Origin of the sequence: Aeromonas sp. R7-1 (assembly GCF_040908115.1) — a bacterium.
Taxonomy (GTDB): domain Bacteria; phylum Pseudomonadota; class Gammaproteobacteria; order Enterobacterales; family Aeromonadaceae; genus Aeromonas; species Aeromonas caviae.
In genome coordinates this window covers 1-56,467 of the sequence record NZ_JBFODD010000037.1, presented here as the reverse complement: position 1 = coordinate 56,467, position 56,467 = coordinate 1, and the positions used below count along the sequence as shown (strand labels likewise).

Here is a 56,467-nt window from a genome sequence, read left to right as displayed (position 1 = left end):
CCTCCCCCCCGATTTCAAAGCCGTGGCGGCGGTAGAAACGCACCGCCGGCTCGTTCTCCACGAAGACCCGGGTATGCAGCTCGGCACATCTGGATCTGGCTTCCTGCAACAGGGCGTGCCCCACCCCCCGCCCCTGCCGGTCGGGGCGCACGAAGAGTGCAGCCAGGTAATCATCCACCAGCGCCATGAAGCCGAGCAGGTCCCCTCGCTCCTCGAACACCCAGATGCGGGCGTGATCGAGGTAGCGGGTACGCAGCTCCTCCTGAGCCTGCCACCAGCAGGAGGCATCGACGAAATCGTGGGCCTGCAGGGAGGCCAGGAGCCAGATTTCGACGATCTCTTCCATGTCTTCCGGCCGACTCTGTCTCAACATGGTCGCCTCCTTGTCAGCAATGTGAACACTCGCAGTCTAGGGGAGTTGGGCCCGCGCCCGGGGAATCAAGGTGGGGCCCTGTGAGGTCGATCGCCCTTTATTTAGCGAGAATGATTGGCTGATCACAAAGCGCCTCTCTAGTACAATGCCCGCCGGACAATCTAGAGACCGAGGACGCCATGTGGTTTAAAAACCTGCAGATTTACCGCTTTACCCGCCCCTTCGACCTGACCGTTGAGCAGCTGGAAACCCAGCTGGAAGCCTGCGCCTTCACCCCCTGCGGCAGTCAGGACATCTCCCGGTTCGGGTGGGTCAAGCCCCTTGGCAAATTCGGCTCCACCCTGACCCACGCCGCCTCTGGCCACATCCTGCTGTGCGCTCGCAAGGAAGAGAAGATGCTGCCCGGCACCGTGGTCAAGGAGATGCTGGCGGAGAAGGTAGAGGCCATTGAATTCGAGCAGGGTCGCGCCCTCAAGAAGAAAGAGAAGGAAGCGCTGAAAGAGGAGATCATGCACACCCTGCTGCCCCGCGCCTTCAGCCGCACCAGCCAGACCTTCGCCTGGATAAACCCTGCCGACAACCTGATGGTGGTGGATGCAGGCTCCGCCAAGAAAGCGGACGATCTGCTGGCGCTCCTGCGCAAATCCATCGGCTCCCTGCCGGTAGTGCCGGTGGCCCTCAAGAACCCGCCCGAGATCACCATGACCGAGTGGCTCAACGAGGGCAACCTGCCCGCCGCCTTCACCCTGGAGGATGAAGCCGAGCTGCGCAGCGCCATGGAGCACGGCGGCATCATCCGCTGCAAGCAGCAGGATCTGATGAGCGAGGAGATCAAGAATCACCTAGCCAACGACAAGCTGGTGACCAAGCTGGCCCTCAACTGGGGCGAAACCCTGAGCTTCGTGCTGGGGGACGATCTCTCCATCAAGCGCCTCAAGTTCAGCGAAGAGCTGCGCGAGCAGAACGACGACGTCACCAGTGAAGATCCCGCCGCCCGTCTGGACGCCGACTTCGCCCTGGTCACCGCCGAGCTCTCCCAGTTCATCCCGGCCCTGTTTGCCGCCCTGGGCGGTGAAGAGCAGTCCATCTAAGCAAATTGGCTCAGCCTGATTGCAAAAAACCGCCTTCACGGCGGTTTTTTCATCTCCATCGGCATCGTCGCCATGGGCTGGTCCCCTCCGGGGTAGCGCCGCCGCCCTCCCGCCGCGCAATCCACTAACCCCATTGATTGCGGCAGCATGGCGCACTACCCCGGCAGCATGACACCTCGCTAGAGTGCCCCCTTTTCCTGCAACAGTCGATGAAGTCGCTGCGCCAGGGTGCGGTAACCCTCGGCATTGAAATGCACCGCATCGGACTTCAGGGCCGGGTCTCGCAGCAACTCGCCGATGCTGTCGTTGTCCAGCACCAGCCCGTACTGCTCTGCCAGCTCCTCGTAGAGGGGAGCGCCATCGGCAAACAGGGATTTTCGGGGCACCCCGACAAGCAGGATCTGGGCCCCGCTCCCCTGCACCGCCTCTATCATGGCAGCGAGATTGGCCTTGAGGGCCGCCTCCCCGCTGCCACGCAGGATGTCGTTGCCCCCCTCCAGCAGGATGACCAGAGCGGGTCTGTGCCGGGCCAGCAACCCGGGCAGGCGGGCCCTGCCGGCCTGGCTCAGCTCTCCGGACACCCCGCCATTGACCACGGGATGGCCGCTCAGGTTCGCCAGCACGCTGGGGTAGCTCTGGGACGGGCTCACCCCGCGCCCCTCGGTCAGACTGTCCCCGAACGCGAGCAGGGTCTCCCCCTGGGCCAGCGGTCTGAAGGTCGGCTCCCCGCAGGCCGTCAGCAACAGGCAGAGCAGCCCCGCCATGCAAGGTTTCGCCAGCGTCCCCCGGTGTGTCATGAGCGTCTCCTTGATAGTTTTGTAACCATATGAGTATTAAGACAAACTTTTAATCAAGCTCCAAGTGTGACACATTTCGGCAGGTGAACAAGAAACCGACAAGGAGCCTGTCATGTCCCTCAAACCCCTCGGCCTGCTGGTCGCCCTCGGCCTGCTTGGCGGCTGCGCCTCCCAGGACGGCTTTCACTATGTCCCTCCTCCCCAGACCCTGATCGCCCCGGAGGCGGCCAGCGGCTGGATTGACAAGCCGGGCTGGCAGGGCCGTGACTTCATGGTGGCGGCGGCCAACCCGCTGGCGGTGGATGCGGGCTACCAGCTCATCAAGGCGGGGGGCAGCGCCGTCGATGCTGCCATCGCCGTCCAGCTGGTGCTGACCCTGGTGGAGCCTCAATCCTCGGGCATCGGCGGCGGCTCCCTCATGCTGGTGTGGGACGGCAAGCAGGTGGCGGCGGTGGATGGCCGGGAGACAGCCCCCGCCGCTGCCACCGATCAGCTTTTCATGAAGGAGGGCAAACCCATGGCCTTCTATGAGGGGGTGGTGGGCGGGCGCTCCGTCGGCGCCCCCGGCACGGTACGTGCCCTGGCCCTGGCCCACGAGCGCTATGGCAAGCTGCCCTGGGCCACGCTGTTCGAACCCGCCATCACCCTCGCGGAGCAAGGGTTCGTGATAAGCCCCCGCCTCGCCACCCTGCTGGCAAAAGATCCCTATCTGGCCGGGGATCCGGACGCCCGCGCCTACTTCTATCAGGCGGATGGCACTCCCAAGACGGCAGGTACCCGGCTCACTAACCCGGCCCTGGCCAGGGTGCTGCGTACCCTGGCAAGCGATGGCCCCGATGCCTTCTATCGCGGCCCGCTGGCCGAGGCCATGGTGGCCAAGGTGCACGCCCACCCGACCAACCCCGGGGTGCTGAGCGCCGCCGATCTCTCCAGCTACCGGGCCAAGCTGCGGGACGGGCTCTGCTTTGACTATCGCCAGAGCGAGATCTGCGGCTTCCCGACCCCCTCCTCCGGCACCATCGCCCTCGGCCAGATCTTCGGCATGCTGGAGAGCCGGGACATGGCCGCCCTCAAACCGGTACAGGGGGAGCAGGGTCAACTGGCCGCCTCCAGCGAGGCCATTCACCTCTACAGCGAGGCGGCACGCCTCGCCTTCGCCGATCGCAACCAGTATGTGGCCGACGGCGACGTCGTCAACGTGCCGGTGACAGGCCTGCTGGACAAGGGATATCTGGCGCAGCGGGGGCACCTTATCGGCAACCGCTCCATGGGCGTCGCCCAGCCCGGCAACCCGCCCCGGGCGCTGGCCTGGGGCCGGGACGCCACCCCGGAGCTGCCCTCCACCAGCCACATCTCCATCGTGGACAAGAGCGGCATGGCGGTGGCCATGACCAGCTCCATCGAGGATGGCTTCGGCTCGCGGCTGATGGTCAACGGCTACCTGCTGAACAACCAGCTCACCGACTTCTCCTTCACCTCGGTGGACGCCGCCGGCCTGCCGGTGGCCAATCGGGTGGAGCCCGGCAAGCGCCCCCGCTCCTCCATGTCGCCCCTGCTGGTGTTTGACAAGGCAAGCGGCGAGCTCGAGATGAGCCTGGGCTCCCCGGGAGGCTCGGCCATCATCAACTACGTGGGCAAGGCGCTGCTCGGCACCCAGGATTGGGGGCTCGACCTGCAGCAGGCCATCAACCTGCCCAATTTCGGCAGTCGTAACGGCCCCACCGAGCTGGAGCAGGGGCGCACGCCCGACGCCGTGGTTCAGGGGCTCAAGGCCAGAGGGCACGAGGTCCTGCTTAACGAGCAGACCTCCGGGCTGCAGGGCGTCCAGCGCCATGCCGGCGGCTGGCTGGGGGCCGCAGACCCCAGACGTGAGGGGGTCGCCAGGGGAGAGTGATGCCCCTTCAGCACCCTCGTTCACCATGGAGGAGGCCCGCCTCCTCCATGCCGTGTGCTCATAGGTGTTCTCCCTTGCCTCCCAATATCATCATCGATTGATTATTCCTGCCAATTTTTCTTTAACTGCACATTCTTTTCACCCAATCACAATGCATTAAAGATGCTTTTCATCAAAATCAACGAAAAAACTGGAACAGTGTTGCTCATGGCATATAAATGCATTACTTTTCAATAGAAACGGCATCTGTTGCCCTCAAGATTTCCCCTTGATACGGCCAACTTCTGTCTCTTTCGCCCCCTGCTCATTGACAGCTGCCCTCTTCGCCTTCGGGTGATCTGGTAGCCCCTGACTGCCATTAGCGAGGTGACGACATGGACCACTCACTCCCCCTTATCACCACCCTGGTAGGCGGCCTCGTGCTAGCCTACCTCTTCGGCATGCTGGCAAGCCGCCTGCGCATCTCCCCCATGGTGGGCTACCTCGCGGCCGGCGTGGTATGCGGCCCCTTTACGCCGGGCTATGTCGCCGATCTGCGGCTCGCCCCCGAGCTGGCCGAAATCGGCGTCATCCTGCTGATGTTTGGTGTCGGCCTGCACTTTTCCGTGAAAGACCTGCTGTCGGTGAAACACATCGCCATCCCGGGAGCCATCGTCCAGATAACCCTTGCGACCCTGCTCGGCCTTGGCCTCTCCCAACTGCTCGACTGGACCGTGACCGCCGGCCTGGTGTTTGGCCTGGCCCTCTCCACCGCCAGTACCGTGGTGCTGCTGCGCGCCCTGGAGAGTCGCGGCCAGCTCGACACCAACGAGGGACGCATCGCCATCGGCTGGCTCATCGTGGAGGATCTGGTGATGGTGCTGGCCTTGGTACTGCTCCCCATCCTCGCCAACCTGCAGCAGGGGGGCGAGGCACTGACCCCGGCCCAGGTGATGGCGGATATCGGCCTGACCCTGGCCAAGGTAGCTGCTTTCATCGCCCTGATGGTCATCGGCGGGCGACGCCTCATCCCCTGGCTGCTGGCCCGCACCGCCGCCACCGGCTCCCGCGAGCTGTTCACCCTGGCCGTCCTCTCCTGTTCCCTTGGCATCGCTTTTGGCGCCGTCAAGCTGTTTGGCGTCTCCTTTGCCCTCGGCGCCTTCTTCGCTGGCGTCGTGATGAACAGCTCCCATCTGAGCCACAAGGCGGCCAACGACACCTTGCCCCTGCAGGACGCCTTCGCCGTGCTCTTCTTCGTCTCCGTGGGCATGCTGTTCGACCCCGTCATCCTGCTGCGCGAGCCCCTGGCCGTGCTGGCCACCCTGTTCGTCATCGTGATCGGCAAATCGGTGGCCGCCTTCGCCATCGTGCGACTCTTTGGCCACAGCCAGCGCACGGCGCTGACCATCTCCGCCAGCCTGGCCCAGGTGGGTGAGTTCTCCTTCATCCTGATGGGTCTCGGGGTCATGCTCGAACTGGTCCCCGGGGTCGCCCGGGATCTGGTGCTGGTCGGCGCCTGTTTCTCCATCGTGCTCAATCCGCTGGTCTTCAACCAGGTGGAGCGCTGGCTGAGGCGCCATCCCGAGCCACGCACCGATGAGTCACCTCACCTCTGCCCCTTGCAGGGCCATGTGGTGGTAGTGGGCGCCGACGAGATAGGTCAGCACCTCATCTGGCAGTTGCATGAACAAGGCAGGGAGATGGTGGTGATCGACACCGACGAGCGACTGCTGGCCCCTTGGCGCGCCATGGGGATCACCTGTCTGGCGGGCCATCCCATCCAGCAGGATCTGCTGACGGCGGCGCTGCCCAATGCCAGCTGGCTGCTGATCACCCTGGATGACAGCCTGCTGGCCGGTGAGATAGCCATCAGGGCGCAGGAATACGGCGCCCTGATGCGCATCGCCGCCTGTGCCCACCAGCACGAGGAGGTGCATCATCTGCGCGTGCGCGGCGTGCATCAGGTGGTCAAGAGCGAGGAGGAGGCTGCGCGGCGACTCTGTCACCTCGCCATGGAGATGGCCTGAAGCTCATCGGAAGTCACGAGTCCCGGCGACGGGACCAGACAAGAAGCCCGGGCCTGCTGCCCGGGCTTTTTGCATGACGGGGCGATACGGCCGTCCCCTCACAGCAGATCGTGCTTGTCCAGCAGGCGATAGAGGGTGGCCCGGGAGATATCGAGCGTGCGGGCCACCTCCTCGAGCTGATCGGGGAAGCGGGCCAACGTCCGTTGCAAGGCCTGACGCTCCGCCGCTTCGCGCACCGCCTTGAGCGAGCCGTCGAGCAGCAGGCTGTCCATGTTGGTCAGCTCCATGTCATCGGCTTCGATGAAGGGGCCGCTGCACATGACAGCCGCCCGCTGCACCCGGTTGCGCAGCTCCCTCACATTCCCCGGCCAGCCATAGGACTGCATGGCCTGGCGCGCCTTGCGGGTGAAGCTGAGCACCCGCCCGCCCCGCACTTCCGCCAGAATGTCATCGGCAAGGAGCTGGATGTCTTCCACCCGCTCGCACAAGGCCGGGGTGCGCAGGCGCACCACGTTGAGCCGGTAGTAGAGATCCATGCGAAAGCCGCCGCTGGCCACCGCCTGCTCCACATCGATATTGGTGGCCGCGATGATCCGCACATCCACACGACGCGACAGGTGGCTGCCCACCGCCTCTATGCACTGCTCCTGCAAGAAGCGCAGCAGGGTTGCCTGATCCTCCAGCGGCAACTCCCCTATCTCGTCGAGAAACAGGGTGCCGCCATCGGCGGCCTCTATCTTGCCTATCTTGTGGTGCTGTGCCCCGGTGAAGGCCCCCTTGACGTGGCCGAACAGCTCGGACTGGATGAGCTGATGGGGCATGGCCCCGCAATTGACCGCCACGAAGGGGCTCTCCTCCCCGAACGTGCTGTAGTGCAGCTCCCGGGCCACCAGCTCCTTGCCCGTGCCGCTCGGTCCCGTCACCAGTACGGGCAGGCGGCAATGCTGCAACCGCACGATCTGGTCGCGCAACTGGCGGATGGGGGCGCTCTCCCCCTGGATGAAACGCAGTTGGGGTTGCAGTCGGGGGCGGTGTCGCCGGATGAGGCGCGCCATCCCCAGGGCATGTCCCAGGCTGTGGGAGAGCCTGTCTCTGTCCAGGGGAAAGGTGTGAAAATCATGAAAACAGGCTGCCAGCAAATTGCGAAGGGCTTCGCTGGCGAGACAGTCCCGCTGGATGAGGCCGATCCACAAGGCGCCGGAGTGCTGCGCTATCAGGTTGTAGAGGGCTTCGTGCTGCTGATGCTCGATCACCACCAGCACCAGGGGATAGTCCTTTTCCTGCAGTTTTTTCTCTGCCACCACCAGGGAGCTTGCCTGCTCCACCTGCCACTCGCCTTGTTCCAGCAGGCTTTCCAGTACGGCACATGAATTGATGAGCAACAATGCCGTTTCTGTCATAGGGACAACTCCTTGTTATCACCACTGCACGAGGGAGTCTGACGCTGACGACTTATCCAGATAACTCCCTTTATCATCAAATGGCGCCGTTTAATATGGCCAGACGATGATAACTATAAACCATCCCGCCTTTAGACTGATGGCACCACAATATTGAGACGGCAAAAATATCGGTGAGAAAAAATAAACCCTTTGATAAATAAGCGCTTACTTGGCGACATAATATGTCGCTCTCAACATTGAGACATAAAAACAATCATATCAAATAAAAAACAGTTAAAAATCAAAACCTTGCCAATTGGCATGGTCGTTGCTCTCTCCAATAAGCCCTCCTGGCAGATGGAGACAGAACATGAAGACATATATTGCATTGGCAACATTTCCTTTTCTGGCATTTGCCACCCCCTCATTGGCACAAAACCGGGTCGATCTCGGTGCTCAGGCATTGAGCAATATTCGTGGTTCCATGGGCGTCAATATGGTTGCCGGCAATAACAACCAACAAGGCAATCTTGCCGCCATCGCCATTTCGGGTCCGGCCGTCATTCAATTTGGTCAGCTGAATCAATCCACCACCAATCTGAACGGTAGCCAGAGCGTCGCCATCCTGGGCTCGGCCCTGAGCCAGAACCGGGGACTGGTCGGCATCAATCAGGGGGCGGGTGAGGGCAACCAGCAACTGAACGCCTTCGCCCTGTCCCTCGATGACAGCGGCCTGGGTGTCGTGACCGACATCAATCTCAGCTCCAGCGTCGCGAAGACCCCAGGGGGAAAGCCCCCCGCCAACACCACTACCAGCATCTATCTGGATGACACCGCCCTCACGGGCAGCAAGGGGGTCATTCAGGTGAACCAGGTCACGGGACAGGGAAACCAGTCAGTCAACATGGTTTCCCTGCCCCTGGCTGGCGCAGTAACGGCATCCCCATGATGCCGCAGGGATAGGAAGCCAGGCCCGGGGGTATCAGCCGATGGGCATATCTTCCGCTGAAAGTTCAATGGAGAGACTCATTATGCGTGGACTTATTTATAGCTCATTAGCCGCCGCGGTCATCATGGCCATGTCGGGCACTGCATCCGCCGATTACCGCGGTGACAGAGATGAGACAGGGGCAACCTTGACCAAGAAGGTCAAGGCAGAAGTCGATGTGGAATACGAAGGCAGGGTCAATGTCGGCGGCTACATCAACGTCAACAAACTCGGCATGGCCGTCGTGGACAACCAGCAGTCCAGTTCCATGATAGGCACCGCCAATACAAGAACGGAGAACACGAGCAAGATCGACGGCTCGTTCAAGGGTGCATCCGGTAACATCGGCGCCAACGTCGCAGCCGGTGACTCCAACGTACAGGGCAACAGCGCTTCCCTGGCCGCCTATGACGAGGTCGATGCCGAGTTCATCATGGGTCGTGGTCAACAACAACACGGCGCCCCTGGCGGATCGTCGGATGCCGAGGTCTTCTCCACCCAGAGCGCCAGCAACAACTGGACGACCAATCACGGCCATCAGAACAAGGCCGGTGTGGGCGATGGGGCCTTCAAGGATGCCGCAGGCAACATCGGGGTCAACGTGACCTCGGGCTCGGGTAACGTCCAGGCCAACAACATGGCAGCCTCCGTGTCCACCGGCAACATGGCCGTGGCCACCGTGGCCAACAGCCAGAGCGTCTCCAAGAACATGACCGAAAACCAAAGCCTGAGTGCAACCAAGACGGTTGACAAGGCAGGTGTGTTCCTCGGTCTCAAGGCTTGGGGCGATTACGAGGGGGGCGGTACCGGTCATGATGTCAAGAAAGGACATGGCCACGACAATGACAACGACAGGTACGGCAACAACAACCCGAAAGATGATGGCAAGTTCGAGTTCAAGGAAGAGGGTGACATCAAGCTCAGTGGGTACGCCGTCGGGTATATTCCCGTGGTCAACACCTACACCAGCCGCGAAACCTTCAACCGGGCAACAATCGATGGCGGCGCCTTCAACGGTGCCGTGGGCAACATCGGGGTGAACGTCTCCTCGGGGACCAACAACCTACAAGCGAACAATCTCTCGCTGGCCGCAGGGTTTGCCAAGTAAGTCGATGCGAGGGGGCCCTGTGCCCCCTTTTTCCCTGACACTGGAGGTCTGAATGCGCTGGCTGTTGCTGTTGCTGTGCTGTCCTGCCGTCTGGGCGGGCTCGGTGCCACTGGGGGAGCATCTCCCGGCGCTGGGGGATCTCAACAAACCGGTACAGAGCATTCTGGAGCGTCGGTACGCCAACATCGAGCGCCAACATACGGATTTCAGCTGCGGGGCCGCCGCCGTCGCCACCATCTTGCGCTACGCCTACGGCCATGCAACCAATGAACGCTGGGTCATGGATGGCATGCTTGCCATGGCAGACCCGGAGCAGGTCAAGCATTACGGCTTCTCCATGCTCGACATGAAGCAGTACCTGCAAATGCTCGGCATGCGGGTCAGAGGGTATCGACTGGGCGATGAAAAACTGCGCCAGGTGAGGGTGCCCACCATCGTCCTGCTCAACATTCGCGGCTATCAGCACTTTGCCGTGCTACGGGCCATCGATCGCCATGATCGCGTCTATCTGGCAGACCCGGCCCTCGGCAACCGGGTGATCACGTTCAAGGAGTTCAAGGAGAGCTGGAACGGCATCCTTCTCGCCGTCATCGGCGCGGGCTATCGTCCCGATGCCCCCCTTGCCAACCCCTCTCCCCCGCTCTCTGTCAGAGGCAAGGATGGGCTCTTCGCCCCGGTCAATGAAACATCCCTGCTGGAATTCGGTTTTCAGCACAAAGAGCTAATGTGAGGTCATCATGAATACCCGACCCGCCCTATGCCTCCTCTGCAGCCTGGGTGGCATCGCCTCTCCGCTGCTGGCAGCACCGGACCCGCTGGCCCATCTGTCAGACCACTTTGCGCCCGAACTGGCGGACGGGGAGCTGGCCCACCTGCGAGGCCGCTATGTCAGCAGCCATGGCATCAGCTACTTCGGCATCGAGTTCATCTCGTCACTGACCACGGCCCAGGCCCAGCAGACGGCGGCCATGAACCTGGCGCTGAGCATTGTGCAAAACAAGCCCAAGCTGGATGTGCGCGTCAAGGATGAGGTCAAGCCCGCGGCCACGCCCGCCAAGGAGGCCCAGGTGCAGGGGGCCGGGCTGGTGCAGGTCGTTCAACTGGAGGGGAGTGGCAACAGCTCGGTCAACCAGGCCGGTATTGAACTGACCACCCCGACCATGACGGGACACCTGGTTCAGGCGGGCAGCTACGAGCACCAGGGCGATCTTGGCACCGCCACCTACCGGGTCTCGGGGAATTATGCCGGCTTGCAACTACACTCTTCCGACGGCAGGGTCCTGCTGGAGCAGAGCCTGCGCGGTACCGACTTCAGCCGGGGGCTGCTGCAGTTCAACAAGGTCAGGGGGGACGGTTTGCAGACGCTCAATCAGACCCGCATCTGGTTTTCGCGCTGAGATCAGGTGAGTTCCCGGGGCTGAACTATAAGAAAGGATGATAAACAACAAGGACGTATCCCGATGAAACAGTCTCGCATGCTGTTGATTGCCCTCGCCCCCTTCGCCTGCTGGGGGGCCACGGCCGAAGAGGAGGCCCTGCAACAACAGCTGGATCTCCTGCGCCAGCAACTGATCCAGCAAAATCAGGCCCTTCATCAGCTCCAGGCCCGCCTGGAGGCCGTCAAGGCCGCCGGTGCCACGACGGCAACCGCCGGGGTCGGAGCCGGGGCCGCCGTCGCCTCCACCCAGCAGGACGCCTCACGGCGCACGCCGGAGGTCGGCCGCAGTACCGAAGACCTGATGATCGAACAGCACAACGTGTTCGACCGCGCCCTGACCGTCGATGTGGGCCTCTCCTACCAGCACTACAACCGCAAGGATCTCGCCCTGCGCGGCTTCCTCGCACTGGACGCCATCTTCCTTGGCGAAATCAACCTGGATCGGGTTCGCTCCGATCAGTGGACGGCGGATGTCATCACCCGCTACACCCTCAACGATCGCTGGCAACTGGAGCTGGCCCTCCCCTACATGTTCCGCAACACCAACTACCAGAGCACCGGCAAGGAGAACTCCAGCCGCGACTTCGAGGAGCAGAGCGTCAGCGATGGCGGCCTGGGGGATCTCAGCCTCGCCATCTACTACAGGGTCATGGCAGAGAGCGAGGATTGGCCGGATCTGGTGTGGAACTTCCGGGCCAAGGCGCCGACCGGCAAGGATCCTTACGGCATCGAGATCAACACCTCGGAATCGGGCAACCTGGTGACCCCCAAGGAGCTCGCCACCGGCAACGGGCTCTGGCAGCTCTCTACCGGCTTCTCCCTGGTCAAGACCATGGATCCCGCCATCCTGTTTGCCAGCCTCAACTATGGCCACAGCCTCAAGCAGGACTTTGACGATATCTCCTACCAGCCCGGCAACCAGCCCGGCAGTATCCAGCTGGGGGACTGGTATGAATATGGCCTGGGGGTCGCATTCGCCCTCAACGAACGCTTCAGCCTCTCCTTCAACATCAACCAGCGCGTCACCATGGAGTCCGAGCAGGGGTCCGAAGGCTTTGCCATGGAGAAGGTCACCGGCTCCGATGCCAACGCCGCCAGCTTTGGCATGGGGTCGACCTGGGCCATTACCGACAACCTCTCCATGGCGGTCAACTGGTCTGCCGGGCTCACCACGGACGCACCGGACTACACCATCGGGATCCGCTTCCCCTACCGCTTCTAGCCCCGTCAGGGCCCGGGCAGGTTGACGACAAAAAAACGAGGGAGGCATAACGCCTCCCTCTTCTTGTTGTCGCAGTCGACCTGGCTCGCCCCCTTGAGCTCTACTTGCCGCCGCGCTCATGGGACGATGGCATCGGAGGGCGCCCCGCACCATACCACCCTGGCGGGCCACCGGTGTCATCACACCCCCAGGCGATCGCGCAGGGTGTACCAGGCGGCGCCGGCGGCGGTGAAGGGGATGCGCAGCAGGCGGCCACCCGGGAAGGGGTAGTGCGGCAGTCTGGCGAACGCATCGAAGCGCTCCGCCTGACCGCTCAGCACCTCGGAGAGCAGCTTGCCCGCCAGATGGGTACAGGTGACGCCGTGGCCGCTGTAGCCCTGCATGTAGTAGATGTTGTGACCGATGCGGCCAAACTGCGGCAGCCGCGACAGGGTGAGCAGGAAGTTGCCGGTCCAGGTGTACTCCACCTTGACGTCGGCCAGCTGCGGGAAAGTCTTGAGCATCTTGGGGATGATCAGCCGCTCGATGTCCGCCGGATCCCGCGCCCCGTAGACCACGCCGCCGCCATAGATGAGCCGGTGATCGCCGGAGGTGCGGTAGTAGTCGAGCAGGTAGTTGCAATCCTCCAGGCAGTAGTTTTGCGGCAGCAGTGAGCGGGCCCGCTCCTCCCCCAGCACCTCGGTGGCGATCACCTGGGTGCCGCAGGGCATGCTCTTGCCGGCGAGCTCGGGCACCAGGTTGCCGAGATAGGCGTTGCCGGCCACCACGATAAAGCGTGCCTTCACCGCCCCCTTGGCGGTCTTGACCAACGCCGGCTGACCCGGAGTAATGCTGGTGACGGCGGACTGCTCGAAGATAAGCCCCCCCTGCATGCGGATGGCTTCCGCCTCCCCCAGCGCCAGGTTGAGGGGATGAATATGGCCGCCGCTCTTGTCGAGCAGGGCGCCGACGTAGCGATCGCTCGCGACCACCTCGCGCACCCCGTCGGCATCGAGCAGCTCCAGCTGGTCGTTGCCCCACTTCTCCCAGCGCGCCTTCTGCGCCTTGAGCTCGTGCAGCTGCTTCTCGGTCTCGGCGGCAAAGACCCCGCCCTCCTGCAGATCGCACTGGATGTTGTAGCGCTTGATCCGCTCGCGGATGATCTGGCCCCCCTCAAACAACATGGAGCCGAGCAGCCTGGCCTGATCCGGCGGGCAGTTCGCTTCGATGGTGTCGATGTCGCGGCTGTAGGAGTTGACGATCTGGCCGCCGTTGCGACCGCTGGCGCCAAAGCCGACTCGCGCGGCCTCCAGCACCACCACCTTGTACCCCTTCTCCACCAGATGCAGCGCACTGGAGAGGCCGGTATACCCCGCCCCGATGACGCAGACGTCGCACTCCAGCTGCTCGGTGAGCGTGGGATAGGGCGCGTGTTTGTTGGCACTGGCTGCGTAGTAACTCTTTACATGTTCGGTCATGATCCCTGTTTCCTTACCGGTTCGTTTCCAACACAACGGGTTGTTCACATTAAAAGCTGGCCGGGGTGTGAGCGCTGACGATGCGGCAGACCTGCCCCGAGGGATTGCTGAAACTGTGGGGCTCGCCGGTGTCGATGACATAGCTGTCCCCAGCGCACAGTTCATAGGTCTGGCCGGCCAGGGTCAGCAGCACCGACCCTTCCAGCACGGTGCCCACCTCCTCCCCCTGATGCTTCACCACGCCGCCGGTGTCGGTGCCGGGGGCATAGGTCTCCAGCATGAAGCCGAGCTGGCGCCGATTGTTGCCGTTGTGCACCAGCTTCATGGAGACCCCCTGGCTGCCGAGCTCGATGAGCTGCTCCGCCTTGATCACCACGCTGGGCGTGCTCGCCACCTCCTCTTCGGCGAAGAAGCGCGACAACGGCAGCTCGTAGACGCTCAGCAGCTTTTGCAGGGAGGCCACCGAGGGGCTCACCTTGTTCTGCTCTATCATGCAGATGGCGCCGTGGGTCAGGCCGCTCAGCTCCGCCACCCGGCGCTGGGAGAGCCCGAGCTCCCTGCGGATCCGGGCAAGCCGCTCCCCCATGTTTCTCTCGTGCTCCGCCAGGGGGTTGTCCGTCATGGTCCGCCACCGGACCTCGCCACGGGATTGCTCCATCGCCCATCTCCTTCCATGGTCATTCGAATACCTGGTGCAGCCTGGTCAATATAGTGAGTCAGGCACGTCAGCCCCGTTCACTATCCTGCACAACCCAGGGCGTTCATTATTTTGCACACCCTGCGCGATGAAAACCGCTACAATCGCGCTCACAGCCCCATTTCTAGCATGTGACGCCCAGTTCACTCAAATATATTTAACACTTGAAAAACATTTCGGCTCATTTTATGGTCGTTACGTGCTTATTATTCTATACGGCGGTGCCCACATAAACGCGCCACCCAGACCCACTATCGAGGCCCCTTACATATGTCAGCATCACAACCTGCTCTCTCCCTGATCAAATCCCTGGCCTATGTCGACGGCCGCTGGTGCGAGTCCCTGGGCGGGCGCCGGTTCGAGGTCCTGAACCCGGCCACCGGCCAGGTCATCACCCAGGTGCCCGACATGGACGGGGAGGACACCCGCCTCGCCATCGCGGCGGCCCACGCGGCGCAACCCGCCTGGGCGGCCCTCACCGCCAAGGAGCGCAGCAGCAAACTCTACGCCTGGTTCGAGCGCATCATGGCCAACCAGGAGGAGCTCGCCCGCATCATGACCTGCGAGCAGGGCAAGCCGCTGGCGGAAGCCAAAGGAGAGGTGGCCTACGGCGCCAGCTTCATCCAGTGGTTCGCGGAAGAGGGCAAGCGTGCCTATGGCCGCACCATCCCCGGCTTCTCCGCCGATCGGCGCCTGGCCACCATCAAGCAGCCGGTGGGGGTCGTGGCCGCCATCACCCCCTGGAACTTCCCCATCGCCATGATCACCCGCAAGGCGGGTCCGGCGCTGGCCGCCGGTTGCACCATCGTCATCAAGCCCGCCGCCGAAACGCCCCTCTGCGCCCTGGCGCTGGCGGTACTGGCGGAGCAGGCGGGCATTCCTGCCGGGGTCATCAACATCGTCACCTCCCATCAGGCGAGCGCGGTGGGCAACGAGCTGTGCAGCAACCCCGTGGTGCGCAAGCTCTCCTTCACCGGCTCCACCCGCATCGGCAAACTGCTGATGCGCCAGTGCGCCGACACCATGAAGCGCCTCTCCCTTGAGCTTGGCGGCAACGCCCCCTTCATCGTCTTTGACGACGCCGACCTCGACGCCGCCGTGGCCGGGGCCCTGGCCTCCAAATACCGCAACGCCGGCCAGACCTGCGTCTGCGCCAACCGCATCCTGGTGCAGGCCAGCGTCTATGACGCCTTCGCCGAGAAGCTCGCCGCCGCGGTCAAGGCCTTCAAGGTGGGGGACGGCATGGGCGAGGGCGTCCAGATCGGGCCCCTCATCAACCCGGCCGCCGCCAGCAAGGTGGCCGAGCTGGTGCAGCAATCGGTCGCCGCCGGTGCCCGGGTGCTGGTGGGGGGCGACGCCCACCCCGCCGGTCCCCTCTTCTATCACCCCACCATCCTGACCGGGGTCACCCGGGGCAACCCCATTCTGGACGAGGAGATCTTCGGGCCCGTCGCGCCTCTGGTGCGCTTCGAGACGGAAGCCGAGGCCATTGCGCTTGCCAACGACACCCCCTATGGCCTGGCCGCCTACTTCTATGGCCGCGACATCGCCCGGGTGTGGCGGGTGGCCGAGGGGCTCGAATACGGCATGGTGGGGATCAACGAGGGGATCATCTCCACCGAACTGGCCCCCTTTGGCGGGATCAAGGAGTCGGGGCTGGGCCGGGAAGGGGCGGCCGAAGGGCTGGAGGAGTACCTGGAGACCAAATACCTCTGCTTTGGCGGCATTCGCTGAGGGGAGTGAAGGGGCAATTGCATCGTTAAAACAGATGCGTTATGACGCAGCCCATCGTTTTTACAGATAGAAAGAGGGGGTCGCCGGTCACGACCAAGCGCCTTGTGGGCCCAGAGGGCACACCCGGGGCCCCCTTTTGCGAACAGGCCGCCCTGCCCGAGGGCAGTTGGCGGCACACATATGGCCAGATGGCACAGGAATAGCGGGGCCCATGCCCCTCAGGGAGGAAAGATGAGTCATTCAAGCAACAACCAGCAGTGGCAGGCCCGCCGCGAAGCGGCCGTGGTCCAGGGGGTCGGCACCCTGCTGCCGGTCTTCATCGACCGGGCGCACAACGCCGAGCTGTGGGACGTGGAGGGCAACCGCTACATCGACTTTGCCTCCGGCATCGCCGTGCTCAACACCGGCCACAACCACCCCAAGGTGGTGGCGGCGGTGCGCGAGCAGCTCGAGAAGTTCAGCCACACCTGCTTCCAGGTCACCCCCTACCCCGGCTATATCGAGCTGGCGGAAAAATTGAATGCCCTGGTGCCCGGCCCCACCCCCAAGCGCACCCTCTTCCTCTCCACCGGCGCCGAAGCGGTGGAGAACGCCATCAAGATCGCCCGCGCCCACACCGGTCGCAGCGGCACCATCGCCTTCAAGGGGGGCTTCCACGGCCGCACCATGATGGGCATGGCCCTCACCGGCAAGGTGGTGCCCTACAAGACCGGCTTCGGCCCCTTCCCGGGGGAGGTCTATCACCTCCCCTTCCCCGCCGACTACCTGGGAGTGAGTGAAGACGATGCCCTGGCCGCGCTGGATCTCTGCTTCAGCGCCGACATTGAACCCACCCGGGTGGCCGCCATCATCATCGAGCCGGTGCAGGGGGAAGGGGGCTTCTACCCCGCCTCCGCCAGCTTCATGCAGCGCCTGCGCCAGGTGTGCGACCAGCACGGCATCCTGCTCATCTGCGACGAGATCCAGACCGGTTTCTGTCGCACCGGCAAGACCTTCGCCACCGAATACAGCGGTGTCGAACCCGACATCATGACGCTGGCCAAGAGCCTGGCCGGCGGCTTCCCGCTCTCTGCCGTGGTGGGCAAGAGCGAGGTGATGAACGCCGCCAAGCCCGGTGGCCTGGGGGGCACCTATGCGGGCTCCCCCATCGCCTGCGCCGCCGCCCTGGCGGTGCTGGAGGTGATCGAGGAGGAGCGTCTGAACCAGAAGGCCCTGGCCCAGGGGGAGCAGATCAAGGCACGCCTGCACCAGCTGGCGACACGGTTTGACTGCATCGGCAACATCCGCGGCCCCGGCGCCATGGTGGCCATGGAGCTGGTGAAGGAGGGGGATGCCGAAAGACCGGACTCGGATCTCACCAAGCGGCTGGTGGCCGAGGCGGGCAAGCGGGGGCTGGTGCTGCTGGCCTGCGGCGTGCGTGGCAACGTGATCCGTTTCCTCGCTCCCCTGACCGCCCCGGCGGCCATCGTCGACGAAGGACTCGACCTGCTGGAGCAGGCCCTGTCCGCCTCCCTGGCCTGATCCGGAAGACCGCGTTCGCCCACGTGCAAAAAAATGCGTTTTTGCTCCCTTGATATGCTTGTCAAGGGGGCATCACGAATGCACAATGCGCCGCCGTATTCAAGGACCGTCCGCTCATCGGAGCCCGGTTCTTTTTTTGCGCCAAACAAATCCATAACGAGGCCGGAACAGACCGGAAATGATAACGAGGTGGCACGCCATCTCACGACACCCGCTTCTTAGTGAGGAACTCCATGGGGCATATCATCGCTTTCCTGCCGGCCCGCGCCGGTCTGCGCCATCCGTCCGCATCCCGGACTGGCGCCCCCACCGTGCAGGATGACCTCACCGTCAGCCTGATCCCGTCAGCCTGCCTGCGGGGGATCGCCTGATGCACCCGCACCCCGCCGGTCTGAAAAAAAGCCTGAAACTCTGGCACGTGGTCATCATGGGGCTGGCCTATCTCACCCCCATGGCGGTGTTCGACACCTTCGGCATCGTCACCGAGATCACCGAAGGCCATGTGCCGACCGCCTACCTGCTCGCCCTCATCGGCATGCTGTTCACCGCCATGAGCTACGGCCACCTGGTGCGCAAGTTCCCCTCGGCAGGCTCCGCCTACACCTATGCCCAGAAGGTGTTCCACCCCTATGTGGGCTTCATGGTGGGCTGGGTCTCCCTGCTCGACTACATGTTCATGCCCATGATCAACATGCTGCTGGCCAAGATCTACATGGAGGCCCTCTTCCCCGGCGTGGCCCCCTGGACCTACATCCTGGCCCTGGCCGCCGTCATGACCTTCCTGAACCTGCGGGGTATCAAGCTGGTGGCGAACTTCAACAGCCTGATCGTCATCATGCAGTTCAGCATCATCGCCGTCTTCATCGGCCTCATCGCCTGGGGCGTGAGCCACGGCGAGGGGCTGGGCACGGTGGCGAGCAGCCGCCCCTTCTTCTCCGAGCAGATGCACATCAATCCCCTGCTGACCGGCGCCTCCATCCTCTGCCTGTCGTTCCTCGGGTTTGACGCCATCACCACCCTGTCGGAGGAGACCCCGAACGCGGATCGGGTGATCCCCCGGGCCATCGTGCTCACCGCCCTCATCGGCGGCGTGCTCTTCATCTCCGTCTCCTACTTCCTGCAGCTCTTCTTCCCGGACATCTCCCGCTTCCAGCAGCCGGATGCGGTGCTGCCGGAGATCGCCCTCTATGTGGGCGGCAAGCTGTTCCAGGCGGTGGTGCTGGTCTGCACCACGGTGGCGGTGCTCGCCTCGGGGCTCGCCTCCCACGCCGGGGTGTCGCGCCTGCTCTACGTGATGGGCCGGGATCGCGCCCTGCCGAGCCGCGTCTTCGGCTACATCCACCCCACCTGGCAGACCCCGGCTCTCAACGTGCTGCTGGTGGGCATGCTGGCCCTCTCGGCGGTGGCCTTCGATCTGGAGATGGCGCTGGCGCTCATCAACTTCGGCGCCCTGGTGGCCTTCACCTTCGTCAACCTGGCGGTGATTGCCCACTTCTATCTCAGGCTGGGTCACAACAAGACCCTGAAGGATCACCTGCTGTTCCTCGCCCTGCCTCTGTGCGGCGCCGCCTGCATCGGGGTGCTCTGGCTCAACCTGGAGCCCGCCTCCTTCGAGCTGGGGCTGATCTGGGCCGCCCTCGGCGCCATCTACCTGCTGCTGCGCCTCACCGTGTTCCGGGTCCGCCTCGGCCGCCCCGAGCAGGACGCCTCCTGAGCGAAACCGGCGCCCCCAGGGCGCCGGTTTCACATGGCGGCAAAGCAGGGCGCCAGCTGATGACAAGGTTGTCATCGACTTTCCGGCAGCGGTGGCGAAGTGATCGCTCACCGGGGGAACAAATTCCCCGCTGGCGGCCTTTTTCGCTTGTCTCCTCCCCCCCCTGAGGGCACAATACGGCGCCCCTTGAGAGCCGATGTTTCAACAACATCGGTTCTTTGCTTTTCTGGGGCACACCACCATTCACCAAGAGGCCGGCCATGTGCCGGAATTGATACCCAGATTGCCAAGCAATCTCCTGACGTTGTGAGGAAAAACATGGGGCATTTCACTGCTTTCCTGCCGGTCCCCGCCGGCGTGCGCCACGCATCTGTGCCACAGATGGGCGCCCCCTGTGTCCAGCGACGCGTTCCCGCGTCCCTGATCCCGTCCCATCTCGCCCACGGGGCCTGTGCAGAGGAGAAAGCGTGATGGCCGGTGCCAAGCTGCTCAAGACCCTCACCCTGTTCCAGGTCGTGGTGATGGGTCTGGCTTACCTCACGCCCATGGCGGTATTCGATACCTTCGCCATCGTCGGTGACATCACGGATGGTCGCGTGGCCACCGCCTACCTGCTGGCGCTCGGCGGCATCCTGCTGACCGCGTTCAGCTACGGCCACCTGGTGCGCCGCTTCCCGTCCGCAGGCTCCGCCTACACCTATGCCCAGAAGGTGTTCCACCCCTATGTGGGCTTCATGGTGGGCTGGTCTTCCCTGCTGGACTATATGTTCATGCCGATGATCAACATCCTGCTGGCCAAGATCTACCTGACCGCCATGTTCCCCACCGTGGAGCCCTGGATCTTCATCTTCGGTCTGGTGACCGTGATGACCTTCCTGAACCTGCGCGGCATCAAGCTGGTGGCGAACCTCAACGGCTTCATCGTCTTCATCCAGATCGCCATCATCGTCACCTTCCTCGGCCTCATCGCCTGGGGCCTGAGTCACGGTGAAGGGGCCGGCACCCTGATGAGCAGCCGTCCGTTCCATGTGGAGTCTGCCAGCATGCTGCCGCTGTTCACCGGCGCCACCATCCTCTGCTTCTCGTTCCTGGGCTTCGACGGCCTGAGCTCCCTCTCCGAAGAGACCCCGAATGCCGGCAAGGTGATCCCCCGCGCCATCGTGCTGACGGCCCTCATCGGCGGCATCATCTTCGTCACCGTCTCCTACAGCCTGCAGCTCTTCTTCCCGGATCTGGCCCGCTTCAAGGAGCCGGACGCCGTGCTGCCGGAGATCGCCCTCTACGTGGGTGGCACCCTGTTCCAGAGCGTGGTGCTGGTGTGCACCACCGCGGCCGTGCTCGCCTCCGGCATGGCGGCCCACGCCGGCGTGTCGCGCATCCTCTACGTGATGGGTCGCGATCGCATGATCCCGGAGCGGGTGTTCGGCTATATCCACCCCACCTGGCGCACCCCGGCCATCAACGTGCTGCTGGTGGGGGCCCTGGCCCTCTCCGCGGTCTCCTTCGATCTGGACATGGCCCTGGCCCTGGTGAACTTCGGCGCCCTGGTGGCCTTCACCTTCGTCAACCTCTCGGTGATCGGCCAGTTCTGGGTGCGCGAGAAGCGCAACAAGAGCCTCAAGGAGCACCTGCTGTTCCTGGTGCTGCCGCTGCTGGGGGCCGCCACCATCGGCGCCCTCTGGATCAACCTGGAGCAGAGCTCCCTGGAGCTTGGCCTCATCTGGGCGGGGATCGGGGTCACCTACCTCTTCCTGCGCCTCGCCGTGTTCCGCATCCCCTTCCGTCAGTACGAGGAAGCGGCCGACGGCCAGTAAGCCATCTCGATCGCAAGATGCAAAGAGGGGAGCCCACGGGCTCCCCTCTCTTGTTTGCACGACGCATCGCCTTTTGCCGGGTTTCCCCTCAGTAGGTGCCCGTCTTGCGCAGCACGGCGCGGCCCGCCGCCTTGGCGGGATCGTCCACCACGTTCTCGACTCGCTGCTGGGTGTTCTTCGCCTTGTTGTAGGTCTCGCCCACACCGGCAGCCTCGGCGGCCTTGCGCTTGGCGTAGTCACCGGGATTGTCCACCGCATTCTCGACCCGCTGCTGGGTGTTCTTGGCCTTGTAGTAGGCGTCATCCACGCCGGTGGCCTGGGCCGCCTTGCGCTTGGCATAGCCAGCGGGATCGTTGACCGCGTTGTCCACACGCTGTTTGGCGCTCTGCGCGGAGCAATGGCTGTTGACCCCGGTCGCGCTGTTGACGGCCGAGCCGATCGCCACGTCTTTGGAGCTGCAATCGGAGGGCAGCACGGCGGCATGAGAGGAGAGAGAGGCCATCGCCAGGGGCAGGAGAAGAAGGGACCAATGTTTCATGACAGACTCGCAATTACTGATTAAATGACGAGGCAGTCTACTCCCATTGACTGAGTGGCGGCACAGGATCCACCAGTGGATGGCACCCCGTCCGTCAGTTTCTAACGCATCCCTACATTCGACAGACCAATTCACTTAAAACAACAAAACAATCAGAATCAATCACTACACTCCCATCTGGCCCGCCAATCCCGAGCCCCCTGTCACCAAAGCATCATAAAAGTGTCACTTTGTCATATTTCTGTCATAGAGCACTGCTGTAATGCGCCCGTCCAATTCAACGCAGACGTCCCAAGAGGCACCATGCAAAGCAAACCGTCATCCCCGCAGACCCGCGCTACCGGCCCCCTGTTCAACTGGCTAGCGGTGATCACCTTTGTTTACCTGATCCTGGTCGCCGTCGGGGCCGTCTCACACGGCTTCAAGGGGTTCTCCGGCGGTGCCGAGGGCGCGGCCCAGATCTTCGCCTTCGCCAACAACCCCTTCGTCGCCCTGCTGCTCGGCATCCTGGCCACCGCCCTGGTGCAATCCTCCAGTACCGTCACCTCGGTGATCGTCGGCCTGGTGGCGGGCGGCCTGCCCATGAGCATGGCCATCCCCATGGTGATGGGGGCCAACCTCGGTACCACCATCACCAACACCATCGTCTCCCTCGGCCATATCCGTGACAGGGGCGAGTTTCGCCGCGCCTTCGCCGCCGCCACCGTGCACGACTTCTTCAACCTGCTGGCCGTCTTCATCTTCCTGCCCCTGGAATTGATGTTCGGTCTGCTGCAAAAGAGTGCCGAGTGGCTGTCCGGTCTGCTGCTGGGCTCCGCCGACATGTCCATGAAGGGCATGGACTTCATGAAGCCCATCATCTCCCCCTCCCTGGATCTCATCGACAGCGCCGTCGCCTTCCTGCCGGGCAAGGGCCCCGCCATCGCCACCATTCTCATCGGGATTCTGCTGATCCTCGGCTGCGTCACCGCCCTTGGCAAGGTGCTGCAACGGGTCATGGTGGGCCGTGCCAAGGAGCTGCTGCACAAGGCGCTGGGCCGTGGCCCGCTCACCGGCATCGCCTCCGGCACCCTGGTGACCGTCATGGTACAGTCCTCCTCCACCACCACCAGCCTGATGATCCCGCTGGCGGGAGGCGGCGTGTTCAACACCCGTCAGCTCTACCCCTTCACCCTGGGGGCCAACATCGGCACCACCATCACGGCCCTGCTGGCGGCCACCGCCATCAGCGGCGCCGGCGCACAGCTGGCCTTGACCATCGCCTTCGTGCATGTGCTGTTCAACGTCTTCGCCGTGGCGCTCATCTATGGCGTGCCCTTCCTGCGGGAATTGCCCATCAAGGCCGCCGAAACCCTGGCCCGGGTCGGCAGCGAGAACAAGCTGCTGGCGCTGGGTTACGTGGCCGGGCTCTTCTTCGCCCTGCCTGCCCTGATGATGGTGGCCGTCAAGTAAATCCGAACCGGGGGCATCATGCCCCCGGTGCCTTGCCCGTCCGGTCACATCCTCCGGCATCCCCCCTCGCCCTCCCTCCCCGGCTGGGATAAGATGCCCCCTCACTCGCACTCTGATTTCAAGGAACAGGAAAACCCGATGAAATTCATTCTGATAGCCCTTCTTATCGCCGGCGCCGCCTACTACTTCTACTCCAGCAGCAACAACCGGAAGCTAGCGGAAGAGAACGTGCGCAAGGGGGCCGAGTTCCTCGCCAGCAACCAGGAAAAACCCCTGGTGACCACCACCGCCTCCGGCCTGCAGTACGAAGTGCTGACCCCGGGCACCGGCACCGTTCACCCCACCGCCACCAGCAAGGTGAAGGTGCACTACGAGGGCAAGCTGCTGGACGGCACCGTGTTCGACAGCTCCGTTGCCCGTGGCGAGCCCATCGAATTCGGCCTCAACCAGGTGATCAAGGGGTGGACCGAAGGGGTGCAACTGATGGTGGAAGGGGAGAAGACCCGCTTCTACATCCCCGCCAACCTGGCCTATGGCGACAGAGCCGCCGGCAAGATCCCGCCGGGCTCAGTCCTCATCTTCGACGTGGAGCTGCTGGGCATTCAATAAACCCGCCCGGGGCCCGCGTTGATCTTGGCGGTGGCGCTGCGGGCATCCCGTCAGGGGCCACGTCCGACGGACCCTGATCACAACGCCGGCGCACTGCGCCGGCGTTGTCGTTTCTGCCCCGGTCTCCCTCGCCCTGACGCCAGACTATCAACCAAAAGTGAAGAGTACTTATCCTTAAAGCCTGATTGTTAACCCATCAATAGGAGCAGATAATGACCACATCGTCAGCGGCATGTCGCCCTGGCCTCGGGTTGTCGGTGCGCCGCGCGCATCGGCACAACGCATATGGAGTCTGTCATGTCTATCGCCCCTGTCTGGTTCATCTCCCACGGCGCCCCGGATCTGGTCCTGCGCGATCAGCCCGCGACCCGGTTCCTGAAGCAACTGCGCCTCGAGGGTGCCAGAGGGCTGGTGGTGATCTCGGCCCACTGGTTCAGCCGAAGCGAGCTGCAGATCAACGTCGAACCCAGCCCGGCCCTGATGTACGACTTCTACGGCTTCCCCGAGCCCCTCTACCAGATCCGCTGGCCCGCGACGAGCCCGCAATGGTTGCAGGAAGCGGTGAGCGATCAGCTGCTGCTGGCCGGCCTGCCCGCCACCCCGGTGCGCCGCGAGCTCGATCACGGGGTCTGGTCCCCCCTCTCCCTGATGGATCCGGACAGTGAACTCCCCCTGGTGCAGATCGCCATCCCGGCCAGCTTCACCCCGGCCCAGCTGTGGCAACTGGGGGAGGCATTGCAGGGGCTGCGCGAGCAAGGGATCGGCATCCTCGCCTCCGGCGCCATCACCCACAACCTCCGTGCCCTCGGGCCGGACGGCTCGCCGGTTCCCCAGTGGGCGAGCCAGTTTGCCCGCTGGCTGGAGCAGACCATGGCAGAGGGAGACAGGGGAGCGCTGGAAGATTACCGGGCCCGGGCGCCGGGCGCGGTGGAATCCCATCCCCATGACGATCACCTGCGCCCCCTGTTTGTGGCGCTCGGCGCGGCGGGGGCCGACAGACCCCGAAAGCTGCACGAGAGCTGGGATTACGGCAGCCTCTACATGGGGGCCTACCAGTTCGGTTGAGGGCGGGGCGGCCAGGCCGCCCTGCTTGCCGTGCTGCCGCCGACGCGCGTGGAGAAATAGCGGACTCGTTATAGCCATTTTCCGGTAGAATGGCCGCCATTGGATGAGGCTTGGCAGGGATGGCTGTCGCGTCGGGTGGCTAGATGAACCTATATCGAACACTGATCCTGCTCTGTCTGCTCTGCCTTCAACCTGTGCAGGCCCTGACCCTGCACAGCCGCTACGATCCCGCCCCGCTGCCTCCCCGCTGGTCGGAGGCGGAGCTCGGATGGCTGCGCCAGCAGTCCCAACTGCGGGTCGGCATCCTGCAAGAGGACTACCGCCCCTTCACCATGATCGCTCGCCAGCGCGTCGAGGGGCTCAGTGCCGACTACATCGACCTGCTGGCCCGGATGCTGGACAAACCCGTTGCCCTGAGCGCCTTCCCCGACAAGGCGCACCTGCTCCTGGCCCTGGCACGGGGGGAGATACACCTCGCCAGCCTCGGCAATCTCACCCTGGCGGACAGTGACACCCGGGCGATCCGTCTGAGCAACCCCTATTTCAGCAGCCCCCTCGTCTTCTCCGTGCCCAGACGTTATCGGGGGGCACTGCTCACACCGGGACAGCGGGTGGCCGCCGTCCGGGATCAGATAGACAGGGCGCGCTTTGGCCGCTACTACCCCACTCTCACCCTGGTGACCTATCCCTCCAACATGGAGGCGTTCGATGCGGTCTTCTTCGGCCGCGACGACATCCTGCTGGGGGATGCCCACGCCACCCACTACCTCAACAGCGAGCGCTTCGACAACCTTCGCCAGCGGGGCGAGGCCCCTCCCGATCTGGCGCCTGCCGAGTTCCGCTTTGCCGTCCCGGCCACCGAGCCCGCCCTGCTCAGCCTGGTCAACCGGGGGCTGGCGGCCATCGACGACCGGGCGCGCAACACCCTCTTCACCCAGTGGAACGGGCCCATCCGCGACATGAACGAGCGAAGCGCCGATCTCTATGATGCCGCCGAGCGGGCCTGGATGCGGCAAGCGCCCCCCATCAGGGTGTGGCTGATGGACAACCTCTACCCCTATGGCGCCCTGGATCATGACGGCCAGCTAGTCGGCATGACGGTGGACATGCTGGACAAGATCCGCACACGCACCGGCCTCACCTTCGAGTTCGTGCGGGCAGATTCCGAGGGTCAGCTGGCAAAAGCCATGCAGTCAGGCGCCATCGACCTCATCGGCGCCATCTCCCAGCAGGTGGCCGGACACTACGGGCTGCACACCTCGGTGCCCTACGCCACCGACAACATCTATGTGATCCTCACCCGCCAGGAGGAACAAGGGATCGACACCATCCGGCGTCTGGCGGGCAAGACGGTGGCGATGACGCACCATGTGCCCCTCGCACAGAGACTGGAGGGCAGCCGCATCACCGAGGTGGAGAGTGCCGCAGAAGCGATGGAGGTGCTCGCCCAGGGACGGGTGGATGCCGCCATCGTGCCCCTCTATTTTGCCCGCCATGCGCTGGACAATGATCCCCAGAGCCCCCTGCGCATCGCCGGCCCCGCCGATGACGAGCCGATCCGGATGGGGTTTGCCAGCCTGCCCGGACAGGGGATGCTGATGGGGATCCTCGACAAGACCATCCTCGCCATCCCCCCCAACGAGCTCGCCATGATGAGTTACGAGTGGCGCAACCGCAAACTGCCGGTGCCCGGCTTCATGGATCGCCACGCCCACATCGTCTACCTGGTGTTCGTGGGGCTCCTCACCCTGGCGCTGGTGCTGCTCTATCGCAACCGCATGTTCAAGCGGATGGCCAGCGCCGAGCAGGCTTCCCGCCAGCAACTGGAGGCCCATGTCAGGTTCATCCGGGCACTGGGGGAGAGCCTGCCCCACCCCATCGTCGTGCGGGACAAGAGCGGCAAGGTGCTGCTGTGCAACAGCAAATACCTGACCCAGCTCGGCGCCGAGCCAAAGGCCATCCTGGGTCAGCCCTTCGCCCAGGGGCTGTCAGGGGTGCTCGATGCAGGCAGCATCGCCGTGCTGGAGCAGGACTTTGCCAGGGTATTGCAGGAGGGGCAGCCCATCTTTGCGGATCGCCTCTTCCATCACAGGGGCACCCAGAGCGACATCTATCACTGGATGGTGCCCTATTTCGACGGGGAGGGGGCCATCAGCGGGGTGATCGACGGCTGGATAGACATCACGGACCGCAAGCGGCTGGAAGAGGCGCTGCGCGAGGCCAAACAGCAGGCCGACAGCGCCAGCCGCGCCAAGAGCGACTTCCTCGCCACCATGAGCCACGAGATCCGCACCCCCATGAACGCCATCCTTGGCATGCTGGAGCTGGCCACCGAGGATCCCGCTCTCAGCCGTCACAGCGGCGAGCTGCTGCGCATCGCCGCCGACTCCGCCAACGGCCTGCTGGATCTGCTGGGGGACAGCCTGGATATCGCCTCCATAGAAGCGGGCCAGATGACCCTGACGCCCACCCCCTGCGATCTCGCGCCCCTGCTCTCGTCCGTCACCCGGGTCTTTGCGGGCATGGCCGAGCAGAAGGGGCTGACCTATGAGGTCAGGCTGCCTGACACCCCCATGCCAAGGGTGCTGATCGATCCCCTTCGCCTGCGCCAGATCCTCTTCAATCTCATCGGCAACGCCATCAAGTTCACCGAGCAGGGCCGGGTCGCCATCACTGCCACCCTGACCGGGGGCGAGCAGCCTCCTGTGCTGCACCTCACCATCACCGACACCGGAGCCGGCATTCCCGCGGACAAGCTGCCCCGGCTCTTCACCCCCTTCTATCGCGCCCACGGCCAGGGCCAGTTCCCCGGCAGCGGGCTGGGCCTCAATATCGCCCGCATCCTGTGCCAGATGATGGGGGGGGAGATAGCCGTTCACAGCCAGGTCGGCGAAGGTACCCGCCTCGAGATAAGGCTGCCCCTCACGCTCGCCCAGCAACCCCCCGCCCCGATCACGGCAATGCCGACGCCCCAGCCCCACCAGGCTCAACCCCTCCCCCATCGGCTGCATATCCTGGTGGTCGATGACAATCACGCCAACCAGATCCTGCTGCGCCAGCAGCTCAAGCATCTGGGACACGACGTCAGTGTACGCAGCAATGGCCTGGAGGCCCTGCGCGCCCTCGCCAGCCACCCCTTCGATCTGGTCATCACCGACTGCCAGATGCCGGTGATGGACGGCTTCGAGCTGACCCGCAGCCTGCGAGCCCTTGGCCATGGCCTGCCCGTCTGGGGCTTCACCGCCCATGCCCAGCCTCGCGAGCGGGAGCTTTGCCTCGCCGCCGGCATGAACGACTGCCTGTTCAAGCCCATCGGCCTCGCCCGTCTGCGCGCGGCGCTGGCCACCCTGGGGCCAGCGCCCTGAGTACCGCCAGCCCTTCCTCCCGTCATGTCGCACGGGCGCGGCTGAGAGTGCGACTGAGAGTGCGTCGGCGTTTGCGGCATAAAGGGTCGCCCACCGGGACAAGAGACAACGTGGACCAGCCATGAATACAAGGCCGGTGGCGGTTCGAGCCCCATAAAAAAACCGACACCAGGGTGTCGGTTTTTTTATATCGGGAGGTGCGCCCTGCCTGTCACGCCAGTCTGGCGCCGGATGAAGCGGACGTCACGGGGAGGATCAGTAGAAGATCCGCTCCCCTCGCTCGCTCATCTTGAGCCAGACCGGCTTGGTGCTGGTCTTGCTCCAGATCCGGTGCAGGTAGCTGTAGAAACGGGCGCGATCCCGGCGAAACAGCATCACCGGGAAGGCGAGCAACCCCGCCATCAGGACGAAGATGCGGCGAAGGATTATCTGAGTCAGGGAGAAGGGATGAAACATGATGTAACGCCTCACTGGTAAGACCACTGAACAAAGATTACGCCAATCATTGTAGGATTACTACACCGACAGCGCCATTTTTTGATAAAAAATGGGGCTAAAAGCCTAAAAATGAAACCGGGTTACATTCTTTAACTAAAAAACAACAAAGGTGGCAAAACGCGGCCCCTGTTCCAGAGTTAACGAGGACTGGACCAGAACGGGGGAACACAGGATGAAACTTGCAGATGCGGCGCTGCTGGGGGCATTGGGCGTGCTCGCCTGGAGCCAGTGGCAGGAGTGGCGGCTCAATCGTGACGATGCCATCGACATCCCGTATCACGGGGTCCCCACCGCCAGCCTGTGGCAATGCGGTTTGCTGATAAAGGAGATGGCCGCGCTGGCAGAACAGGAGGGCGAAGAGAGGTCCGGATCCAGGGGCGAGGCATTGGCCGAGATGGATCAGCATCTGCACAAGACGTGGCAACGGGAGGGTTGTTCACGGCTGACTGACATGCAATGAAGCATCATCCTGGGCCGCCATGGCGGATGGACAACGTCAGGGATATGGAAAACAGGGAGAATATGGAGGCACGTTCCGGAGTCGAACCGGACTAAACGGATTTGCAATCCGCTGCATAACCGCTTTGCTAACGCGCCATGCTGACAAGGCATTGCCTTGAGAGTGATGTCCATGGTTGGTGCCATGGAGTATTGGAGCGGGAAACGAGACTCGAACTCGCGACCCCGACCTTGGCAAGGTCGTGCTCTACCAACTGAGCTATTCCCGCATGACTGCTTGCGTGCCAGTTGCCTGACAACGAGGCGCATTATACGTACCCCGAGCCCGGGCACAACCCTTTTTTCTCACTTTGAGCCCTTTCCCGTGCTGTTTGCTCACCCTTTAGACGCCTTGGTCGAAAATCCCCCCGCTCCCTGTGACCCGACGAGCGAATTTAAGATAAAGCCATTGAAATAGTTAGCCTTTAGTCAGAAACTCATCGCGCTTAGTAACTGGATTCTCAATTGAAAATCATGCGATGAAATGGAACTTCAGGCCTCGGGGGCTCAGACCGCAGCTGATGCTGGCTTTTTTCATGTTGGGCCTGGTGCCCTTCCTGGTCGTCACCCTGTTTTTCCTCTATAGCCACGGCAAGGATCTCACCACCCAGACCTCCAACCATCTGGTCTCGGTGCGCAACATCAAGAAAAACCAGCTGCAAGACTACTTCGGCAACCTCAAGGAGCAGATCATCAACTTCTCCCAGCAGGACTTTGCCGGCAACAGTATCGGTCGCTTCTACGGTTTCACCGGCGCCTTCGAGAAGCTCGGCACCACGCCGCAGGAGGCCCGTGCCCGCGCCCAGGCCCGCTATGTGCCGGGCTCCTGGGACAAGCTGCAACAGCCGGACAGTCAGGTGGAGATAGAGCCCTCCATCAGCGCCCTCATCCTGGCGGACGAGATGTATGGCCGCGTCCACCAGCGCTTCCATCGCGGCTACGCCGACATGGTGCGCAAATCCAACTACAGCGACATCTTCCTGGTCGACCTCAACGGTGACGTGGTCTACTCGGTCACCAAGCAGGCCAACTTCGCCACCAACCTGCTCTCGGGCCCCTACCAGTCCAGCGGTCTTGGCAACACCTTCGCCAAGATCAAGCGCCGCCTCGATGGCGGCCAGAAGCCCCAGCAGATCTTCGAATTCACCGATTTTGGCCGCAACGAGCTGACCGGTCAGGTGGTCGCCTACCTCGCCGCCCCCGTGATGCAGTACGACTATGTGCGCGGCGTGGTCATCTTCGAGCTGCTGCCGGACAAGCTCAACCAGATCATGGCGGAGCGGGAGGGGCTCGGCGCAACCGGCGAGACCATTCTCATCGGCCCGGACAAGCGGATGCGCGCCAACGCCTGGCTCGCCCCCGAATTCAGCGTGGAGAACAGCTTCAGCCCCGACTTCCGACCGCTGCAGACCCCCCTCATCATCAAGGCCCTCTCCGGGGAGCAGGGGGTCGGCCCCTTCCTCTCCTACCACGATGACGAGGTGCTGGCCGCCTATACCCAGGTGAAGGTGTTCGATACCGAGTGGGCCTTCATCGCCGAGATCTCCACCAGCGAGGCCTATGCCCCCATCCGCCAGCTCGAGACGCTGGTGATCCTGCTGGGGGCAGGCTCACTGCTGCTGCTGATCCTCTTCTCCCGCTGGCTCTCCCACTCCATCACGGCGCCCCTGCGATCCCTCACCGCCGCCGCCGAACAGGTGGCGGACGGCGCTCTGGATCACCCCATCACCATCCCCCGCACCGACGACGACATCGACCGGCTGGCCCAGGCGTTTCGCCACATGCAGCGCTCGGTGAAAGACAAGATCGAGCTCATCGAACGCCAGACCCAGGAGCTGCAACAGCAGGTCAAGCTGACCCACAAGCAGAACCTCAGCCTGCAACAGGCGGACAAGCTCAAAGACGAGCTCCTGGCCAACACCTCCCACGAGCTGCGCACCCCCATCCACGGCATCAAGGGGATGGCCGAGTCCATGCTCGCCAGCCAGCAGGACCTGACCGAAGGGCAGCAGAAACAGCTCGGTCTCATCATCAAGAGCGCCGACGGTCTGGCGCGCCTCGTGGACGACTTGCTCGACTACCACCAGATGCGCTACGGCCAGCTGGAGATCCACCCCCAGCCGGTCTCCTCCAAGGGGGTCATCCGGCTGGTGCTGGATCTCTGTCAGCACCTCGTGCAGGCCAAGCCCCTCACCCTGGTGGACAAGAGCCCCGCCGAGCTGCCCCCTGTGCTGGCGGACGAGCAGCGCCTCGAGCAGGTGCTCTACAACCTGGTGGGCAACGCCATCAAGTACACCCCCCAGGGCAAGGTGGTGCTGAGCGCCCTGGTGGAGGGCAACTTTCTGCGCATCAAGGTGACCGACACCGGCATCGGCATCGCCAGGGAGCATCTGGAGCACATCTTCGAGCCCCTGGTGCAGATGAGCCCGGAAGTGAGCAAGCAGGGAGCGGGCCTCGGTCTCTCCATCACCCGCCAGCTGGTGCACCTGATGGGGGGGGAGCTGTTCGTGGAGAGCGAGCCGAGCGTCGGCTCCACCTTCGCCTTCACCCTGCCGCTGGCCAGCGGCAAGGCGGGCAGTCTGACCCTCGACAGCCGCCAGATAGAGCACCAGCTGGTGCGCCAGCAGCCCGTCATCCTGCCGGACTGGGAGAGCGAGGATCTGCCGCCCCCGCCGCAAGATGCCCCCGTCATCCTGGTGGTGGATGACGAGCCCATCAATTTGCACATACTGCGCCACCTGCTGCAGCCCTGCGGTTATCGCATCCTGCCCAGCAGCGACGGCCACGACGCCCTGACCAAGCTGGCTCAGGAGCCGGTGGATCTCATCCTGCTTGACGTGATGATGCCCACCCTCTCGGGCTTCGACGTCTGCCGCCGTCTGCGCCAGCAGCACCCCAAGGAGAAGCTGCCGGTGCTGCTGCTCACCGCCCTCAACCAGCCCAAGGAGATTGAAGAGGGTTTCAACGCCGGGGCCAACGACTATCTGGTGAAACCCTTCTGCAAGGAGGAGCTGTTCGCCCGGGTGAGGGCCCTGCTGGAGGCCAGCGCCGGGCGCGCCTCCCTGGTGGAGAACCGCCTGCTCAAACAGGAGATAGAGCACCGTCTGCTGCTCCAGGAGCAACTGCACCAGGATCAGGAGCGGCTCCTCGCCCTGCTTGGCGAGGGGGCCGACCCCATGGTCTTCCTCGATGAGCAAGGAGGGGTGCTGTTTGCCTCCCGGGCCCTGGCGCGCCTGCTGGGTCAGGAGCCGGAAGCCATGGAGGGGCAGATGCTGGACGAGTGGCTGGCCGCCCCGCTGGCAAGCCAGTGGCCCGACATGACCGCGCAGCCGGAGCGGGAGCTGGACTTCCTGGTGGCGGGCCAGCGAGACACCCTCAACGCCCGCGCCCTGCCCATCAACCTGGGGGGGCAGCACGCCTATGCGCTGACCCTTGGCACAGAACCGCGCCAGGACGACAATCGCATGGCTGCACTGGAGAACGCCCTCAAGAGCCTCTCTCGCCAGGCCATCATCGAGGATGGCCAGTTGCTGGGGGAACTGAGCCGGCTGGGCGGGGAGTTCCGCTCGCTGGCGGACGATCTCATTCGCCAGCAGGATGACGAACCTCTGCGCCGCGCCCTGGTGGACACCATGCGTCTCACCCTGGAGACCTGGCAGCAGAGCACCGGCAAGGGCAAGATAGTGCTGGCGGAGAAGAGCAAGCTGTGGCGTGTCTACATGGACCGCTCCAGTCCCCAGACCCGCACCCTCGACAAGTACTTGAACCTCGACACCCTGCCCAAGGCACCGCGCTGGAAGACGGTGGTGGCCAGCGCCGAGTACGTGCTCAAGCACTGCGCCCTGAACGAGGTGCAGCACCAGAGTCTGCACCAGAGCACCCAGCGCCTTCGCCAGCTCGCCAGCCGCAAGGCATGAGTCTCCAACCCGCAGCCACGTTGCTCTGATGATGGCTGCGGGATAGAAAACCAAGCACCAATGGCCAGCTCTGGACACATCGACTCGCAGGCTTTCTGCACCTCTCAGGGGGATCGCGATGGCTGAGCTCGCGGGGGCGGCCAGATGACCCTGCAGGTGCGGGCCCATTCCCCATCACCATGTTGGTGATGACCCCGGGAGACCTGTCTGGGCCGGCAAGTGGCTAATCAGGTGAATAGACATTCGAGAGAATGGGGTGAGGCTTCGCGACCCCGTGACCACAGGCCCCAAATCGGAAAAGACATTGGGAGATGGCTGAGCCGGGGGATGGACAGAGATGAGATAGAAATGACAAACCCGCGACGGACGCGGGCTTGAGGGGAATAAATGGCGGAGAGACAGGGATTCGAACCCTGGGTGGCATTGCTGCCACAATTGATTTCGAGTCAATCCCGTTCGGCCACTCCGGCATCTCTCCACGGGCACTCATATTGACCCAACCCTAGCCGGGAAATCAATGTAAATCTCGTTGCAGATCAGACGACTGGCGATAAAACCGCCATCCGGCGATCCCGCCCCTCCCAACGCCAGTGACTTTCACCCGGCAGCGCCTCCCCACTCACGGCCTCCACTTTGTGCCCGGTTCCGGGCGGGTGAATATGGCGAGCCTGATGGGCCAGGGACACCCTGTGACGCGCTCGCCACCGCCCTCCCGGCAGTCATGGTGCCGGACTGGTAATCCCCGCGGGATTCGTTGACAATCTCTGCTCATTTTTTGGAAGGGAACCCGTCCCTCGCCCCAGCCGATAGGAACAACCATGCTCAACACTCGTATCGTCTCACTGCTGCTGGCCGCCGCCAGCCTCTGGGCCGCACCTGTCTGGTCCAACACCTATCCCCTGCCGCCAGAGGACAGCCGTCTCATCGGCGCCCTGGAAGATTACATCGTACAGCCTGGCGATCATCTGGAACTGGTCGGCAAGCATACCCGGACAGGCTTTCTGGCACTGCTCGAAGCCAATCCCGGCGTAGACCCCTATCTGCCCACCCCGGGCACCCGGCTCACTCTGCCGACCCAGATGCTGCTGCCCGACGTGCCGCGAGAAGGCATCGTCATCAACCTGCCTGAACTTCGCCTCTACTACTTCCCCAAGGGCAAGCAGGAGGTGATGGTGCTGCCCATCGGGATCGGTGACATCGGCCGCGAGACGCCGGAGATGACCACCACCGTCATCGCGAAAAATCCCAACCCGACCTGGGTGCCCGGCCCCATGGTCCGCAAGTCCTGGCTGGAGCAGAAGGGGATCGATCTGCCCGCCGTGGTCCCCCCCGGCCCCGACAACCCCCTCGGCAAGTTCGCCATGCGTCTTGGCTATGGCAACAAGGACTACCTCATCCACGGCACCAACAAGGATTTCGGGGTCGGTCTGCGAGTCAGCGCGGGTTGTATCCGGCTGCGCCCGGATGACATCGAAACCCTGTTTGGTCTTGTTCCCGTCGGCACCCCGGTCCGAGTCATCAACCAGCCGGTCAAGATGGCGGTGGAACCCGACGGCCGTCGCTGGCTGGAGGTACACTCCCCCCTCTCCCGCACCGAAGCGGAGATGGCACAGGGGGCGCCGCTGGTGCTCTCCCCCGAGGCCGAGCAGTTCATCGCCGCACCCGACATCGACAGTGCCCGGGTGACCGCCCTGCTCGAGCGCAAGAGCGGGCTGCCCAAACCCGTGAGCGGCTGAAGGCCTGACCACCATGAACAGAATCAGTCATGTGGTTTGCCTGTTGCTTCTGCTGCCTGGCTCCGCGGCGATGGCGGACATCCTCTGGATGCACAACGGCGATCGAGTGAGCGGGACCATAGAGGAGATCACGGACGAGCAGATCCGCATCAAGCCCGCCTACAGTCAGGCCATGACGGTCCCGCGCCACGCCATCAAACGATGGCGTCTTGACAAGCAGGAGAAACCCAAGCCGCTCACCAAGACGGGGATCCCCCTGCTGGACTCTCCTGACGAGGCCAATGCCTGGCTGCTGACAGGGAACGGGGATCTCAACATCAAGCTCAAGGAGAACACCAAGAAGACCAACAACGTCAATCTCAAGGTCTCCACCGAGTTTGCCAATCTGGACTGGCGTTACAGCCTGGATGGCGAGTACATCTACGAAACGGCGAACAACATCACCGACAGCCACGAATACAAGCTCAAACCCAAGCTCGACTTCTTCTTCGACGATCACTGGTTCCTGCGCTCTTCCGTCGACATCGATTACAACATGATCGATGCCGGTTATCTGGAGATTGACTATGCTTCCGGCCCCGGCTACCGCTTCTGGAATGACAGGCAACGCCGGCTGGAGCTCATTACCCAGCTCGGTCTGGAACGGGCCTATTTCAGGCCGGAGGTGTGGAGCAATTCCGACCTGTTTGACGACAGGATCATCAATTACCCCTTCGTCAGCCTGGGTTGGGACTACCGGCAGCCCTTTGCACTCTGGGAAGAGAAGTTCGAGCTGTTTGGCAAGGGCAGTTATGAAAAATTCGTCGATCAACCCTCCCCCTACCTGACCAGAAAACAGTCCGTCAGCGGCAGCCTGGGCCTCAGGTACTATTTCAACGATCACCTGCGCCTCTCCTGGTCAAGCGAACTGGATTGGGACGATGCCTGGCTCGACTACCACGGTCTGCAAAGGGATGTGAGCGAGAAAGAGTGGCGTCACCTCATCACCCTGGGAGCGAGTTTCTGACCCGCCAGAAACGGCACAGGCCCACCGAAGTGGGCCTGTGTTCATGGACGCAAGACGAGCGCGTCAGAAATAGATCCGGGTGACCGACTCGATGACGCAGCCGGGGCGACGGATCCCCTCGATCTCTATCTTGATCTCCTTGAGGAGCTCGATGCCTCCCTTGATGGGCGTGACACGCGACAGCTTGGTACGTGCACGGATGTTGCTGTCCACCTTGATAGGGTAAGGGAAGCGGACCTGTTCCAGGCCGAAATTCACCACCATGCGGGCGGTCGGGAACTCCGGCGTGCTCTCATCCACCGAACCGGTCAACTGGGGCAGCAGGGCCAGAGTCAGGAAGCCGTGGGCAATGGTGGTCTTGAAGGGAGACTCGGCTGCCGCACGCTCGGGATCGGTGTGGATCCACTGATGATCGCCGGTCACGGTCGCGAACTGGTTGATCAACGCCTGGGTGACCTGCAACCACTCACCCACATGGGTCTCTTCACCGATGCGGGTCTGCAACTCGGCATAGAGTGCCGCCGCTTCGCCTTCGAGCTCCACCACGGGATCCTGCGCCAGGGCAGGCTGGCCATTCGCGACCTGGGTAACTCTGGCAGCCTCTTGCTGGCGGGCATCCTGGGACTCCCCCTGCAGATCCAGCACTCTTCCCAGCAAGGGGTGAAGGTGTGCCTTTTGCTGAAACTCACGCCAGTAGTCGCGGATCGCCGGAGAGAGCCAATCCTTGAGCTCAAAGGGGTGTTGCGCCAGAATTTCGCGCTTGTGCTTCAGAAAATCGACAACTTTCATTTACCGATCCCTATTCGATTCAAAGCCTGTAAAGAGGTCTAACCAGTCCTATTTTATGAAAGTTTCATCAGCAAGTACAAAAAAATCTCGGCGTACACCTGTACCAGGCGCGAAAGTGGTCACTAACATGCGAGCAAACACGGGCAGGAAAACGATTGAATGGAAGGCTGCAAACGAATCAACATCTGATCCGAAAAAGAGACGGGGCCCGTGTCGCCACTGAGCCCCGTCCTCGATCATCTCCCCTGGGCGGTCCACCAGCTCTTGCGCTGCCCATCGTCCAGGAAACTCCAGGCGAGGATCCGGCTCACCTTGTTGCCTTGCGCCATGTCGAGCACGCGAACCTCCCGCGCCCCCACCCGAGCCAGCGCCTTTCGTGCGGCAGGCAGATTTTCCTTTTTCGACACCAGCGAGCTGAACCAGAGGCATTGGCTGGCAAACTCCTTGCTCTGCTCTATCATGGCCGCCAGAAACGCCGCCTCGCCCCCCTCGCACCAGAGCTCGGCCTTCTGACCGCCGAAATTGAGCACGGGCGCCCCGGCCACTGCCTGGCCCTTGCCCAGGTTGCGCAGCTTGCGTTCCGTCCCCTTGCTCGCTTCCGCTAGAGAAGCATGAAACGGCGGGTTGCACAGAGTCAGGGCAAAGTGCTCCTTCGGCCCCAGGATCCCGCGAAAGACATGCTTGGGGTTACCCTGATGACGGCATGTGATCTGGTTGCCCAATCCATTGCTGGTGGCTAGCAGGGTTGCCGCCTTCACCGACACAGGATCGATGTCTGAGCCCACGAAGCGCCAGCCATACTCCCGGGCGCCCAGCAAGGGATAGATGCAGTTGGCCCCGACACCGACATCCAGCACTCGAACCTGCTTGCCCGTCGGTACGCATCCCGCGCTCTCGGCCAGCAGATCCGCGGCTCGATGCAGGTAGTCTACCCGGCCCGGAATGGGCGGGCAGAGATAGCCGGGGGGCAGATCCCAATGCGCAATGCCATAGTGCAGTGCCAGCAATGCCCGGTTGAGCGTCTTGACGGCGGCCGGATCGGCAAAGTCCAGGGTTCGGGTGCCGTGCTCGTTGGTGAACACGAAAGGCGTCAACGCCGGGGTACGCTGGCAGAGCGCGTCGAAGTCGTAGGGTGCCTGATGGCGATTGCGCGGGTGCAATCCGGTTTTCTGCTGGGGTGTCATGCTGGACCTGCCGAGGATCAAGGGGGCCACACTATAGAGAGTCGACCAGGGAAAGTCTAAACGAGGGTCATAAAAAAACCGGGCCCTGAGGGCCCGGTTCAAGTGAGGTTGGAAAAACAGTCCGTACTGCGAGCCGTTTGTCCAGCCTGACTCAGATGTCTATCCGGCGTGCCTGCCAGAATTTGCTGCGCCAGTAACTGCTGTCGAGCTTGGAGCGTGTCACCCCGGCGCGGGTGGAGGCATGGATGAATTCGCCATTGCCGACATAGATGCCCACGTGATTGAGGCGGCGGTTGATCTTGAAGAAGACCAGGTCTCCTTCGACCAGATCCTGTTTGGAAACCCGGGTGCCTTCATGGACCTGGGAGCGGGTATCGCGGGGTAATTCGATGCCGACGGCATTGCGGAACACTTCACGGGCGAAGGCGGAGCAATCGATACCTCGCTGGCTGCTGCCTCCCATCCGGTAAGGAACGCCGCGCCACTCTTTGTATACGGTCAGGATTTCGTTGACGTCAGGGGTTGGTGAAACTTCGGGTTCAATCACGGGTTCCATCATGGAAACCTCGATCTTGCTCGCGACCTCGGGTTGGGGTGCCGATGCACAACCCACCATTCCGAGCGCGACCAGCAGTAGCATCAGGTGGCGCAATCCTTTATCCCCGCAAAAAGAGTGAAACTTGTTAAAATGCAGCCCGAAAGGGCAATTTATAAGGCAACAGCACCCGACTATATCCAAGAATTCTATCGAGGCAAGCGAAAATCCCAATCGACCTCACATTTTTGCAAGGAAATGCTCTGTTTAGCGCAATTTATGTGATCATGCCCAAACAATATACAATCTTGAATGCATCGGTTTTGAGCCCATCAAACGGACTGTTATCGCTATTTCACCCCCATTTTTAAGTGAAATATTATGCTATCTGCGGATCTCTATTTGTTAAATACGGCAAGCGTTGATGCAGACCTGGTGATCAGGCTGGCATCCGAACTCGCCCCGGATGAACGCCGTCACTGGCACGAGATCCACCAGGCGGGTCGCCAGCATGAGTACCTGCTCGGCCGGGTGCTGCTGCGCCGCCTGCTGGCCGAGCGACTCCATTGCCGGGCCGATGCCCTGACTTTTGGTATCGGTGCGCATGGCAAACCGACACTGCTCAGTCATCGCTGGCAGTTCAACCTCAGCCACAGCGGAGAGTGGCTGGTGATCGCCCTCTGTGAGGAGGGTCCCCTTGGGGTGGACATCGAGATGGGATTGCGTCACCGTCCCATACTGCCGCTGGCCAAACGCTTCTATGCGCCAAGCGAATACCAATGGTTGAACGCCCTGCCCCGAGAGGAGCAACATTCGGCCTTCTATCGGCTATGGTCTCGCAAGGAAGCTGTGCTCAAGGCGCATGGCGATGGTATTTCCGCCGGACTCGACAAAATCTGCTTCCTTCCGGAGCAGGCATGGCAGCTCAAAAATCATCTCGACAATCGCCACTATGAAATCCGCGACTGGCCCGCGGGCAGCGGATGGCTCAGCCTGGCTGCCCCGACCCGCCGGGTCGATGCCCATCTGCTGGATGCGCGCTTGAATTCCATCCCGCTGGACCCCATGTTGATCCACACCATTTTTCGAGAGTCAGCCTCATGATCGTCGACATCACTCCCCAGAACTTCCACGCAGAATTGCTCGATGCGTCCATGAAAAAGCCGGTCGTCATCTATTTCCACGCCCCCCAGATGCCGGAGTGCCAGGCCATGACCCCGCAAGTGGAAGCGCTGGTCGGCCCGGCCAATGCGGCGGTGACCCTGGCCAAAGTCGACATGAACGACCCCCAGTTGCAGCCTCTGGCCAGCCAGCTTGCCTTGCGCGCACTGCCCGCGCTGGTGCTGTTCCATCAGGGGCGCCCGGATGAACAGGCCATTCTGGAAGGGCCGCAGGATGAAGCCACATTGCGCCAGTATTTCGCCGCCTTTGCCCCCAAAGAGGAGGAGTTGCTGCTCGATCAGGCAAAGCAGGCGCTGGAGAACGGGCAAGCCGATGTGGCGCACACCCATCTTGGCCAGGCCCATCGCCTCGCCCCCGAGCGTCACGACATCACGCTCTGGCTGATACAGGCCGCGCTGGATCTCAATCTCCTTGACGAGGCGCAGAGCCTGCTCTCGACCATCCCCATGGTGGCACAGGATGATCATTACCAGACCCTGAGCTCCCGCCTCTCGCTGGCGCTGCAGGCCAGCGACAGTCCTGAGCTGCGCGCCCTGGAGCTGCGCCACGCTGAACAGCCTGATGACCATGCCCTCGCCCAGGAGCTGGCGGTGCTCTACAGCCAGGTTGGTAGACAAGAGGAGGCATTGGCCCTGTTGTTCACCATCCTCAAACGTGATCTCGCCTTTGGCGATGCCAAGAAGATCTATCTCGATGTGCTGGCAACCATGGGTGCGCACCCTGCAGCGCAGAGTTATCGTCGCAAGCTCTACAGCCTGCTCTATTGAGCGACAGGAAAATCAGAAGAGGGGATGCCGATTCGTCGGCATTGCCTTGTCAGGCGCGTATTAGCGGGAAAAACGCGGGTATTTGACGAATTTCAGGCAAAAAAAATGGCGCATTGAAATGCGCCATTTTTTCGCATGGATTACTTCTTGTAGGAAGTAGCCATGTTGTCGATGCGCTGGTTAGCACGCATAGCTTCTTGCTTGGCTTCTGCAACATCAGCAGCGATCTTGGACTGATCAGCACGAACAGCGCTAACATCTTGAGCCAGTTGGTCAACTTTGTTAGACAGATTCTGAACGGAAGTTTCCAGTTCGCTGGTGTTTGCACAACCGCCCAGCAGAGCGGACAGACCAACAACACCTACCAACAACATTTTTTTCATTTTTAAAAGCTCCCTTTAACTCGCCAGACGTTTAGCAAGCGGCGTGATTATGGCACAAAAAAATCATAGTTTGGATAGGCCTCATCACAGATAAATGCGTTAAAACCCTCATTTTTTTTTAGTTGCACACTTTCCGTACAAACTTTAAGCAAAAATGAGTGTCCCTGGATGAGGTTCGCACAAAGCGTAACCAAAATTTGGGCTTATTACAATTTCGTATGAGGCTCAGGCTGAACGTTCTGACAGCAATTGACGATATTGCACCAGATCTTCGATGGTCAGGACCGGCATCCGGTGCTGGCGACCGAAGGCCACCAGGTCCGGCAACCTGGCCATGGAGCCATCTTCCTTGGTCAACTCGCACAATACTCCGTAAGGTTTGAGCCCGGCGAGCTGCATCAGGTCGACGGTCGCTTCCGTGTGACCACGGCGGGTCAGCACCCCACCCGTGCGGGCGCGCAGCGGGAAGACATGGCCGGGTCGATGCAGATCGGAGGGCCGGGCACCGTCGGCGATGGCCGCGCGGATGGTGGTGATGCGATCGGCGGCGGACACCCCGGTAGTCACCCCCTGCGCCGCTTCGATGGTCACGGTGAAGGCAGTCTGATAGTGGCTGGAGTTGGCCTCCACCATCATCGGCAGCTCGAGCTGGCGAACCCGCTCGTCGGTCAGACAGAGGCAGACGATGCCGGAGCACTCGCGGATCATCATGGCCATCTGCTCGTTGGTCATGGTTTCTGCGGCAAAGATGAGATCGCCTTCGTTCTCGCGATCTTCATCATCGGCCACCAGCACACCCTGACCGGCACGCAGGGCGGCCAGCGCGGCTTCGACGCGAGCAATGGGATCACCGAATTCACTGAGTAGAGACTGATTCATGGTAAGACTCCTAAAAAAGACAAGGACCAGAATCAGGGCATGGAAAGGCAGACAGAAGTAGCCATGCGGCGGCCAACCCGGCAGGGTCTGGCCAGCAATATCTGTCTTATCCTCTTTCATCCGGACTATGACCGTCGGCTCCGGCATCTCACCGGATCTGCTGACCCCGTCCCGGATGAATGCCGGGTCGGGCGCTCGCGGGCTCCCCGAGTCACATCGGGATACCGCCGGTGGGGAATTTCGCCCCGCCCTGAGAATAAGCGCAGACAGCCTAAAGAAAAAAGACGCAGGATGCCAGCCAAAAACCCATCAAAGACAAACCGGGAGCTGGCTGCACTGCAATTTTCGCGCGAGCACCACCCGATACACGGCGCGCTGTCCTTTCTGATTTCGTTTGTGGCATAGTGCCAGCAAAAACGCGCGCGCCCGCGCAGACCGGGTGCCAACATCACAAACGGAATCATGACAGAGATGGAAAAGAAAATACTGCTGACCGATTGCCCCGACGCCAAGGGTCTCATCGCCAAGATCACCAACATCTGCTACAAGCACCAGCTCAACATCAACAAGAACGACGAGTTCGTGGATCACGAAAACGGCCGCTTCTTCATGCGCACCGAGCTGGAAGGGCGCTTCAACGACGAGACCCTGCTGGCCGACCTCGACGATGCCCTGCCTGCCGGCGCCCAGCGTCGTCTCGTCAAGGCGGGCAAGAAGCGCATCGTCATCCTGGTGACCAAGGAGACCCACTGCCTCGGCGACATCCTGATGAAGAACTATGCCGGCGCCCTGGACATGGACATCGTCGCGGTCATCGGCAACTACGACACCCTCGCCGAGCTGACCGGCAAGTTCGACATCCCCTTCCACTGCGTGAGCCACGAGGATCTGAGCCGCACCGAGCATGAGGAGCAAGTGCGCACGCTCATCGATGGCTACCAGCCGGATTACGTCATCCTGGCCAAATACATGCGTGTGCTGACCCCAAGCTTCGTGGAAGCCTATCCGCGCAAGATCATCAATATCCACCACTCCTTCCTGCCTGCCTTCATCGGCGCCCGCCCCTATCGTCAGGCCTTCGACCGCGGGGTCAAGCTGATTGGTGCCACCGCCCACTTCGTCACCGACGATCTGGATGAAGGCCCCATCGTCGAGCAGGACGTGATCCACGTCGATCACACCTTCAGTGCCGACGACATGGCCAAGGCCGGACGCGACGTGGAAAAATCCGTGCTGAGCCGGGCGCTGGAACTGGTGCTGAACGAGCGGGTTTTCGTCTACGGCAACAAGACCGTCGTGTTCAAATAAGCGGCTGCGCGCCCCCAGAAAAAAGGCTCCCGAGGGAGCCTTTTTCATTGCGCGGAACTCACGGGTGCAGCGGCAGACCATTGACGGTCACGGCCCCTTTGTCGAGCTTGAGCTCGGCCTGAAGCTGTGACTCCTGAGCCTTCAGATATCCCATGGCAGTGAATTGCTCCAGCATGGGGGCCAACTGGGGAACGGCCTGGCCCAGCTTCTCCCCAAGGTGGGCATGAAGCAGCCCGGAGAGTGCCTGCATCCCCTCCTCGCTGCCCATCAACTGTGCCAGGGTGGTGGACGCCAGCTTGGCCTCCCCTTGCAGGCTGACAGGTTCACCGTTCAATCGCGCACTCAGATCCGCCAGTTCCAGCGTGGCCCCTCTCTGGAGCATCTTGTCCAGCGCTTCCTGGATGGCCGCTTCGTCCACCCGTTTGCTGCTGGCCTCTTGCAGCGTCTGATACCCCTCGAGATCCAGCCCCTTGAGGGAGAGATCCAGATTTCCCTGGGTCAGCGCGAGCCGGTCTTCCTCGCTCTCCATGTTGAGGGTCGCCACCTTCATCTGATAGCGAGTGGAGAGCGTCTGAAGATCGTCCCCCGCCAGCTCGGTGGCCGTGGTCAGCCCCTCCAGCGTGATCTTGACGTTCCCCGGCTGGGTCAGGGAGAAGGCCGTGAGGGTCGCATCGCTGCGGGGAGAGAGCCAGAGGCCGCTGATCTCGGCCATGTCGGCACTGCCCTTGAGATCCGCCAAGGCCAGATCTGTCTTGCTCTGGGCATCGTGGACCGTCATCCCCAGCCAGTGGGCGGTGAGATGGCCATTGCCGTCGAGATCCCCACGATAGTCGCCGTTCAGGGGCAGGAAGGTGAATTCGTTGAGCCCCTCCTTGACCTTGAAGTCGCTCACCCAGAAGCGGGAGCTGTTGCTCATGGTCCAGAGGCTGCTCGCCGATTCTGCCCCCAATTGCCACTGCTGCATCCCCAGGGAGGTCAGGATGGGCGCCAGCGTGCCCTGTGCGGTATCAAGCTGGAGGTGGCTCTTGATATAGAGCGGCAACAGGCGGCTGTTGAACGCGAACTGCATCTCGATGGGCTCGCTTCCCGCCAGCTGGGGATCAAAACTCGCCAGCGTCTGGGGCGGCACCACCACCTTGAGCACGCCGTCGCGGGTAAACAGATTCTCCGTCTCTGGGCTCCAGGTGACTTCGATTCCGCTCTCCTGCTGCGCCCTGGCGATCTGCTCGGCCAGGATCCGGTCGAACGTATTGCCCGTGTACCAGCAGGCGCCAAGCCCTCCCACCACCAACACGGCTCCGACGGCCAAGGCCACTTTTTTCTTCATCAGTTCTGTTTCTCCACAATGGTTCAATGGCGGGTGCATGGGCGCACTCTACGGGGAGGATGGGCATCAACACAAGCCAGACAACGGCTTGGGGTCCACGCTCTGGCTGTCACAGCAGGGGGCTGAACAGGTAGAAGATGTTCTCAAGCAATTTTTTGTACCAGGGGCGGGCACGCCACCTGGTCAGTGACATGGGGGTCGCCTCCAGCATGTAGCCCTGCACCAGCTGGTTCATCTCGGCGACAAACACCGGGTTGTCGATGAGCAGGGTGATCTCGAAATTGAGCCAGAGACTGCGCCGGTCGAGGTTGACCGTGCCCACCAGAGCGAAATCATCGTCCACCAGCACGCTCTTGGTGTGCAGCAGCCCGGCATCATAGCGATATATCTCCACTCCTGCCGCCAGCAGATCCTCCATGAAGGAGTTGCTGGCGTGGTTCGCCATCAGGGAGTCGTTGCGCGCAGGCAGCACCAGTTGCACCAGCACGCCGCGGGCCGCCGCCGAAGAGAGGGCCGCAGCCAGCGGATCGTCCGGCACGAAATAGGGGGTGGTCAGCACCAGATGGTGACGAGCCTGGTAGATGGCGAGCAGCAGGCTCTGCTGGATACAGTCACCACCGACGAAGGGGCCGGAGGGAATGAGCTGGGCCCGATAGTTGGTCTGTGGCCAGGCTTCCGGCTCATGTTGCAGACTGTCGAGCAGCCGCTCGCCGGTCTCCATCTCCCAGTCCCAGACGAAGGTGGACCACATCAACGGCACCACGGGGCCCTGCACCCGGATCATGATGTCGACCCACTGGCCGACCCCGGCATCCTGCTTGAAGAAACGGGGATCCACCATGTTCATGGAGCCGGTATAACCAACCTTGTCATCGATCACCACCAGCTTGCGGTGCATGCGCAAGTCCTGGCGCTGGAAGGGGATTCGCCAGGCGCCGACCGGCAACACTTCCACGACTTTAACGCCGGCAGCGCGCAAGGTTTTGGGCCAGGAGGAGCGGAAGAAGGTCTTGCTGCCGATGGAGTCGAGCAAGACACGACAATCCACGCCGCGTGCCGCCACCTCCATCAACGCCTCGCACACCTCGTCCACATCCCCGCCGGGGTGCCAGATGTAGAACTCCAGATAACAGGATTGGGAGGAGCCCCGGATGTCGCGCACTATCTCCTCTACGATGCTCTTCGGCTTGTGCAGCAGGGTCATCCGGTTGCCCGAGAGCATGGGCATGGCCAAGCGTCCCTGGATAAGATCGTGGAGCGGGCGTGCCTTGCTGCCCACCTCGCAGCAGTGCTGGGGGAAGAGGCGCGCGAGCTGGCGGATCCAGATGGCGTAAGGACGGTACATGGCCTGGGCCCGCTCCGCCCGCTTGCGACCGAGGCGAATCTCGCCAAACAGCACGTAGAAACCGACCCCGGCGAAGGGGATGGCATAGATGAGGGCCAACCAGGCGAGGGATACCCCGATGGGACGTCGCTTCATCACCACCCGCAGGGAGATCCCAGCCACGATCACGGTGTGAAACAACAGCAACAACCAGCCGAGAAAGCGGGAAAACAGCAACTGAATGTCGTATTCCAGACCGTCGAGCAAGGCGACTCCTTGGTGTATTGGACAGATGGCACGGGCAGACCCCACAGGGTCGGGATGGTATGCTATGGGGCACACCCATTCTATCAGGTCGTTAGCATGATCCTGCAATCTATGCTGCTGAGTCTGGCCATGCTAGGTCAAGGCTCATATGACATCAATGAGCAGCAGATAAATCAGTACCTGCAGTCCCAGGTGCAAGTGGACAAACAGCTGGAATTGCCCGGCATCATCAAGGCCCATGTGCAACTCGAGCAGAGCGATGTGCAGATTGGTCGCCAGAGCCCGGATACCGCCAGGGTGTTTGGCAAAGGCAAGTTGAAAATCGCGCTCCCGGATCAGACCGAGTACGACGCGCGCCTCAACATGACCTATGAGGCGAGGCCCCGCTACGACAAGGCCAGGAGTGCGCTCTTCCTCGACAACATGAAGCTCATCGATTACAAGCTGGAGCCTGCAGCGGCGGAACAGAAGTTTGGTTTCATGCTGAGGATGCTGCTGCAGAGCATGGAGAAACGGCTGGAGACCCAGCCTGTCTACAAGCTGGATGACAAGGATCCCAATCAGGCCTGGCTCAAGGAAAATCTGCTGGGGCTGGAGCTGTCACCAGGCAAGATCCACCTGCTGACCAAACCCCAATAAGACGTCAGTTGAAAACAGGCGCCTTCGCCTGACGCACCAGCAGCTCGATCTGGTAACCCTGTTCGTGCTGCTGGTGATAGAGAGAGTGGAGGGGCCCGTCGAGTTCATGCAGGGGAAGGTGGTCAAATCCCGCCTTGAGGTAGAAGGGTTTCTCGAACGGCAGGGCGTGACAGATCACGGGCTTGTCGGAAAGATCGCGGCAGGCATGCTGCAACAAGCGGGACCCCAGCCCCAGGGACTGGTAGTGAGGGAGCAGACGAAAGCCGCACAAGTGGTAATAATCCTGTTCATCGCGCAGGCGCACCGCCCCCACCAGCCAGTGCGCGTCACGGACCACAAAAATCCGTTCTGCCAAATCCGGCACATAGTGGGAAAACGTCGTCTCGTAATAGTCTCTGATGAGGGAAAGATCCGCATCACAGTACTCTTCGAATCTGAGCTCCATCGCTCGCCTGCTTGTCATGCCCATTTCGCTCTGGCCATACCGGCCCTCTCCTGCTCGCTCGCTGGCTCCACGAAGAGATCAGACCAGAGTGGAGCAACAGCAAGATAACACGCCTTTAACTTACAAAAAAGCCAATAACTCGATGGAAAAGACGAGGTTGCGATCATCCGCCCCTTGACGCCATGAGCCGCGCCCCTTGTCCTGAGTGAGCACTCAGGTGGGACGTCCCTCTGCCATCACATTTCCAGCCTCCCCTGTTCACGGGCACTTGTTCTGCGCCATCCCGAATGCTTTACTCAACGTGGCTAACGAGGCTTAAGGAGCAAGCCGTTGAAAGCATGGATGTTGCTGGGCATGATGCCGCTGTTTTCCCACGCAGCCCCGGCTCAGATACCGCCGCCGGCCGAGGTGGTGATCCTGACCCCGGAGACGGCAGTCTCCTCCCCGGTTCCCACGCCGCGTACCGTGGCGCTCACCACGGCGCCGCTCCCCTCCCCTGAACCCGCTAAGCCTGCAAGCCGTCAGATCCAGGTCTACAAATCGGTACAAAAGAACGGGGTCATACGCTATTCCGACATGATGCCGGAGCAGGGTCACTACGAACTGCTGCTGTTCAACGACTGCTATGCCTGCGATCCGGCGTCCAAGGTCAACTGGCACACGACAGGCCTCTTCCTCTATGACTACGCCAGCACCATACAGGCGGCAGCCAAGGCTTATCAGGTCGAGCCTGCCCTCATCCGGGCACTTATCCATGCCGAGTCCGCTTTCAATCCTCTGGCCGTCTCCCGCAAGGGCGCCATGGGACTGACCCAGCTGATGCCCTCCACGGCGCGCGAGCTCGGGGTCGGCAACGCCCTGCTGGCGGAGCAGAACATCTTTGGCGGTGTGAAATACCTGGCGGGTCTGCTCAAGCAGTATGACGGCAATGTGGCCCTAGCCACCGCCGCCTACAATGCAGGCGCCGGTGCGGTGCAAAAACACGGCGGCATACCGCCCTATGCCGAAACCCGGGCCTATGTGGAACGAGTCAAGCTGCTGCATCAGCGCTACAAAGAGATGCTGAGCGCCAAGGGGTTGTAGGACCGGTACGGTACAAGCACGGCGGCATCCCTCATTGGCCGAAACCCGGGCCTATGTGGAACGGGTCAAGCTGCTGCATCAGCGCTACAAAGAGATGCTGAGCGCCAAGGGACTGTGATCATGCCGTACCCTATCGTTGGCATGGCGCCCTGCCCGGTATTCCTTCAGGCATAAAAAAACACGCCCGGGGGCGTGTCGATACCACACGTTAACTAGCAACACATCACTCTTTCGTGGCGATCACACGATAGGCCAATGCACCCAGAATGGCACCGACAATGGGGGCAACCCAGAACAGCCAGAGCTGGCCCACGGCCCAGTCACCGACAAAAAGCGCCACGCCAGTGCTGCGCGCCGGGTTGACCGAGGTGTTGGTCACCGGGATGCTGATGAGGTGGATGAGGGTCAGGCACAGACCGATGGCGATGGGAGCAAACCCGGCCGGTGCACGGCTGTCGGTGGCGCCCATGATGACGAACAGGAAGAAACCGGTCATCACCACTTCACACACCAGTGCGGCCAGCAGGCTGTAACCGCCGGGGGAATGCTCGCCATAGCCGTTGGAAGCAAAGCCGGCGCTCACATCAAAACCCGCCTGTCCGCTGGCAATGACATAGAGCACGCCACCAGCCACGATCCCGCCAAGCACCTGGGCCACGATGTAGGGCAGCACGTTGGAGGCCGGGAAGCGACCACCAGCCCAGAGCCCGACTGTCACGGCCGGGTTCAGGTGGCAACCCGAGATATGACCGATGGCATAGGCCATGGTCAGCACAGTCAGGCCGAACGCCAGGGCGACGCCCAGCAGGCCGATCCCCACATTGGGGAAGGCGGCAGCCAGCACGGCGCTCCCGCAGCCCCCCAGCACCAGCCAGAAGGTTCCCATAAATTCAGCAGCAAAAGGTTTCACTCTTGTCTCTCCCATGATGACTAACACGCGAACCTGAAAGGCTCATACGGACACTGTTATTGAACAGGCGCCATATTATGGGAGTGTGGCGGAGCAAGACGAAACCGACCCGATTCATCGCGGATATGTGATGAATGCCACAAGTTATTGATAAAGTAGAAAGATATTCACCCGCTCGGTGCGCTTCTCCATGGGAGTCCCATCGAGGGACGCGACAGATTGTGACCCGACCAGCGATTTTGCCAGCAGCTCCCCGCGCTCCCCTGCCAACACCAGAAGCCCTCCCCCGGGGATCAGCGATAACGGCCGCGCACCGATCCGCTGGCCCGCCCGGCCATGCGAATGAGGCTCTGACGGGTGTGGAAGTGGCAGAGCGCCACCCCGAGGGCATCCGCCGCATCCGCCTGCGGGGTGGCAGAGAGCTTGAGCAGGTGAGTCACCATGTGCTGCACCTGCTCCTTGGCGGCGCCACCGGTGCCCACCACCGCCTGCTTGATCTGGGTGGCCGAGTACTCGCTCACCGGCAGCAGGGCGTTGACCGCCGCGACGATGGCGCTGCCACGGGCCTGGCCGAGCTTCAGGGCCGAGTCCGCGTTGCGCGCCATAAAGACCCGCTCGATAGCGAACTCGTCCGGCTTGAACTGGGTAATGATCTCGCTCACCCCGTCATAGACCTGCTTCAGGCGAGACGGCAGCTCCCCCAGATCGGTGCGGATGCAGCCCGATCCCAGATATTCCGCCTTGCCCGCCACGATGCGAATGACCCCGTAGCCGGTGATGCGCGAACCGGGATCGATCCCCAGAATGATGCTCATGAACGGAATACCCCGCCCACTGCGGTCAGCCATCTCATCTTCGACACCTTCTTCATTGCGATCTCTTGCCCTGCTGCTCTTGATGGCCGCCAAGATAACAAACCCGCCTTCGCTTGGCTCGCTCGCTGGCACCTTTCCCGGCTGACTGCGCAAGGAGCCACCATCTCATACAGTGCTCTGCCGCTTCTCTGGCCAGTGATGCCTGCCGGTGTCACCAGCCCCTTGCCTCCGGGTCATCCCTTTGCCAGGGCGACGAGGCGCTCCGCCAGTCGATGGCTTTTCAGGTAGCTCTCGACCAGCGCCCCGTCTGCCCGCCCGACGTCAATCAGCCCATACCAGTGCTCGAGCATGGCGACAAAGCCTCGGCTCGCCAGCACGGGCTGCCAGTCGCCCGGTGCCAGGGTCTGCACTGTGTTGTCTCGCGCAAGCAGGCCACGGGTGCAATTCTCGATATGCAATGAGAAGTTGTCGCCATAGGCATCGATGCGCTCCTCGGTCATGCCGGCGCTGCGATTCATGCTGCCGCTCACCGCCATCTGCCCACTCTGCCAGGCGACGCTCACCCCGGCCAGCAGCTCGGGCTGCTCACTGCTGCGTCGCAGCACCGCATGCAGCTCCCCGTCCGGCTCGCCGCCATAACAGCAGAGACTGTCGAGCACATGGATACAGTCGTCGAACAGAAACTGGCGAGGCACCCCTGGCAGGGCGTGCCTGTGCTTTTGCCAATGGAGCTCGGTCAGCGGCTGGCCGCGTGCGGCGGCCATGGCGGGCAGATAGCGACGGTTGAAGCCGACAAACAGCGGGCAGTCCCTGGCGATGGCGAGATTGGCGAGCGCCTCCACCTCTCCTGCGTTGTCACACAGCGGCTTGTCCACAAAGGTGGGAATGCCGGCACGCAGGCACAGCTCCGCCAGTTTGCCGTGCACGGCGGTGGCAGCGTGGATCATCACCGCATCAGGTCGGCTCGCCAGCAGCGCATCGACCTCGGTAAAACACTCGCCAATCCGGTACTGGCGCGCCAGTTTGCCGAGCACCGAGGGACTCCGGGTACAGAGCAGCGGGGTGACTCGCTCGTCGTTTGCCAGCAGCGGCAGATAGGCCTTCCGGGCGATATCGCCAAGACCAATCAGGGCAATGCGCATGGGCACTCCTCTCAAGGGGATAACCAGATAACTGCCTGCACGATCTCAGGATTTCCCTCGCAGATCCAGCCTTGGCGCCATCTCGCTCCAGGTGCCTTCTGATGCAATGCGGCATCGCCCCGCGACACCCTGGCCACCTTCCTCCATCGAAGCGCCCCCCGGCGGCGCGGCGCTTGAGCGGCAAACCGCGATAGCAAAACAGGCAGGGCGACAACTGTCGCCCTGCCTGTTACACCCGCACACACCGCCGCACTCGGGCGATTGGCGCTCTTCTCACGTCGAGTTACTCTGCCGATCCGGCCTGCTCTTTGGCATCCCGCCACTTGCCAATCCTGGCGCCCAGCTCGGCGCAAAGCATGGCGCTGACCATGGCACCTATCATCCGGGTCATATCCGACATCTCTGTTGCAACCGGAAGCAGGGGCACAATCAGGTTAAAGGCGATGAGCCCCATCACCAGCCCGAGTCCGCTGCCTACCTTCTCTCTTCGGGATCGCGTTGTTATCGCCATCTGATTGCTCCTGACCAAACCCTTTCGACAATATTATCAAACAATGCGTTCAACAATGCTCTTGCAATGCTTCGCACTGCCTGTGCCCCAGTCTATAAACTGTTGTCAGACATATTTATCGACAATTAATCCATTATATAAACGGGATGCCAGACGTTATTCTGCCCATGAACATTATTTCGCCAGCACTGTCAGTGGGGGCAACCACATACTTCCCCCAACAGCCCTCATCCTCAATAGCGATAATCGGCCTGCGCCTTTCACAAATCACAAGAGCGTCACAATAACCCTCTTTGTGTTCAGCGTCGGTGAGATGGGCAAAGATATTGGAAAGTTGATGTTTTTCCTATGGTTGCATCACTTTTCCACTCGCATGATCAGGCTCGTTTGGCTTATCATAGCCACTCGATACCTATTGAACCGCATAGATAATTGCCTCTTCTGACACTCAGGACATATCAGACACAGCCGCTTGCGAGAATGATCACGCCTGGCGCCGATATTAAACATCAGCCCGCGTTAATATCTTTAATGTCAGCAAGTGTCGATATTTCACTCCACCCGAAGACGCTTTTCTCTGGCCTCACTGGCATGTCTGAATCTCGCTATTAAATATAAATGGCAAGGAATCGCTATGGATAAATCGTTTCGTCTTGCACCTCTCAGCTGTGTCTTGATTGCCGCCGTGGGTTGCAGCTCTCAGCAGATGCAGAATTTCAAATCCACGGTCAATGATATCGGCAAGGATTACGGCATGCCGGTGCTTTGTGGGGCTGGCATGATTGCAGGAGGGGCTGCGGGCTACGCCATCAACGGGAAAAAAGGGGCTGTCGCGGGGGTTGCCCTCGGTGGGGCGCTGGGCTGCGCGGCAGGCTATATGTGGCAGTCCAGGCTACAAGAGCTTGACCGGATAGCAAAGGAAGAGAATCTCAACATCGCTACCGAGAAGCTGACCGTTGCCGAGCCAGCCGCAGTGACCGGTGTCCCTCAGGACGCCGGCCTTGTGGCCCAGATCCCCGATTCCGGCATGTTCTCGAGTGGTTCTGCCCAGCTCACAGAAAGCGGCCTGCGCGTGGTCACGAAACTGGCCCAGCTCTATGCCAAACCCGCAGCCACAGACGCCTCGGATCAGCGCCGTATCCTCCTCGTCGGCCACAGTGACGCCACCGGCCCTGCAGAACTCAACCTGCGACTCTCCGAGCAACGTGCGCGAGCCGTCGGCAAGGTCCTGGTCGCATCGGGGATCCCGGCCTCTTCCATTTACTATCAAGGTGCAGGTTCGTCGCGTCCCATCGCAGACAACAGCGACCCCTTGCTTCGCGGTCAGAATCGCCGGGTCGAAATTGTAGAACTGGCGAACGAGCAGGCTCTGGTCATGCGGGCCCAATCCGAAGAGAACAACACCCGCTATCTGCGTTACGGGGCTTCCGACACCGCCAAACCGCGTGTGGCGGCGACCAAACCGGCGACTCAGTCCGCAAGCGGTTCAAGCAAGGTGGCGGCCACGTCGCAAACCGCCCCTCGCCAACCCGCCGCCAAGCAGAGCGCCTCAAACACCAGCACGACCAAGGCCCTGCCCAATGCCAAGGCCGCAGTGGACTTCGGCGGCAAGCCTGCCGGCACCTATCAGTGGAACATGGCCCAGAACATCAAACCCAAGGCGAGTGGTTTTGCACTGATCAGCAGCGCATACGCAAGCGACATGCCGATGTCGAGCTGTGAGGCAGATAAGCCACGCAGTGCAGGCCAGGTACTGAGCATGGCAGACGACCAGCCTCTCCCGCGCCATGCCACCAAGGAGTACATGCCCGGCTATAACAATCGCGTCTGGGCCAATACCGTCAACGGCCACCTGGTGACTGTCTCTCCGGTTTCCATCTTGCGTGACAACGCCCAGGTCGATCGTCAACCGATCCTGCAAGTCGTTCAGGGTTACAAATCCTCGAATCAGAAGAAGCCCCAGACCCTCAAGGCGGTGGCCAACACCTATGAGGGCGAGAGTGAGGTGCTGTACCGCGTCTTCACCAGCGATCCCAAGGCGTCGGTGTCCTGCATGGACCTCGTGTTCAGCAAAGGCAACGCCAAGGTAAGCCAGGGAGCCCTGTTCTACCCGGCAGGTTCCGAGGCTTATGTGGCTTCGTACCTGCCCATTCCCGCCACCCATTCCAAATAAGAAAACGGAGAAACTTAGTGGAAGACTTTTCTTTGGCAGCGCTCAAGACGCTGATCCTCGCCAACCAGATGCTGACCGTTGGCATTGTTTCATTCCTCGTCAGCGCCGTGGTGGTGTGGCGGCATTGGGAGCATGTTTCCTACTTCCTGATCCGGGTATGGCACAGCCTGCCGCTGATCGGCACAGTGGCCCGTCTCGCCCGCAAGCCGGCCTCGGTCGATGGCGATGGCTGGATCAACCATGAAGTGACCCTGTCAAATGTGTACTACCGCGAATACAAGAAACATTTAAAGGGGACAGATGCCTACAACGCCTCCCTCGACTACCTTGCCAAGGCAGGAGAGGCCGGCCGCTCCCCACGCCCGGCGTGGGTGCTTGCTCTGGTGCTGGTGCTGGTGCTGGTCGAGGCAATGGGCTTTGCCTACGTGCTGGCAGGCTGGATGAACATGGATGCCTCCACCAATGACCGTCACCTGCTGGCAGCCGCGACGGCTCTGCTGCTCGCCGTTGCATCCGCATTCCTGGCTGAAGTGGCCGGACACTCCCTGCATCACAACAGCCTGATCGCCCGGGCGCGTCACTGGTGGCAAGGGGAAGAGCCCTCAAAACGCTCCCGTACCCTCAAGGCAAACAAGGCCATCAATCTGGAAGACTCCTTCTCGGACTCTGACAAACCTGACTACGAGCAGCTGCTGGCCCGCCTGAAAGACGTGAATTCAGGTGTCAGCCGCAAGTTTGTCTGGCTGATTGTCTGTGCTTCGTTTGTTGCCTGCATGGCAGTGGGCGCCTTCGTGGTGCGTTCAGCCACCCTCGACAGCATCGAAACCGAGATGGTCAACAACATGCGCGCCGAAACAACGGCACAGAGTGACAGCAGCATGGGGTCGCCGTTTGATCTGCCGGAAGAGTCTCAAGCCATCAACAACGAGGCGGAAGAGGCCACCATCGAAGACAAGATGCAGGCCATCCGTGAGGCCAGCCTGACCACCTACGTCATGCTGTCGCTCATCTACATCGCCATCCAGGGGATCAGCATCTGGCTTGCCAGCAAATACCACTTTGCAGGCACCCATTCCAAAACAGCCTGGCGTCTGACACACGAATACGCGACCGCCGAAGAGATGCTGGACGCGATGGACCAGCAACGCACCGCCATTGCCAGCCATGCCGATGACAAGCTCCGCCGCTTGCAGACCCTGTTGTCGAGCCGTGACCATACCAACTCGGGTGTGCTGGGGGCGCTGGAAGGGGAGAAATCCGCCCATCGCAATTTCCTGGCCTTTATCGAGTACAAGGCAGGCACCGTGCCGCCCAAGCCGGCCCCCCAGGTCGCACCGGCAGTGCAAGCCGAGCCGGCACCCGCCGTACAACCGGCTGTTGCGCAGGCAGAGGCGGCTCTCCCACCCACCACTGACGCCCCCGGCCAGACCGGCGCTGCCGTCAAGGCCGCCGATTTCCATGATGTCACTGGCCTGCCCGAAGAGAGTCTGGCAGCAGCCAGCCGCGCACTGGGGGTGGACGAAGCGCAGTTGCGTGATATCCGTGAGCAGCAGATGGCCCTCAAGACCCTGGGCCTCTTTCCCACCAAGCAGAGTGCCTAATCGTGAAGATCACCCAGGTATTGCTACTGGCGTTGACGCTGCCTTGTGCAGCGTTGGCGGCCGAGCGTAACGACATACAGAGCTGCTATGAGCGCAATGGCCTGACCGACATCAAGCCTGCGGGCACCGGCCGCGAACTGGTGGTCATCATCGACCAGACCATTCCGATGCCTGACGATCTGCAACGCAGCAGTTGGGGGCAGATCGAGCGGTTCGTGCAGGCTGGTGATCGCGTCAAGCTCTATACCTTCTCCGCCTTCTTGCCTGGCGAATACCTTCGCCTGGCCTACGCGGGGCAACTGGATATGCCGCTGGAAGGGGAGATCCGGGACGATGTCAGCATGCGCAAATTGCGCGGCCTGGACACCTGCCTGACGACGCAGACCAAGGTCTTTCGTAACGGCTTTGGCAAACAGTTCGTGAAAGCACTTCGTGATGCCCACCAGGACATCCCCAAGAGCGAGATCATGAACTCGCTGCGCAAGGTGGGTGACGATATGAAGGCCGAGCAAGGCGTCAATGACCGCGTCGTGTTCCTCATTTCGGACATGCTGGAGCACTCCGATTACACCAGCTTCTATGCCACCAACAAGATCAAGCAGCTCAATGTCGGTGACGAGCTCAAGCAGGCCAAGAGCAAGGGGCTGTTTGCCGATCTGCAAGGCGCTCGCGTCTACGTCACGGGCGCCGGGCTGGTAACCGACGCGGTGAAACACGCCTATCGTTCCGGCAAGACCATGGATGCACTCGGTGACTTCTGGTCACAGTACTTCGAGCACTCCCATGCCACCCTGGTGAACTTCGGTGCCCCCAGCCTGAGCACGGATTTGCAATAACCGTCACCTTCACAGGCAGAGCCCGCGCTTCTGCCCATCACACAAGGGCGACCAACTGGTCGCCTTTGTTATTTAATGCCAACACTGCCCCCCTTCGAGATATCGGCCAACCCGCCCCTTGGCATCAGGTTTGCTCAGGCAAGCAAGAGGTGGGTCCCCATATTTGCCGACTCTCGTAAAAGATCCCCAAGGGACGTCGTCATCTCCCCCCTTTTCCATGGCTATGTCCCAATTACGTGTTGCATCGGGTGCCCTAGCGCCTCATGCAAACACATCTTGGTATTTACCTCCCTGCCGTAACGTTCCAGCATCCTGCGCCAGCCCAGATAATTCCTCAGGTAGTGGGTTGCGACTCCATGGAATCGTTCCATCCACTCCTTCAACCGCCGGTGATATCCGTTCACATGCTGGATGTGGTATGCCCCAATGACTCGCTCACCTCGACGG

Annotated in this window: 48 protein-coding genes, 3 tRNA genes, 2 pseudogenes and 1 riboswitch (1 of these 54 cut by a window edge); of the genes and pseudogenes, 30 read left to right on the top strand and 23 right to left on the bottom strand. The window is 62.0% G+C overall.

The window, feature by feature from the left end; translation table 11 throughout:
• Positions 1–373, bottom strand: the 5' portion of a protein-coding gene (locus tag AB5Y51_RS08405; protein WP_010673565.1) for a GNAT family N-acetyltransferase. 56 nt of this gene lie to the left of the window's left edge; only the first 373 of its 429 coding nucleotides appear in the window; its start codon is at positions 371–373; the stop codon falls past the left edge of the window.
• Between the two features lie 179 nt (positions 374–552).
• Here AB5Y51_RS08405 and rdgC point away from each other — a divergent pair, with 179 nt between their 5' ends.
• A complete protein-coding gene (gene rdgC, locus AB5Y51_RS08400; protein WP_010673564.1) occupies positions 553–1,464 on the top strand; it encodes a recombination-associated protein RdgC in 912 nt (303 codons plus the stop codon).
• Positions 1,465–1,643: 179 nt separating this feature from the next.
• Here the strand turns inward: rdgC and AB5Y51_RS08395 are convergent, their stop codons facing one another.
• Positions 1,644–2,261 carry an arylesterase gene (locus AB5Y51_RS08395; protein WP_368178269.1) on the bottom strand — a complete coding sequence of 206 codons (618 nt, stop codon included), beginning with the start codon at positions 2,259–2,261 and terminating at the stop codon, positions 1,644–1,646.
• Positions 2,262–2,373: 112 nt separating this feature from the next.
• Here AB5Y51_RS08395 and ggt point away from each other — a divergent pair, with 112 nt between their 5' ends.
• Together ggt and ybaL are read left to right on the top strand one after the other, a co-directional pair.
• The gene (ggt, locus tag AB5Y51_RS08390; RefSeq protein ID WP_368178268.1) at positions 2,374–4,155 is read left to right on the top strand and encodes a gamma-glutamyltransferase; all 1,782 of its coding nucleotides are present in this window, start codon (positions 2,374–2,376) and stop codon (positions 4,153–4,155) included.
• A gap of 374 nt (positions 4,156–4,529) precedes the next feature.
• Positions 4,530–6,161, top strand: a complete 1,632-nt coding sequence (gene ybaL, locus AB5Y51_RS08385) for a YbaL family putative K(+) efflux transporter (protein ID WP_039039338.1) — start codon at positions 4,530–4,532, stop codon at positions 6,159–6,161.
• A gap of 98 nt (positions 6,162–6,259) precedes the next feature.
• Here the strand turns inward: ybaL and AB5Y51_RS08380 are convergent, their stop codons facing one another.
• Positions 6,260–7,561 (bottom strand): sigma-54 dependent transcriptional regulator, encoded by a 1,302-nt coding sequence (locus tag AB5Y51_RS08380; protein WP_324061766.1) that lies wholly within the window; start codon positions 7,559–7,561, stop codon positions 6,260–6,262.
• A 352-nt stretch (positions 7,562–7,913) separates the two neighbouring features.
• Here AB5Y51_RS08380 and AB5Y51_RS08375 point away from each other — a divergent pair, with 352 nt between their 5' ends.
• From AB5Y51_RS08375 to AB5Y51_RS08355, 5 genes are all read left to right on the top strand, one after another.
• Complete coding sequence (locus tag AB5Y51_RS08375) at positions 7,914–8,492, top strand: hypothetical protein (protein ID WP_223302574.1); 579 nt, start codon at positions 7,914–7,916, stop codon at positions 8,490–8,492.
• Between the two features lie 187 nt (positions 8,493–8,679).
• A complete protein-coding gene (locus AB5Y51_RS08370) occupies positions 8,680–9,639 on the top strand; it encodes a hypothetical protein (protein WP_010673558.1) in 960 nt (319 codons plus the stop codon).
• A gap of 52 nt (positions 9,640–9,691) precedes the next feature.
• Positions 9,692–10,369, top strand: coding sequence for a C39 family peptidase (locus AB5Y51_RS08365; protein ID WP_039039335.1), 678 nt, complete (start codon positions 9,692–9,694; stop codon positions 10,367–10,369).
• A 7-nt stretch (positions 10,370–10,376) separates the two neighbouring features.
• Positions 10,377–11,036 (top strand): hypothetical protein, encoded by a 660-nt coding sequence (locus tag AB5Y51_RS08360; protein WP_039039334.1) that lies wholly within the window; start codon positions 10,377–10,379, stop codon positions 11,034–11,036.
• A gap of 63 nt (positions 11,037–11,099) precedes the next feature.
• A complete protein-coding gene (locus AB5Y51_RS08355; protein ID WP_041213311.1) occupies positions 11,100–12,299 on the top strand; it encodes a transporter in 1,200 nt (399 codons plus the stop codon).
• Between the two features lie 179 nt (positions 12,300–12,478).
• Here the strand turns inward: AB5Y51_RS08355 and AB5Y51_RS08350 are convergent, their stop codons facing one another.
• Both AB5Y51_RS08350 and puuR read right to left on the bottom strand, forming a co-directional pair.
• Positions 12,479–13,756 carry an FAD-binding oxidoreductase gene (locus tag AB5Y51_RS08350; protein WP_103244474.1) on the bottom strand — a complete coding sequence of 426 codons (1,278 nt, stop codon included), beginning with the start codon at positions 13,754–13,756 and terminating at the stop codon, positions 12,479–12,481.
• 49 nt (positions 13,757–13,805) lie between these two features.
• Entirely contained in the window at positions 13,806–14,414 is a 609-nt protein-coding gene (gene puuR / locus AB5Y51_RS08345; protein ID WP_029314011.1) for an HTH-type transcriptional regulator PuuR, read from the bottom strand.
• Between the two features lie 309 nt (positions 14,415–14,723).
• Between puuR and AB5Y51_RS08340 the strand changes: the two genes are divergently transcribed.
• The 5 genes from AB5Y51_RS08340 (at position 14,724) to AB5Y51_RS08320 (ending at position 21,236) form a co-directional block, all read left to right on the top strand.
• Positions 14,724–16,187 carry an NAD-dependent succinate-semialdehyde dehydrogenase gene (locus tag AB5Y51_RS08340; protein WP_010673552.1) on the top strand — a complete coding sequence of 488 codons (1,464 nt, stop codon included), beginning with the start codon at positions 14,724–14,726 and terminating at the stop codon, positions 16,185–16,187.
• A 231-nt stretch (positions 16,188–16,418) separates the two neighbouring features.
• Complete coding sequence (gabT, locus tag AB5Y51_RS08335) at positions 16,419–17,708, top strand: 4-aminobutyrate--2-oxoglutarate transaminase (protein WP_368178267.1); 1,290 nt, start codon at positions 16,419–16,421, stop codon at positions 17,706–17,708.
• 233 nt (positions 17,709–17,941) lie between these two features.
• Positions 17,942–18,079 (top strand): hypothetical protein, encoded by a 138-nt coding sequence (locus AB5Y51_RS08330; RefSeq protein ID WP_010673549.1) that lies wholly within the window; start codon positions 17,942–17,944, stop codon positions 18,077–18,079.
• Entirely contained in the window at positions 18,079–19,422 is a 1,344-nt protein-coding gene (locus AB5Y51_RS08325; RefSeq protein WP_041214747.1) for an APC family permease, read from the top strand. Before AB5Y51_RS08330 ends, AB5Y51_RS08325 begins: the two co-directional genes overlap by 1 nt.
• A gap of 470 nt (positions 19,423–19,892) precedes the next feature.
• Entirely contained in the window at positions 19,893–21,236 is a 1,344-nt protein-coding gene (locus AB5Y51_RS08320; RefSeq protein ID WP_039039328.1) for an APC family permease, read from the top strand.
• Between the two features lie 88 nt (positions 21,237–21,324).
• Here the strand turns inward: AB5Y51_RS08320 and AB5Y51_RS08315 are convergent, their stop codons facing one another.
• Positions 21,325–21,774, bottom strand: coding sequence for a hypothetical protein (locus AB5Y51_RS08315; protein ID WP_127464653.1), 450 nt, complete (start codon positions 21,772–21,774; stop codon positions 21,325–21,327).
• Positions 21,775–22,077: 303 nt separating this feature from the next.
• Here AB5Y51_RS08315 and AB5Y51_RS08310 point away from each other — a divergent pair, with 303 nt between their 5' ends.
• From AB5Y51_RS08310 to AB5Y51_RS08295, 4 genes are all read left to right on the top strand, one after another.
• Positions 22,078–23,226 carry a Na/Pi symporter gene (locus AB5Y51_RS08310; RefSeq protein ID WP_368178266.1) on the top strand — a complete coding sequence of 383 codons (1,149 nt, stop codon included), beginning with the start codon at positions 22,078–22,080 and terminating at the stop codon, positions 23,224–23,226.
• A gap of 138 nt (positions 23,227–23,364) precedes the next feature.
• Positions 23,365–23,835: an FKBP-type peptidyl-prolyl cis-trans isomerase gene (locus AB5Y51_RS08305; RefSeq protein ID WP_010673545.1), complete on the top strand. Its 471-nt coding sequence runs from the start codon at positions 23,365–23,367 to the stop codon at positions 23,833–23,835.
• A 297-nt stretch (positions 23,836–24,132) separates the two neighbouring features.
• Positions 24,133–24,900 (top strand): class III extradiol ring-cleavage dioxygenase, encoded by a 768-nt coding sequence (locus AB5Y51_RS08300; RefSeq protein WP_109422600.1) that lies wholly within the window; start codon positions 24,133–24,135, stop codon positions 24,898–24,900.
• Between the two features lie 143 nt (positions 24,901–25,043).
• Positions 25,044–28,265 (top strand): transporter substrate-binding domain-containing protein, encoded by a 3,222-nt coding sequence (locus tag AB5Y51_RS08295; RefSeq protein WP_368178265.1) that lies wholly within the window; start codon positions 25,044–25,046, stop codon positions 28,263–28,265.
• A gap of 255 nt (positions 28,266–28,520) precedes the next feature.
• Here AB5Y51_RS08295 and AB5Y51_RS08290 read toward each other — a convergent pair whose 3' ends face one another.
• The gene (locus tag AB5Y51_RS08290; protein WP_010673543.1) at positions 28,521–28,721 is read right to left on the bottom strand and encodes a YbfA family protein; all 201 of its coding nucleotides are present in this window, start codon (positions 28,719–28,721) and stop codon (positions 28,521–28,523) included.
• 214 nt (positions 28,722–28,935) lie between these two features.
• On the opposite strand from AB5Y51_RS08290, the gene AB5Y51_RS08285 reads away from it, so the two are divergent.
• Positions 28,936–29,223: a hypothetical protein gene (locus AB5Y51_RS08285; RefSeq protein WP_223925359.1), complete on the top strand. Its 288-nt coding sequence runs from the start codon at positions 28,936–28,938 to the stop codon at positions 29,221–29,223.
• 63 nt (positions 29,224–29,286) lie between these two features.
• On the opposite strand, the gene AB5Y51_RS08280 is transcribed toward AB5Y51_RS08285, so the two are convergent.
• Positions 29,287–29,360: transfer RNA gene (locus AB5Y51_RS08280), tRNA-Cys, on the bottom strand.
• A 55-nt stretch (positions 29,361–29,415) separates the two neighbouring features.
• Positions 29,416–29,491 (bottom strand) — tRNA-Gly (locus tag AB5Y51_RS08275).
• 249 nt (positions 29,492–29,740) lie between these two features.
• Between AB5Y51_RS08275 and AB5Y51_RS08270 the strand changes: the two genes are divergently transcribed.
• A complete protein-coding gene (locus AB5Y51_RS08270; protein WP_048208103.1) occupies positions 29,741–33,178 on the top strand; it encodes an ATP-binding protein in 3,438 nt (1,145 codons plus the stop codon).
• Between the two features lie 388 nt (positions 33,179–33,566).
• Here AB5Y51_RS08270 and AB5Y51_RS08265 read toward each other — a convergent pair.
• A tRNA-Ser gene (locus AB5Y51_RS08265) sits at positions 33,567–33,656 on the bottom strand.
• Between the two features lie 340 nt (positions 33,657–33,996).
• Here AB5Y51_RS08265 and AB5Y51_RS08260 point away from each other — a divergent pair.
• Together AB5Y51_RS08260 and AB5Y51_RS08255 are read left to right on the top strand one after the other, a co-directional pair.
• On the top strand, positions 33,997–34,914 hold the full coding sequence (locus AB5Y51_RS08260) for a L,D-transpeptidase family protein (RefSeq protein WP_324018198.1): 918 nt from the start codon (positions 33,997–33,999) through the stop codon (positions 34,912–34,914).
• Between the two features lie 22 nt (positions 34,915–34,936).
• Positions 34,937–35,920 carry a DUF481 domain-containing protein gene (locus AB5Y51_RS08255; protein WP_322146549.1) on the top strand — a complete coding sequence of 328 codons (984 nt, stop codon included), beginning with the start codon at positions 34,937–34,939 and terminating at the stop codon, positions 35,918–35,920.
• 63 nt (positions 35,921–35,983) lie between these two features.
• Here the strand turns inward: AB5Y51_RS08255 and AB5Y51_RS08250 are convergent, their stop codons facing one another.
• The 3 genes from AB5Y51_RS08250 to AB5Y51_RS08240 form a co-directional block, all read right to left on the bottom strand.
• Positions 35,984–36,709 (bottom strand): MaoC family dehydratase, encoded by a 726-nt coding sequence (locus tag AB5Y51_RS08250; RefSeq protein ID WP_010673529.1) that lies wholly within the window; start codon positions 36,707–36,709, stop codon positions 35,984–35,986.
• 236 nt (positions 36,710–36,945) lie between these two features.
• Positions 36,946–37,893, bottom strand: a complete 948-nt coding sequence (gene rlmF / locus AB5Y51_RS08245; protein WP_183149589.1) for a 23S rRNA (adenine(1618)-N(6))-methyltransferase RlmF — start codon at positions 37,891–37,893, stop codon at positions 36,946–36,948.
• A 151-nt stretch (positions 37,894–38,044) separates the two neighbouring features.
• Positions 38,045–38,533: a C40 family peptidase gene (locus AB5Y51_RS08240; protein WP_039039319.1), complete on the bottom strand. Its 489-nt coding sequence runs from the start codon at positions 38,531–38,533 to the stop codon at positions 38,045–38,047.
• 276 nt (positions 38,534–38,809) lie between these two features.
• On the opposite strand from AB5Y51_RS08240, the gene AB5Y51_RS08235 reads away from it, so the two are divergent.
• Together AB5Y51_RS08235 and AB5Y51_RS08230 are read left to right on the top strand one after the other, a co-directional pair.
• Positions 38,810–39,532: a 4'-phosphopantetheinyl transferase superfamily protein gene (locus AB5Y51_RS08235; RefSeq protein WP_041214741.1), complete on the top strand. Its 723-nt coding sequence runs from the start codon at positions 38,810–38,812 to the stop codon at positions 39,530–39,532.
• On the top strand, positions 39,529–40,377 hold the full coding sequence (locus AB5Y51_RS08230; RefSeq protein WP_041214740.1) for a tetratricopeptide repeat protein: 849 nt from the start codon (positions 39,529–39,531) through the stop codon (positions 40,375–40,377). The genes AB5Y51_RS08235 and AB5Y51_RS08230 overlap by 4 nt, the downstream gene beginning before the upstream one ends.
• A gap of 140 nt (positions 40,378–40,517) precedes the next feature.
• Here the strand turns inward: AB5Y51_RS08230 and AB5Y51_RS08225 are convergent, their stop codons facing one another.
• The gene (locus AB5Y51_RS08225) at positions 40,518–40,760 is read right to left on the bottom strand and encodes an Lpp/OprI family alanine-zipper lipoprotein (protein ID WP_010634682.1); all 243 of its coding nucleotides are present in this window, start codon (positions 40,758–40,760) and stop codon (positions 40,518–40,520) included.
• A gap of 225 nt (positions 40,761–40,985) precedes the next feature.
• A complete protein-coding gene (gene ribB / locus AB5Y51_RS08220) occupies positions 40,986–41,639 on the bottom strand; it encodes a 3,4-dihydroxy-2-butanone-4-phosphate synthase (RefSeq protein ID WP_010673523.1) in 654 nt (217 codons plus the stop codon).
• A 104-nt stretch (positions 41,640–41,743) separates the two neighbouring features.
• A riboswitch (FMN riboswitch) is annotated at positions 41,744–41,901 on the bottom strand.
• A 209-nt stretch (positions 41,902–42,110) separates the two neighbouring features.
• Between ribB and purU the strand changes: the two genes are divergently transcribed.
• Entirely contained in the window at positions 42,111–42,947 is an 837-nt protein-coding gene (gene purU, locus AB5Y51_RS08215) for a formyltetrahydrofolate deformylase (RefSeq protein WP_029313992.1), read from the top strand.
• A 58-nt stretch (positions 42,948–43,005) separates the two neighbouring features.
• Here purU and AB5Y51_RS08210 read toward each other — a convergent pair whose 3' ends face one another.
• Both AB5Y51_RS08210 and cls read right to left on the bottom strand, forming a co-directional pair.
• Positions 43,006–44,274: a DUF945 family protein gene (locus tag AB5Y51_RS08210; protein WP_319903147.1), complete on the bottom strand. Its 1,269-nt coding sequence runs from the start codon at positions 44,272–44,274 to the stop codon at positions 43,006–43,008.
• Between the two features lie 109 nt (positions 44,275–44,383).
• Positions 44,384–45,865, bottom strand: coding sequence for a cardiolipin synthase (cls, locus tag AB5Y51_RS08205; protein WP_010673520.1), 1,482 nt, complete (start codon positions 45,863–45,865; stop codon positions 44,384–44,386).
• Between the two features lie 96 nt (positions 45,866–45,961).
• Between cls and AB5Y51_RS08200 the strand changes: the two genes are divergently transcribed.
• Positions 45,962–46,504 carry a DUF1439 domain-containing protein gene (locus tag AB5Y51_RS08200; protein WP_029313991.1) on the top strand — a complete coding sequence of 181 codons (543 nt, stop codon included), beginning with the start codon at positions 45,962–45,964 and terminating at the stop codon, positions 46,502–46,504.
• Positions 46,505–46,508: 4 nt separating this feature from the next.
• On the opposite strand, the gene AB5Y51_RS08195 is transcribed toward AB5Y51_RS08200, so the two are convergent.
• Positions 46,509–46,967, bottom strand: a complete 459-nt coding sequence (locus AB5Y51_RS08195; protein ID WP_029313989.1) for a GNAT family N-acetyltransferase — start codon at positions 46,965–46,967, stop codon at positions 46,509–46,511.
• 324 nt (positions 46,968–47,291) lie between these two features.
• On the opposite strand from AB5Y51_RS08195, the gene AB5Y51_RS08190 reads away from it, so the two are divergent.
• Both AB5Y51_RS08190 and AB5Y51_RS08185 read left to right on the top strand, forming a co-directional pair.
• Complete coding sequence (locus AB5Y51_RS08190; RefSeq protein WP_368178322.1) at positions 47,292–48,032, top strand: lytic transglycosylase domain-containing protein; 741 nt, start codon at positions 47,292–47,294, stop codon at positions 48,030–48,032.
• 14 nt (positions 48,033–48,046) lie between these two features.
• Positions 48,047–48,150 (top strand): annotated as a pseudogene (locus AB5Y51_RS08185) (lytic transglycosylase domain-containing protein); the annotation flags it as partial.
• Positions 48,151–48,255: 105 nt separating this feature from the next.
• Here AB5Y51_RS08185 and aqpZ read toward each other — a convergent pair.
• From aqpZ to AB5Y51_RS08165, 4 genes are all read right to left on the bottom strand, one after another.
• Positions 48,256–48,942, bottom strand: coding sequence for an aquaporin Z (aqpZ, locus tag AB5Y51_RS08180; protein WP_010673516.1), 687 nt, complete (start codon positions 48,940–48,942; stop codon positions 48,256–48,258).
• 293 nt (positions 48,943–49,235) lie between these two features.
• A complete protein-coding gene (ruvC, locus tag AB5Y51_RS08175; protein WP_010673515.1) occupies positions 49,236–49,757 on the bottom strand; it encodes a crossover junction endodeoxyribonuclease RuvC in 522 nt (173 codons plus the stop codon).
• A 233-nt stretch (positions 49,758–49,990) separates the two neighbouring features.
• Entirely contained in the window at positions 49,991–50,899 is a 909-nt protein-coding gene (locus AB5Y51_RS08170; RefSeq protein WP_368178264.1) for a Gfo/Idh/MocA family protein, read from the bottom strand.
• 283 nt (positions 50,900–51,182) lie between these two features.
• Positions 51,183–51,410, bottom strand: coding sequence for a hypothetical protein (locus tag AB5Y51_RS08165; RefSeq protein ID WP_010673513.1), 228 nt, complete (start codon positions 51,408–51,410; stop codon positions 51,183–51,185).
• Positions 51,411–52,044: 634 nt separating this feature from the next.
• Between AB5Y51_RS08165 and AB5Y51_RS08160 the strand changes: the two genes are divergently transcribed.
• From AB5Y51_RS08160 to AB5Y51_RS08150, 3 genes are read left to right on the top strand one after another with little or no spacing between them, the layout of a single operon-like run.
• Positions 52,045–53,583, top strand: a complete 1,539-nt coding sequence (locus AB5Y51_RS08160; RefSeq protein ID WP_368178263.1) for an OmpA family protein — start codon at positions 52,045–52,047, stop codon at positions 53,581–53,583.
• Positions 53,584–53,600: 17 nt separating this feature from the next.
• Complete coding sequence (locus AB5Y51_RS08155; RefSeq protein WP_275058728.1) at positions 53,601–55,184, top strand: SPOR domain-containing protein; 1,584 nt, start codon at positions 53,601–53,603, stop codon at positions 55,182–55,184.
• Positions 55,185–55,186: 2 nt separating this feature from the next.
• Positions 55,187–56,020, top strand: a complete 834-nt coding sequence (locus AB5Y51_RS08150) for a hypothetical protein (protein WP_368178262.1) — start codon at positions 55,187–55,189, stop codon at positions 56,018–56,020.
• Between the two features lie 221 nt (positions 56,021–56,241).
• On the opposite strand, the pseudogene AB5Y51_RS08145 reads toward AB5Y51_RS08150, so the two are convergent.
• A pseudogene (locus AB5Y51_RS08145) lies at positions 56,242–56,467 on the bottom strand (IS1595 family transposase); the annotation flags it as partial.

What these genes read in the sequence shown, in the direction of transcription:
- rdgC (WP_010673564.1), top strand. Translation starts at nt 553, where the DNA reads ATGTGGTTTAAAAACCTGCAGATTTACCGCTTTACCCGCCCCTTCGAC.
- AB5Y51_RS08395 (WP_368178269.1), bottom strand. Translation starts at nt 2,261, where the DNA reads ATGACACACCGGGGGACGCTGGCGAAACCTTGCATGGCGGGGCTGCTC.
- ggt (WP_368178268.1), top strand. Translation starts at nt 2,374, where the DNA reads ATGTCCCTCAAACCCCTCGGCCTGCTGGTCGCCCTCGGCCTGCTTGGC.
- ybaL (WP_039039338.1), top strand. Translation starts at nt 4,530, where the DNA reads ATGGACCACTCACTCCCCCTTATCACCACCCTGGTAGGCGGCCTCGTG.
- AB5Y51_RS08380 (WP_324061766.1), bottom strand. Translation starts at nt 7,561, where the DNA reads ATGACAGAAACGGCATTGTTGCTCATCAATTCATGTGCCGTACTGGAA.
- AB5Y51_RS08375 (WP_223302574.1), top strand. Translation starts at nt 7,914, where the DNA reads ATGAAGACATATATTGCATTGGCAACATTTCCTTTTCTGGCATTTGCC.
- AB5Y51_RS08365 (WP_039039335.1), top strand. Translation starts at nt 9,692, where the DNA reads ATGCGCTGGCTGTTGCTGTTGCTGTGCTGTCCTGCCGTCTGGGCGGGC.
- AB5Y51_RS08360 (WP_039039334.1), top strand. Translation starts at nt 10,377, where the DNA reads ATGAATACCCGACCCGCCCTATGCCTCCTCTGCAGCCTGGGTGGCATC.
- AB5Y51_RS08355 (WP_041213311.1), top strand. Translation starts at nt 11,100, where the DNA reads ATGAAACAGTCTCGCATGCTGTTGATTGCCCTCGCCCCCTTCGCCTGC.
- AB5Y51_RS08350 (WP_103244474.1), bottom strand. Translation starts at nt 13,756, where the DNA reads ATGACCGAACATGTAAAGAGTTACTACGCAGCCAGTGCCAACAAACAC.
- puuR (WP_029314011.1), bottom strand. Translation starts at nt 14,414, where the DNA reads ATGGAGCAATCCCGTGGCGAGGTCCGGTGGCGGACCATGACGGACAAC.
- AB5Y51_RS08340 (WP_010673552.1), top strand. Translation starts at nt 14,724, where the DNA reads ATGTCAGCATCACAACCTGCTCTCTCCCTGATCAAATCCCTGGCCTAT.
- gabT (WP_368178267.1), top strand. Translation starts at nt 16,419, where the DNA reads ATGAGTCATTCAAGCAACAACCAGCAGTGGCAGGCCCGCCGCGAAGCG.
- AB5Y51_RS08330 (WP_010673549.1), top strand. Translation starts at nt 17,942, where the DNA reads ATGGGGCATATCATCGCTTTCCTGCCGGCCCGCGCCGGTCTGCGCCAT.
- AB5Y51_RS08325 (WP_041214747.1), top strand. Translation starts at nt 18,079, where the DNA reads ATGCACCCGCACCCCGCCGGTCTGAAAAAAAGCCTGAAACTCTGGCAC.
- AB5Y51_RS08320 (WP_039039328.1), top strand. Translation starts at nt 19,893, where the DNA reads ATGGCCGGTGCCAAGCTGCTCAAGACCCTCACCCTGTTCCAGGTCGTG.
- AB5Y51_RS08315 (WP_127464653.1), bottom strand. Translation starts at nt 21,774, where the DNA reads ATGAAACATTGGTCCCTTCTTCTCCTGCCCCTGGCGATGGCCTCTCTC.
- AB5Y51_RS08310 (WP_368178266.1), top strand. Translation starts at nt 22,078, where the DNA reads ATGCAAAGCAAACCGTCATCCCCGCAGACCCGCGCTACCGGCCCCCTG.
- AB5Y51_RS08305 (WP_010673545.1), top strand. Translation starts at nt 23,365, where the DNA reads ATGAAATTCATTCTGATAGCCCTTCTTATCGCCGGCGCCGCCTACTAC.
- AB5Y51_RS08300 (WP_109422600.1), top strand. Translation starts at nt 24,133, where the DNA reads ATGTCTATCGCCCCTGTCTGGTTCATCTCCCACGGCGCCCCGGATCTG.
- AB5Y51_RS08295 (WP_368178265.1), top strand. Translation starts at nt 25,044, where the DNA reads ATGAACCTATATCGAACACTGATCCTGCTCTGTCTGCTCTGCCTTCAA.
- AB5Y51_RS08290 (WP_010673543.1), bottom strand. Translation starts at nt 28,721, where the DNA reads ATGTTTCATCCCTTCTCCCTGACTCAGATAATCCTTCGCCGCATCTTC.
- AB5Y51_RS08285 (WP_223925359.1), top strand. Translation starts at nt 28,936, where the DNA reads ATGAAACTTGCAGATGCGGCGCTGCTGGGGGCATTGGGCGTGCTCGCC.
- AB5Y51_RS08270 (WP_048208103.1), top strand. Translation starts at nt 29,741, where the DNA reads ATGAAATGGAACTTCAGGCCTCGGGGGCTCAGACCGCAGCTGATGCTG.
- AB5Y51_RS08260 (WP_324018198.1), top strand. Translation starts at nt 33,997, where the DNA reads ATGCTCAACACTCGTATCGTCTCACTGCTGCTGGCCGCCGCCAGCCTC.
- AB5Y51_RS08250 (WP_010673529.1), bottom strand. Translation starts at nt 36,709, where the DNA reads ATGAAAGTTGTCGATTTTCTGAAGCACAAGCGCGAAATTCTGGCGCAA.
- rlmF (WP_183149589.1), bottom strand. Translation starts at nt 37,893, where the DNA reads ATGACACCCCAGCAGAAAACCGGATTGCACCCGCGCAATCGCCATCAG.
- AB5Y51_RS08240 (WP_039039319.1), bottom strand. Translation starts at nt 38,533, where the DNA reads ATGCTACTGCTGGTCGCGCTCGGAATGGTGGGTTGTGCATCGGCACCC.
- AB5Y51_RS08235 (WP_041214741.1), top strand. Translation starts at nt 38,810, where the DNA reads ATGCTATCTGCGGATCTCTATTTGTTAAATACGGCAAGCGTTGATGCA.
- AB5Y51_RS08230 (WP_041214740.1), top strand. Translation starts at nt 39,529, where the DNA reads ATGATCGTCGACATCACTCCCCAGAACTTCCACGCAGAATTGCTCGAT.
- AB5Y51_RS08225 (WP_010634682.1), bottom strand. Translation starts at nt 40,760, where the DNA reads ATGAAAAAAATGTTGTTGGTAGGTGTTGTTGGTCTGTCCGCTCTGCTG.
- ribB (WP_010673523.1), bottom strand. Translation starts at nt 41,639, where the DNA reads ATGAATCAGTCTCTACTCAGTGAATTCGGTGATCCCATTGCTCGCGTC.
- purU (WP_029313992.1), top strand. Translation starts at nt 42,111, where the DNA reads ATGGAAAAGAAAATACTGCTGACCGATTGCCCCGACGCCAAGGGTCTC.
- AB5Y51_RS08210 (WP_319903147.1), bottom strand. Translation starts at nt 44,274, where the DNA reads ATGAAGAAAAAAGTGGCCTTGGCCGTCGGAGCCGTGTTGGTGGTGGGA.
- AB5Y51_RS08200 (WP_029313991.1), top strand. Translation starts at nt 45,962, where the DNA reads ATGATCCTGCAATCTATGCTGCTGAGTCTGGCCATGCTAGGTCAAGGC.
- AB5Y51_RS08195 (WP_029313989.1), bottom strand. Translation starts at nt 46,967, where the DNA reads ATGACAAGCAGGCGAGCGATGGAGCTCAGATTCGAAGAGTACTGTGAT.
- AB5Y51_RS08190 (WP_368178322.1), top strand. Translation starts at nt 47,292, where the DNA reads ATGTTGCTGGGCATGATGCCGCTGTTTTCCCACGCAGCCCCGGCTCAG.
- ruvC (WP_010673515.1), bottom strand. Translation starts at nt 49,757, where the DNA reads ATGAGCATCATTCTGGGGATCGATCCCGGTTCGCGCATCACCGGCTAC.
- AB5Y51_RS08170 (WP_368178264.1), bottom strand. Translation starts at nt 50,899, where the DNA reads ATGCGCATTGCCCTGATTGGTCTTGGCGATATCGCCCGGAAGGCCTAT.
- AB5Y51_RS08165 (WP_010673513.1), bottom strand. Translation starts at nt 51,410, where the DNA reads ATGGCGATAACAACGCGATCCCGAAGAGAGAAGGTAGGCAGCGGACTC.
- AB5Y51_RS08160 (WP_368178263.1), top strand. Translation starts at nt 52,045, where the DNA reads ATGGATAAATCGTTTCGTCTTGCACCTCTCAGCTGTGTCTTGATTGCC.